This window comes from Dactylosporangium sp. NPDC049140, assembly GCF_040648435.1.
This window is the reverse complement of the sequence record NZ_JBEZDS010000053.1, coordinates 1-41,006: the sequence shown is the minus strand read 5'-3', so window position 1 is coordinate 41,006 and position 41,006 is coordinate 1. Positions and strand designations below refer to the sequence as shown.

At 72.4% G+C, this 41,006-nt stretch carries 34 protein-coding genes and 1 pseudogene; 14 read left to right on the top strand and 21 right to left on the bottom strand.

Features of this window, described 5'->3' with window-relative positions:
• Positions 1 to 79 precede the first annotated feature (79 nt).
• Complete coding sequence (locus tag AB0B76_RS48545; protein ID WP_360389738.1) at positions 80 to 1,000, top strand: IclR family transcriptional regulator; 921 nt, start codon at positions 80 to 82, stop codon at positions 998 to 1,000.
• A 47-nt stretch (positions 1,001 to 1,047) separates the two neighbouring features.
• Here the strand turns inward: AB0B76_RS48545 and AB0B76_RS48540 are convergent, their stop codons facing one another.
• The 3 genes from AB0B76_RS48540 to AB0B76_RS48530 are packed head-to-tail and all read right to left on the bottom strand — an operon-like array spanning position 1,048 to position 4,131.
• On the bottom strand, positions 1,048 to 2,193 hold the full coding sequence (locus AB0B76_RS48540) for an acyl-CoA dehydrogenase family protein (protein ID WP_360389735.1): 1,146 nt from the start codon (positions 2,191 to 2,193) through the stop codon (positions 1,048 to 1,050).
• Position 2,194: 1 nt separating this feature from the next.
• Entirely contained in the window at positions 2,195 to 3,289 is a 1,095-nt protein-coding gene (locus AB0B76_RS48535) for a CaiB/BaiF CoA-transferase family protein (RefSeq protein ID WP_360389732.1), read from the bottom strand.
• Positions 3,286 to 4,131 carry an LLM class F420-dependent oxidoreductase gene (locus tag AB0B76_RS48530; RefSeq protein ID WP_360389729.1) on the bottom strand — a complete coding sequence of 282 codons (846 nt, stop codon included), beginning with the start codon at positions 4,129 to 4,131 and terminating at the stop codon, positions 3,286 to 3,288. The genes AB0B76_RS48535 and AB0B76_RS48530 overlap by 4 nt, the downstream gene beginning before the upstream one ends.
• On the opposite strand from AB0B76_RS48530, the gene AB0B76_RS48525 reads away from it, so the two are divergent.
• Both AB0B76_RS48525 and AB0B76_RS48520 read left to right on the top strand, forming a co-directional pair.
• Positions 4,073 to 4,639, top strand: coding sequence for an SET domain-containing protein (locus AB0B76_RS48525; RefSeq protein ID WP_360389726.1), 567 nt, complete (start codon positions 4,073 to 4,075; stop codon positions 4,637 to 4,639). The genes AB0B76_RS48530 and AB0B76_RS48525 overlap by 59 nt on opposite strands.
• Before the next feature lie 91 nt (positions 4,640 to 4,730).
• On the top strand, positions 4,731 to 5,834 hold the full coding sequence (locus AB0B76_RS48520; RefSeq protein WP_360389723.1) for a hypothetical protein: 1,104 nt from the start codon (positions 4,731 to 4,733) through the stop codon (positions 5,832 to 5,834).
• Positions 5,835 to 6,184: 350 nt separating this feature from the next.
• Here the strand turns inward: AB0B76_RS48520 and AB0B76_RS48515 are convergent, their stop codons facing one another.
• Complete coding sequence (locus AB0B76_RS48515; RefSeq protein ID WP_360389721.1) at positions 6,185 to 6,418, bottom strand: hypothetical protein; 234 nt, start codon at positions 6,416 to 6,418, stop codon at positions 6,185 to 6,187.
• 66 nt (positions 6,419 to 6,484) lie between these two features.
• Positions 6,485 to 6,871, bottom strand: coding sequence for a hypothetical protein (locus tag AB0B76_RS48510; protein WP_360389718.1), 387 nt, complete (start codon positions 6,869 to 6,871; stop codon positions 6,485 to 6,487).
• Positions 6,872 to 7,046: 175 nt separating this feature from the next.
• Here AB0B76_RS48510 and AB0B76_RS48505 point away from each other — a divergent pair, with 175 nt between their 5' ends.
• A complete protein-coding gene (locus tag AB0B76_RS48505) occupies positions 7,047 to 7,838 on the top strand; it encodes a phosphotransferase (protein ID WP_360389716.1) in 792 nt (263 codons plus the stop codon).
• A gap of 43 nt (positions 7,839 to 7,881) precedes the next feature.
• On the opposite strand, the gene AB0B76_RS48500 is transcribed toward AB0B76_RS48505, so the two are convergent.
• From AB0B76_RS48500 to AB0B76_RS48485, 4 genes are all read right to left on the bottom strand, one after another.
• Positions 7,882 to 8,700 (bottom strand): carbohydrate ABC transporter permease, encoded by an 819-nt coding sequence (locus AB0B76_RS48500; RefSeq protein WP_360389714.1) that lies wholly within the window; start codon positions 8,698 to 8,700, stop codon positions 7,882 to 7,884.
• Positions 8,701 to 8,785: 85 nt separating this feature from the next.
• Positions 8,786 to 9,643: a sugar ABC transporter permease gene (locus tag AB0B76_RS48495; protein WP_360389712.1), complete on the bottom strand. Its 858-nt coding sequence runs from the start codon at positions 9,641 to 9,643 to the stop codon at positions 8,786 to 8,788.
• The gene (locus tag AB0B76_RS48490) at positions 9,637 to 10,953 is read right to left on the bottom strand and encodes an ABC transporter substrate-binding protein (RefSeq protein ID WP_360389709.1); all 1,317 of its coding nucleotides are present in this window, start codon (positions 10,951 to 10,953) and stop codon (positions 9,637 to 9,639) included. Before AB0B76_RS48490 ends, AB0B76_RS48495 begins: the two co-directional genes overlap by 7 nt.
• Positions 10,954 to 10,955: 2 nt before the next feature.
• Positions 10,956 to 13,589, bottom strand: a complete 2,634-nt coding sequence (locus AB0B76_RS48485; protein WP_360389706.1) for a glycoside hydrolase family 78 protein — start codon at positions 13,587 to 13,589, stop codon at positions 10,956 to 10,958.
• Positions 13,590 to 13,828: 239 nt separating this feature from the next.
• Here AB0B76_RS48485 and AB0B76_RS48480 point away from each other — a divergent pair, with 239 nt between their 5' ends.
• Positions 13,829 to 14,878, top strand: a complete 1,050-nt coding sequence (locus AB0B76_RS48480) for a LacI family DNA-binding transcriptional regulator (protein WP_360389703.1) — start codon at positions 13,829 to 13,831, stop codon at positions 14,876 to 14,878.
• 15 nt (positions 14,879 to 14,893) lie between these two features.
• On the opposite strand, the gene AB0B76_RS48475 is transcribed toward AB0B76_RS48480, so the two are convergent.
• From AB0B76_RS48475 to AB0B76_RS48455, 5 genes and pseudogenes are all read right to left on the bottom strand, one after another.
• Positions 14,894 to 15,391 (bottom strand): phosphoribosyltransferase, encoded by a 498-nt coding sequence (locus AB0B76_RS48475; RefSeq protein ID WP_360389700.1) that lies wholly within the window; start codon positions 15,389 to 15,391, stop codon positions 14,894 to 14,896.
• A gap of 27 nt (positions 15,392 to 15,418) precedes the next feature.
• Positions 15,419 to 15,820 (bottom strand): hypothetical protein, encoded by a 402-nt coding sequence (locus AB0B76_RS48470; protein ID WP_360389698.1) that lies wholly within the window; start codon positions 15,818 to 15,820, stop codon positions 15,419 to 15,421.
• Positions 15,821 to 15,893: 73 nt separating this feature from the next.
• A pseudogene (locus AB0B76_RS48465) lies at positions 15,894 to 16,733 on the bottom strand (discoidin domain-containing protein); the annotation flags it as partial.
• Positions 16,734 to 16,927: 194 nt separating this feature from the next.
• Positions 16,928 to 19,105, bottom strand: a complete 2,178-nt coding sequence (locus AB0B76_RS48460; RefSeq protein ID WP_360389695.1) for a GH92 family glycosyl hydrolase — start codon at positions 19,103 to 19,105, stop codon at positions 16,928 to 16,930.
• Positions 19,106 to 19,190: 85 nt separating this feature from the next.
• Positions 19,191 to 20,456, bottom strand: coding sequence for a nucleotide disphospho-sugar-binding domain-containing protein (locus AB0B76_RS48455; protein WP_360389692.1), 1,266 nt, complete (start codon positions 20,454 to 20,456; stop codon positions 19,191 to 19,193).
• Between the two features lie 264 nt (positions 20,457 to 20,720).
• Here AB0B76_RS48455 and AB0B76_RS48450 point away from each other — a divergent pair, with 264 nt between their 5' ends.
• Entirely contained in the window at positions 20,721 to 22,583 is a 1,863-nt protein-coding gene (locus tag AB0B76_RS48450; RefSeq protein ID WP_360389689.1) for a M48 family metallopeptidase, read from the top strand.
• On the opposite strand, the gene AB0B76_RS48445 is transcribed toward AB0B76_RS48450, so the two are convergent.
• From AB0B76_RS48445 to AB0B76_RS48430, 4 genes are read right to left on the bottom strand one after another with little or no spacing between them, the layout of a single operon-like run.
• Entirely contained in the window at positions 22,568 to 23,506 is a 939-nt protein-coding gene (locus tag AB0B76_RS48445; protein WP_360389686.1) for a cysteine synthase, read from the bottom strand. The genes AB0B76_RS48450 and AB0B76_RS48445 overlap by 16 nt on opposite strands.
• A complete protein-coding gene (locus AB0B76_RS48440; RefSeq protein ID WP_360389683.1) occupies positions 23,503 to 23,844 on the bottom strand; it encodes a MoaD/ThiS family protein in 342 nt (113 codons plus the stop codon). The genes AB0B76_RS48445 and AB0B76_RS48440 overlap by 4 nt, the downstream gene beginning before the upstream one ends.
• A 12-nt stretch (positions 23,845 to 23,856) precedes the next feature.
• Positions 23,857 to 24,642: an alpha/beta hydrolase gene (locus AB0B76_RS48435; protein WP_360389680.1), complete on the bottom strand. Its 786-nt coding sequence runs from the start codon at positions 24,640 to 24,642 to the stop codon at positions 23,857 to 23,859.
• On the bottom strand, positions 24,639 to 25,904 hold the full coding sequence (locus tag AB0B76_RS48430; protein WP_360389677.1) for an LLM class flavin-dependent oxidoreductase: 1,266 nt from the start codon (positions 25,902 to 25,904) through the stop codon (positions 24,639 to 24,641). Before AB0B76_RS48430 ends, AB0B76_RS48435 begins: the two co-directional genes overlap by 4 nt.
• A gap of 155 nt (positions 25,905 to 26,059) precedes the next feature.
• Between AB0B76_RS48430 and AB0B76_RS48425 the strand changes: the two genes are divergently transcribed.
• From AB0B76_RS48425 to AB0B76_RS48405, 5 genes are all read left to right on the top strand, one after another.
• Entirely contained in the window at positions 26,060 to 26,365 is a 306-nt protein-coding gene (locus tag AB0B76_RS48425; protein WP_360389674.1) for an acyl carrier protein, read from the top strand.
• A gap of 31 nt (positions 26,366 to 26,396) precedes the next feature.
• The gene (locus AB0B76_RS48420) at positions 26,397 to 32,534 is read left to right on the top strand and encodes a type I polyketide synthase (protein ID WP_360389671.1); all 6,138 of its coding nucleotides are present in this window, start codon (positions 26,397 to 26,399) and stop codon (positions 32,532 to 32,534) included.
• A 69-nt stretch (positions 32,535 to 32,603) separates the two neighbouring features.
• A complete protein-coding gene (locus AB0B76_RS48415; RefSeq protein WP_360389668.1) occupies positions 32,604 to 33,368 on the top strand; it encodes an alpha/beta fold hydrolase in 765 nt (254 codons plus the stop codon).
• Positions 33,365 to 33,739, top strand: coding sequence for a hypothetical protein (locus tag AB0B76_RS48410; protein ID WP_360389665.1), 375 nt, complete (start codon positions 33,365 to 33,367; stop codon positions 33,737 to 33,739). Before AB0B76_RS48415 ends, AB0B76_RS48410 begins: the two co-directional genes overlap by 4 nt.
• Positions 33,740 to 33,749: 10 nt before the next feature.
• A complete protein-coding gene (locus AB0B76_RS48405) occupies positions 33,750 to 34,130 on the top strand; it encodes a hypothetical protein (protein WP_360389663.1) in 381 nt (126 codons plus the stop codon).
• Here AB0B76_RS48405 and AB0B76_RS48400 read toward each other — a convergent pair.
• On the bottom strand, positions 34,069 to 34,941 hold the full coding sequence (locus AB0B76_RS48400) for a helix-turn-helix transcriptional regulator (RefSeq protein ID WP_360389661.1): 873 nt from the start codon (positions 34,939 to 34,941) through the stop codon (positions 34,069 to 34,071). The genes AB0B76_RS48405 and AB0B76_RS48400 overlap by 62 nt on opposite strands.
• Before the next feature lie 146 nt (positions 34,942 to 35,087).
• On the opposite strand from AB0B76_RS48400, the gene AB0B76_RS48395 reads away from it, so the two are divergent.
• The 3 genes from AB0B76_RS48395 to AB0B76_RS48385 all read left to right on the top strand — a co-directional run bounded on the left by AB0B76_RS48395 (position 35,088) and on the right by AB0B76_RS48385 (position 38,781).
• Entirely contained in the window at positions 35,088 to 36,566 is a 1,479-nt protein-coding gene (locus AB0B76_RS48395) for an MFS transporter (protein ID WP_360389659.1), read from the top strand.
• A gap of 285 nt (positions 36,567 to 36,851) precedes the next feature.
• A complete protein-coding gene (locus tag AB0B76_RS48390) occupies positions 36,852 to 37,205 on the top strand; it encodes an acyl carrier protein (protein ID WP_360389657.1) in 354 nt (117 codons plus the stop codon).
• 31 nt (positions 37,206 to 37,236) lie between these two features.
• Positions 37,237 to 38,781 (top strand): long-chain-fatty-acid--CoA ligase, encoded by a 1,545-nt coding sequence (locus AB0B76_RS48385; protein WP_360389654.1) that lies wholly within the window; start codon positions 37,237 to 37,239, stop codon positions 38,779 to 38,781.
• Positions 38,782 to 38,796: 15 nt separating this feature from the next.
• Here AB0B76_RS48385 and AB0B76_RS48380 read toward each other — a convergent pair whose 3' ends face one another.
• On the bottom strand, positions 38,797 to 39,531 hold the full coding sequence (locus AB0B76_RS48380) for an AfsR/SARP family transcriptional regulator (RefSeq protein ID WP_360389651.1): 735 nt from the start codon (positions 39,529 to 39,531) through the stop codon (positions 38,797 to 38,799).
• A 440-nt stretch (positions 39,532 to 39,971) separates the two neighbouring features.
• Positions 39,972 to 41,006, bottom strand: a 1,035-nt coding sequence (locus AB0B76_RS48375; RefSeq protein ID WP_360389648.1) for a GTP-binding protein, incomplete at its 5' end; no start/stop codon positions are given.

The following is a 41,006-nucleotide window of genomic DNA, read 5'->3' as shown; positions in this document are numbered from 1 at the left end:
GGAGCGGACGCGCGGATGAGCGGACGCGCGGATGAGCGGACGCGCGGATGAGCGGACGCGCGGATGAGCGGACGCGCGGATGAGCGGACGCGCGGACGCATGGATGGCGTCGGGCGGAATCGGGGTGGTTGTAACGCGCATCGTGAACGTGGGGCAGCGGGGGGCTCACGTGCGGGCGTATGATGACTCAGTGAAATCGGACTCCGCTCAGCGAAATTCGGTGCCCGCTGCCGACGGTTCCATCAACCGGACGCTGCGCGTTCTGTCCGCTGTCTGTGAGCATGGGCCGATCACGCTCTCCGGGCTGTCCTCGATCACCGGGCTGACGCCGCCCACGTTGCTTCGGATGCTGCGGCTCATGCGCGATGAAGGGTTTGCCGCGCAGGACGAGGATCGCAAGTGGCACGCGACGATGCTCATGTGGCGGCTGGGCTGTGCGGTGAACGATTCGATCGGGGTACACAAGGCTACCGATCGTATTCTGCGCGAACTCACCGAGCGTATCGACGAGACCGTCGTGTTCGCCACCTACGAGGACGGGTGGTTGACGTACGCGGGGCAGGCCGAGCCCGACAAGCCGGTACGCACCCACATCCCGCTCGGCGGCCACTACGGCGCCCTCGAGACCGTGACCGGGCACGCCGTGCTCGCGTGGCTCACCCGGGTCGAGATCGAGAAGATCGTGGAGGCGCAGGCGGTCACCGCGTACACGCCGCAGGCCCGCCAGGCGTTGTTCCAGGAGCTCGTCGGCGTCGCGCAGCGCGGCTGGGCCAGCGGGACCGGCGATCGCTGGCCGGGCGTGTGGGGTGCGGCGGCGGCCGTGTTCAACCACCGCGGCCGGCCGGTCGGGGCGATCGGGGTCTCGGTGCCCGGCAGCGGCGTACCCGACAACGCGACCGCCATCGCCGCCGAAGTCGTCACGGCCGCCGCTCGGCTCAGTGCCGAACTCGGCGGCCCCGCACGGCTGCCGATCACCCCGCTGCTCGCCCCGACCCGATAGGACCGACAGGACCGCGGCGGCGTCAAAGGCCCATCGGCCCCGCGGCGTCAGAGGCCCATCGACTTGGCGATGATGGACTTCATCACCTCGCTGGTGCCGCCGTAGATGCGCGTCACCCGCGCGTCGGCGTACAGGCGGCAGATGTCGTACTCGCGCACGTATCCGTAGCCGCCGTGCAGCTGCAGGCACGCGTCCACCAGGCGGCCCTGCATCTCCGTGCAGAAGAGTTTCACCTTCGCCGCGTCCGGCGCGGACAGGGCGCCGGCCTCGTGGTCGGCCAGGGCGCGGTCCACCAGCACCTGGCCCGCGGTCACCTGCGTCTCCAGGTCGGCCAGGACGAACTTGGTGTTCTGGAAGCCCGCCAGGGGCTTGCCGAAGACCGAGCGCTGTTTGACGTACGCCAGCGTCACCTCCAGCGCCGCTACCGCCTGGGCCTGCGCGTTGACCGCGATGGACAGCCGCTCCTGCGCGAGGTTGCTCGCCAGGTACTGGAACGCCTTTCCCTCTTCGCCCAGGAGGTTCGCGTGCGGCACCAGTACGTCGTCGAAGAACAGCTCCGAGGTGTCCTGGGTGAGCAGTCCGAGCTTCTTGAGGTTCTTGCCGCGCGCGAAGCCGGGCATGCCCTCCTCGACGACCAGCAGGGACAGGCCGCCGCGGCGGTCCTCGGGGCGGGACGTGCGCGCCACGACCACGATGAGCTCGGCCTGGCTGCCGCCGCTGATGAAGGTCTTCGCGCCGTTGAGGACCCAGCCCTCGTCGGTACGCCGCGCGGTGGTGGCCATGCCCGCCAGGTCGGAACCCGTGCCGGGCTCGGTCATGGCGATCGCCGACATCAGCTCGCCGGCGGCCATCCCGGGCAGCCAGCGCGCCTTCTGCTCGGCGGTGGCGTAGCTCATCACGTACGGCATGACGACGTCGGTGTGCACGCGCAGTGCGCCCAGGGTTGCGCGGGCGTAGGCGATCTGCTCGGTGACGACACAGTTGAACAGAAACGAGCGTTCGCCGGCGCCACCGTACTCGGCCGGGACCTGGATGCCGGTGACGCCGATCTTCGCGACCTGCCGGTAGAGGTTGCGGGGCACGGCGCCGGCGTCCTCCCACTCGGCCATGTGCGGCACGACCTCGTTGGTGAGGAAGGCGCGCAGGGCCTCGGCGAACGCCTCGTGCTCGGGTCCGTAGACGGTGCGCTGCATGTCAGTTCCTTCCGAGTTCGGCGAGCACGGACGCGGAGTCCTGGCCGGGGGCGGGGGCGGGGTGCGGCAGATCCGGCACGGTCACGCTGAACCGGGGTGCGGGCGCCGGCTGTACCACGCCGGCGATGTCGACGAAGGTGGAGCGCGCCCGAAGATGTGGGTCGGCCGCGGCCTCGGCCGGCTCGTGGACCGGGCTCACGCAGGCGTCGGTGCCTTCGAAGACGGCCATCCAGCCGGCGCGCGACCGCTGGGCGAACATCGAGGCGAGACGGGCGCGGATGGCCGGCCAGTGCGCGGGATCGGTGCGATCCGACAAGAACGCTGGATCCTCCGAGAGCGACGGCCGGCCGAGGCCGTCGAGCAGCGCGTCCCAGAACTTGTCCTCCAGCGCGCCGACGGCCACATACGCGCCGTCCGCGCAGCGGTACGTGGTGTAGTACGGCGCCGTGCCGTCCAGGAAGTTGCCGCCCCGGCCCGGGTTCCAGCGCCCGCCCGCGACCAGGCCGTGGATGAGCGCGGTAAGCGTCGCGGTGCCGTCCACGATGGCCGCGTCGACGACCTGGCCCTCGCCGGTCGCCCGGGCGTGCAGCAGCGCGGCGAGCAACCCGACGGCCAGGAGCATGCCGCCGCCGCCGAAGTCGCCCAGGAGGTTCAGCGGCAGCACCGGAGGGCCGTCCGCGGGGCCGATCGCGCCGAGCGCCCCGGCGATCGCGATGTAGTTGACGTCGTGCCCGGCCGTGGCGGCGTACGGGCCGTCCTGGCCCCAGCCGGTCATCCGGCCGTACACCAGGCGCGGGTTGCGCTTCAGGCAGGCCTCCGGGCCCACGCCGAGCCGCTCGGCGACGCCGGGCCGGAAGCCCTCGATGAGCGCGTCGGCGGTGGCGACCAGGTCGAGCACGGTCGCGGCCGCGCCGGGGCTCTTCAGATCGAGGGCGAGCGAACGGCGACCACGACCAAGGACGTCGACCTTTGAAGAGCCCGGACGCTCGACCCGGATCACCTCGGCGCCGAGGTCCGCGAGCAGCATGCCGCAGAACGGGCCGGGCCCGAGCCCGAGCAGCTCGACGACGCGAACCCCGCGCAACGGACCGGTCATCGGGTCAGCTCCTTCAGGCGCTCCACGGCCCGCGGCCCGTCGGAGCCGGCGTTGACGTTCACGCGGAAGTTGGTCACGCCCGCGGCGCGGTAGGCGGCGAGGCGGTCGCGCACGTACGACGGCGGCCCGCAGACGGTCAGGGCCTCGACCAGCGGGTCCGACAGCGCCGCGGCGGCCTCCGCGGGCCGGCGGTCCAGGTAGAGCCGCTGCACCGCCTCGGCGTCCCGTTCGAACCCGTACCGGCGGACGAGGTCGTTGTAGAAGTTGGCCGACGCCGCGCCCATGCCGCCGATGTACCGGGCCAGCGACGGCCGGGCCCGGTCGCGGGCCGCGCTCACCGCGGCGGCGTCGTCGGCGGTCACCTCGACGTGGGCGCCCGCGGCGATCTGCAGCGGGGCCAGCGCCGGATCGCGTTCCGCCGCGCCGGCCCGCAGGTCGTCGCCCCACACGCGGTCGGCGAGCTCGGGGATGAACAGCGACGGCAGCCAGCCGTCGGCGATCTCGGCGGCGAGGCGTACGTTGCGCGGGCCGATGCTGGCCAGCCAGACCGGGACCGCCGGGCGTACCGGGTGGGTCATGAGCTTGAGCGGCTTGCCGAGCCCGCCCGGGAGCGGCACGTTCAGCGTGCGGCCGTCGTGGGTGAGCACCTCGCGCCGCCAGACCTTGCGGCAGACCTCGACCACGTCGCGGGTGCGGGCCAGCGGCTTGTCGAACGCGAGGCCGTGCCAGCCCTCCACCACCTGCGGGCCGGAGGCGCCGAGGCCGAGGTCGAACCGGCCGCCGGTGAGCTCGTCGAGGGCGGCCGCGGACTGGGCGAGAAGGGCGGCGCTGCGGCTGTACACGTTTCGTGAGCTCGATGCGGCCGGCTACGCGGCGCTGCCGCCCGGCGAGGACCTGTTCGTGCACAGCTACTGGGGCCGCCGCTACCTGTACCCGGCGCCGGCCCGGTTCGTGAACCACGCCGACGATCCCTCGTGCTACCAGGACTTCGAGCGCGGCTGCGACGTGGCACGGCGGTCGATCGCCGCGGGCGAGGCGGTCACCATCGACGCGACCGAGGAGACGGGCCGCGAGCTGGCCACGTTCCTGGAGGCGTACGCCCGGGAGCCGGACCGGCACGGCGAGCTCGTCGACGCCGACGCCGTGCTGTGGCGGGACGGCACCGTGTTCCGGGGCCGGGCCGCGGTCCTCGCCGCCCTCCCCGGGGCCGCGCTGACCGACGTCGAGTGGCTGGTCGGGACCGGGCGCTGGGAGGCGCTGTGCTCGGCCCGGTCCGGCAGCCGGCACCTCACGATGCTGCTGCGGGTCGTGGCGGGCAACTGGCAGGTCGCGTACCAGCACCTCGGCTGACGGCTGTCAAACCGGTCGCCAAAGGCTGCACGGGTCGCGAACTCGGATCCTGTGGACAGCCCGGGACGTTTGATCAATGTAGAGTAACCGAGTGGTCACTGCGGCGATAACGTCCGGCAACGCGCAGGCATCCGACTACTGGCACATGCGCGAAGCGGGCGAGGTTCGCTGCTACTACGTCATCAACCCGCGGTCGCGGCACGGCGACTGGGCGTTACGGGAGATCGTCCGGCCCGCCTTCCGCGCGCTGCGGTCCGAGCACGGGCTCTCCGTCGAGCCGCTCGCGTTCGGGCGGCTCCCGGCGCCCCGACCCGGCCTGATCACCTACGTCGTCTACGGCCCGACCGACCCGCTGCTGATGAGCCGGGACGAGAAGGTGTACCTGTCCGCGCTCGCCGCCGCCGGGGTGCGCACGAACGTCGTCTCGGCCTACGAGCTCGCACCCGACGGGAGCGACCGCCCCGGCTACGATCGGGCCCGCACGGCCGTGCCCGAGCTGTGCGACGAGCTCGACATCAACGTGCTCTACCCGGACGAGCTCGACCGGCGGCACGGCATCCGGACCAACACCTGGCAGGACGTGTACGTCAACGTCATCGGCGAGACGATCCGGGTGAAGTACACCCCGACGCGCAGCCTCCACCCGGCCGACACCGCGGTGTGGCGGCGGCTGGGCGCCGAGCACGCCGGCGAGATCGCGGAGTTGGCCCGGCTGCACCGCGAGCACCGGCTCTGGCAGCGCAAGCCGTGGACCGACGGGTCGATCCTGTTCGCCCACGACGGCTACTGGTTCGTGTCGCAGACCGTCACCGACAAGACGCTCATGACGGCGGCCGACTTCGACCTCGTCACGTCCTACGACGAGGGGCGGCGGGCGGTGACGTACACCGGGCCGCGGTTACCCAGTTCCGACGCGCCCGAGTATCTGCTGCTGAGCACGCTGCTGAGCATGCACGGGCGGCGGCCCCGGCTCATCGTGCACTTCCACCACCGCGAGCTGACACGCGGGCCGCACCACCGCGAGCTGGTCACCGCGGGCACCGTCGAGTGTGGACAGTTCGCGGCCGGCCGGCGGTTCTTCGCCGAGCTGCGCGCCAAGTCCACCGACTGGCTCATCATCCGCGAGCACGGGATGGTGTGGATCGGCGACTCGGTCGCGGAGTTCGAGCAGTTCGTCCGGCGGGTGCTCGGCTAGCGTCGCCGTCCCGCTCGTGCCGGCGCGCCCGCGCCAGGAACGGCAGGGCCAGGATCTGGAGCAGGCCGGCGAGGACGAAGGCCGGCGGGTAGCCCCACGCGTCGGCCGCGCGGCCGAGCGCCGGCTGCAGCACGATCCCGCCGCTGGAGCGGACGAGTGAGTCGAAGGACAGCACGGTGGCGCGGCGGCCGGCGGGGACCAGGTCGTTGAGGTACGCCTGCCGGGACGGGGAGGCTGTAGGCGGCGATCATCGCCAGCGCGAACGGCACGCTCCCGGCCCGGCCGAGCCCGGCCAGGACGGCGGCGTTGAGCACCGCCCCGGTCGCCGTCCAGGTCGAGCAGGTACGGCTTCATCGTGAACGCCACGTAGTAGCCGATGCCCGCCCCGGCCCCGGGCGCCCGCCGCGGGCCGGGGTGAAGCCGATGTCGTGCATGAGCCGCCAGGCGACCACGGTCAGCGTCAGCAGCAGGCCCGCGCGCACGCGGAAGGGCACGCCGACGTTCGTGGCCTGGGCGACGTACGCGCCGCCGAGCGCCCCGCTGAGCGTGCCGATGCCGTTGCACACCTGGGCCCGGGCGAACACGGGCTCGAGCGCGCCGTCGAACTTCAGGTACCGCAGCGCGCCAGATCGCGAACCGGCGTGCAGGCGTCAGGCGAGCCGGTACAGCAGCGTCGTGATGGTGAGCGTGACCCCGCCGAGCAGGTAGGAGGCGCGCCGGCCCCGGGTGTCGGCGATCGTGCCGGTCGGCACCTCGAACCGCCCGGCGGCGAGGTAGCTCTGCGCCGCGCTGTAGATCTCCAGCCGACCGCCGGTGAGCGCCTCGGCGATGCCCGGGTCGTTCGCGGCGAGCCCGGCGGCGAAGGCCCCGGGGTCGTCCCCGACGGTGCAGCAGATGACCTTGTCACCGTCGTGGAGGGCCGAGCGGATGAAGCCCCTCCATGATCCCGGTGCGTAGCTCGGCGCCGCAGTACGGCACGCAGACGTGGTCGCCGGCCTGCAGCCCGGCCAGGGTTGCCGTCCCCGCCATGTCGTCACCTCACTCGCCGTGCTCGATTCATCACACTTTGCCGCCGACCCTGATCAGCACCGATGCCCGCGCCGCGGTTCCATACCCGCGGGCTCGGCCACCCGGCCGATCGTCGTGGCCGATCATCCATCCGCCGGCCGTTAATCGTTCGCCGCGGCGGTCCGATCGCGATAGAACCGGCGCATGACCGAACAACGGCTGCCCGGCGGGCGCAGCTTCGGAGCCGTGCGCGTCGACGACGAGGTCCGGCGCCCCGCGCAGCCGTGGACGGCAACCGTGCACGGCGTGCTGCGTCACCTGGAGGACGCCGGCTTCGACGGCGCTCCGCGCGCCCGCGGCCGCGACGACCAGGGCCGCGAACGCCTGACGTTCCTGGCCGGCCAGACCCTGGGCGAGGACCGGCCGTGGCCGGAGTGGTTGCGCTCCGACCACGCCCTCCGGCAGGTCGGGGCGTGGCTGCGCCGGCTGCACGACGCGACCGCGGCCTTCCGGCCCGGCGGCGACGCCGTCTGGTTCACCGGCCGGCAATGGCAGCCGGGGCTGCTCATCGCCCATCTGGACGCGTCGCCGTGGAACGCGGTATGGGACGGCGACGACCTGGTCGGGTTCGTCGACTGGGACACCGCCAGCCCGGCCCGGCCCGAGGACGACCTGGCGTTCTCGGCGCTGACCTGGGTGCCGCTGCTGACGACCGAGCTCGCGGAGACGATCGGCTTCACCGACCCGGCCGACCGGGGCCGGCGGTTCCACCTGCTCCTGGACGCGTACGGCTACACCGGCGACCGGGCCGCGATCCGCGGCGCGATAATCGGGCGGGTCGAGCGCAACGTCGGGATGATCCGGCGGCTCGCCGAGGGCGGGGAGCCGGTCTTCCGGCGCATGCTGCCCTGGGCCGCCGACCTGGAGAGGTCCGGCACCGAGGTGGCCGCCCTGCCGGAGGCGTTCTGGGACGGACGCGCAGCCGGCCCGGCGTGATCGGTCGCGCCGGGCCGGGCTGCGCGTGCTCACCGCGGGCGGGTCAGCCCTTCACCGCGCCGCTCGTCATGCCCGCCACGATCTGGCGGTTGAAGAACACGTACATGATCAACGGCGGAATCGTGATCAGCAGGATGTTCATGAACAGCAGGTTGTACTGGCTCGTGTACTGACTCGAGAAGTTGTACAGCGTCAGCTGCACGGTCGCGTTCTGGTCGCCCGGCAGGAAGTACAAGGGGTTCGTGAAGTCGTTGAACACCGCGACCGACTGCACCACGACCGTCGTCACCGCCACCGGGCGCAGCAGGGGCAGTACGACCCGGAAGAACAGGCGCAGCGGGCCCGCCCCGTCGATGATCGCGGCCTCGTCCAGCTCGCGCGGGATGGTCGAGATGAACGCGCGGAAGAGCAGGATGCTGAAGGACAGGCCGAAGGCGATCTCCACCAGGATCAGCCCGGCCATCGTCTTGAACAGGCCCAGGCCCTGCAGCACCCAGATCGTCGGGACCACCGCCGGAGGGATGATCAGGCCCGACAGCACCAGCACGTCGATGAGGCGGTTCCAGCGGCTGCGGCGGCGCTGCAGGACGAAGGCGACCATCGCCGCCAGCACGACCATGCACGACACGCTCACGACCGTCAGGATGGTGCTGTTGATGAACGCGATCACCAGCATGTAGTCGCGCGCCTCGACGACGTCGACCAGGTTGCGCCACGGCTGCGCGTGCTTGGGCCAGCTGAACGCCGGCAGCGCGGCGTCCCGGCGGTCCTTGAACGCGTTGAGCACGATGAACAGGAACGGGACCACGAAGACCACGCCGGAGGCGAGGATCGCGGCGCCGCCGAGCAGGTGCTTCCTCACGCCGGCACCTCCGCAAGCTCCGGCACCGGCGCGAGACCCACACTGAGCCCCCGGTGAACGGCCCCTCCGCTGCGCTCCGGACCGTTCACTGTTCCACCTCCCGGCGGTTGAGGAACCAGTACAGCGGCACCACCAGCGCGGTCACGACCAGGAACAGCACGACGTTGCCGGCGGTCGACAGGCCGTAGAAGCCCGCCTGGTACTGCTTGTAGATGACCGACGCGATGACGTCCGACGTGAAGCCGGGGCCGCCGCGGGTCATCGCCCAGATGAGGTCGAACGAGCGCAGGCCGCCGATCAGCGACAGGATGACCACGGTGACCGTGGCCGGCCGGGCCAGCGGCAGCACGAGGTGCCGGAAGTTCTGCCAGGCGCCCGCGCCGTCGACGCGGGCGGCCTCGAAGTAATCCTGCGGGATCGACACGATGCCCGCGATGTAGATGAGCGTGGCCAGGCCGATCCCCTTCCACACGTCGACGAGGGCCACGGACAGCAGCGCGTAATGCGGGTCGGTGAGCCACCCGGGGCCGTCGATGCCGACGGCCCCCAGCGCGTTGTTGATGAGCCCGTGCTGCGGGTCCATGAGCACGGTGAACGTGAGGCCGACGCCGATGGTGCTGACGAGGACCGGGAAGAACACGACCGAGCGCAGGTAGCCGCGGGCGGACAGCTGCGAGGTGAGCAGCACCGCCAGGAGCAGGCCCAGCACCACCTTCAGGCCGGAGGTGACGACCGCGTAGATGATGGTGTTGGTGAAGCCCTTCACCAGCGCGGGCTCGTCGAAGAACTGCCGGAAGTTGTCCAGGCCGATGAACTGCGCGTCGAACAGGCTCCAGCGGGTGAGGCTGAAGTAGAACGAGGCGAAGGTCGGGACCAGGAACAGGGTTCCGTAGACGAGCGCGGCCGGCATGTAGAACCAGTACGAGTAGGCCCGTCTCACCATCCGGGCAGTCCCAGTTGCTGGGCCTGCTTCTTCACGTCCTGGTCGTAGAGCGCGGCACCGTCGGCGCCCTTGCGGATGCCGGAGCCGACCTCGACGGTGATCTGCTCGAGCGACGGGCCCTTGACCGGGGAGAGGAACTCGAGCGCGGGGCTGTTGGCGCCGCTGTCGAAGTACGGCTGCATGTCCTTGATCGGGGCGGCCACGTCGGACGGCAGGGTGCACCCCTTCACCAGGAAGGGCCCGAACGGGGTCGTCGCCTTGGCCATCGCGTCACAACCGTCCTTGCTCGCGACGAAGGCGAGGAACTTCCGGGCCGCGTCGAGCTTCTTGGCGGTCGTCGTCTTCGGGATGTACACCCCGGCCGGCTCCCACACAGTGAGACCATTCCTGGCCGCGTCGTCGCCGGGCAGGGCGAAGAAGCCGATGTCGTTCATCTTCTCGGGGGACTGCGACGCGATGGTGCCGACGGCGAACGTGAGCATCGGGTACTGCGCGCCCGTGCCGTCGGTGAGGTGCTTGATGCCGGCCTCGAGCTTGGTGGAGGCGAAGTCGCTGGTGAGGTACCCCTGGTCGTGCACGTCCTGCAGGCGCTGGAAGCTCTTCAGCGCGGCCGGGGTGGTCGCGTACTTGGCCTTGCCCGCGGTGTACTGCTCGGCGAAGTCCGGCTGGGCCGCGGCCACGTTGTGGAAGTCGGCGAGCACGATGAGCTGCGAGGTCCACGTGTCCTGGTAGGTCTGCACGACCGGCGCGATCCCGGCCGCCTTGATCTTCGCGTTGTTGGCCATGAAGTCGGCCCAGGTCTTCGGCACCTGCAGGCCCAGCTTGGCGAACACGGCCTTGTTGTAGAGGACGCCGCCGCCGGTCGCGCCGCCGAACGGCACGCCGTAGAGCTTGTTCCCGGCCGACACGGTCGACTTGAACGTCGCGTCGAGGTCGCCGGCGTACGACTGGTCGTCGACGGGCACGAGGTTCTGCTCGGGCTTGAGCGCGGCGAACAACGAGCCGGAGTTGTACATGAACACGTCGGTCATGTCGCCGGTGGACAGCCGCGTCTTGACGATGTTGTCGCCCTCGGTGCCCTGCGGGCGCGTCTCCACCTTGACGGTGACGCCGGTCTTCTTGGCGTTGAAGGCGTCGGCCAGGCCCTGCGCGGTCTTGAGGCTCGCGTCGGAGTTGTCGGACAGGAAGGACAGCGTCGTGCCGTCGCCGCTGTCGCTGGAGCCGAGGTCACCGGCGCTGCAGCCGCTGAGCACCAGGGCGCCCACGGTCGCGGTCAGCGCGACGACCAGGCGGTGTCGTCGTTGCATCATGGCTACTCCTTCTCGGGGGTGTTGAAGGGGTGTGCGTCCCGGACCGGCGGCGGGTCGTCGGCCGGGGCGCGGAAATCGCAGGTGTACTCGTGGATGCCCGGCCCGGCCTCGACCGGCGCCCAGCCCGGGGCGGGCAGCTCGACCCGGGCGGTGACCCCGGGCGGAACGGATACGTGCACGTTCAGCTGTCCGTTCGCGCGCCGCCAGCCGACCCGGATCCGGCCGTACGGGCTGTCGTGCACCGCCTCGGCGTGCTCGAGGCCGCCGCCGGGGCGGGGCCGGACGAGGATCCGGCGGTACGCGGGCGCGGCCGGGGCGAGCCCGGCGACGGTGCGGTGCAGCCAGTCGGCGACCGCGCCGAACGCGTAGTGGTTGAACGAGGTCATCTCGCCCGGGTTGACGGTGCCGTCGGGCAGCAGGCTGTCCCAGCGCTCCCACATGGTGGTGGCGCCCATCGTCACCGGGTAGAGCCAGGACGGGCACTCGCGCTGCAGCAGCAGGTGGTAGGCGACGTCGGCGGCCCCGACGCCGGTCAGCGCGTCGCAGATGAGCGGCGTCCCGGCGAACCCGGTGCCGACCCGGTAATCCTCGGCCCGCACCAGCTCGACGAGCCGCCGCCCGGCCCGCTCCCGCTGCTCCTCCTTCGCGAGCAGCCCGGTGGTCAGGGCCATGGCGTACGCGGTCTGGGCATCGCTGGCCAGGCGGCCGCTCGGCGTCACGAACTCGTCGTTGAACGCCTCGGCCACGGCGTTGGCGTGCGCTAGGTACCGCTCCCGGTCGCCGTCCTCGCCCAGCACGGCGGCGATGTGGGCCAGCCGGCGCGCGCTGTCGGCGTGGGCGGCCGTGGCCACCAGGTGCGGGTCGGTGCGCGCGGCGGCCGGCTGCTCGGGCGGGGCGGCCGGGTCGAGCCAGTCGCCGAACTGGAACCCGGAGTCCCACCGGCGGTGCTCGCCGGACAGCGCCGCGACCTGGTCGACCCAGGCGCGCATGCTCGGGTACTGCTGCCGCAGTATCCCGGCGTCGCCGAAGCGCTCGTGCAGCACCGACGGGGTGACGACCGCGGCGTCGCCCCAGACCGCGGCCGGCAGCGACGGGCCGAGCAGCTCCACCCACGGCACGTAGAACGGCACGGTGCCCAGCTCCGCCTGCTCGGCCGCGAGGTCGGCCAGCCAGGAGGTGAGCAGGCCGGCGCAGTCGTAGAGGAACGCGGCGGTCGGCGCGAACACGGCGAGGTCGCCGGTCCAGCCCAGCCGCTCGTCGCGTTGCGGGCAGTCGGTGGGCACGTCGAGGAAGTTGCCGCGCATGCTCCACACCACGTTGTCGTGCAGGCGGTTGAGCAGCGGGTCGGACGAGTCGAACCAGCCGGTGCGGGTCATGTCGGTGTGGCAGACCACGGCCTCGGCGTCCACTTCGGACTCAACCGAGCCGGCGCCGGCCGACCCCGTCTCCACCGACGAGGCATGTGTAATTGAGGCGACTTCGGCGTACCGGAAGCCGTGCACGGTGAAGCGGGGCTCCCACGTCTCCGGTCCGCCCCCGCGCAGGATGTACTCGTCCCGCGCCTCGGCCTCGCGCAGCGGGCGGGTGTACAGCTCGCCGTCCTGCAGCACCTCGGCGTGGCGCAGCACGACGGTCGCGCCGCGCTCGCCCTCGACCCGGATGCGCAGGCGGCCCGTGAGGTTCTGGCCGAAGTCGAGGATCGTCCGGCCGTCGCCGGTCCGCCGGACCGACACCGGGCGCAGGACCTCCGTGCGGCGCACCGGCGGGCCGTCCGGCGCGACCAGCCGGGAAGCGTCCAGCGGCCGCTCGGTCACCGGCCCCCACTCGTGTGCGCCGATCTCCTCCCGGCGGGCGTCGTACCGTTCCCCGTCGTACAGCCCCGTCGCGGTGATCGGGCTCGGCGCGGCCCGCCACTCCCCGTCGGTGGCGATGACGTGGGTGGAGCCGTCGGCGCAGGCCACCTCGAGCTGCAGCGCGACCGCGGGACGGTCGCCGTAGACGCCGCGGCGGCCGCCGCGGAAGCCCAGGCGGCCGGCGTACCAGCCCTCGGCGAGCCAGGCGCCGATCGTGTTGCGCCCGGCGCGCAGCTGCCCGGTGACGTCGTACGTCTGGTACCGCAGGCGGTGGTGGTAGCTGGTCCAGCCCGGGGCGAGGACGTGGTCGCCGGCGGTGGCCCCGTTGAGCTCCGGCTCGTACACGCCGTGCGCGGTCGCGTAGAGCCGCGCCCGGACCGGCTCGGCGGGCAGCTCGAACTCGCGGCGGAGCAGGATCGCCGGGCCGTCCGTGTCGCCGGGCCGGGCCTCGCCGCCGATGAGCGCGGCCCGCCAGTCGCGCGGATCGAGAAGGCCCGCCTCGACCCGGAGCGGATCGCTCGTCGCGGAGTCCTCGGGGCCGGTCCAGACGCGGACGGTCACCGCGCGGGCCTCGCGGGAGGCCAGGGGCGGCGCCGGCCAGGCCACGAGCACCTGGTCCGGGGACTCGACGCGGCCGGTGGAGTGCTCGCCCACCGTGAGCTCGTAGGCGACCTGGGTGGCGCCGGGGACGTCGGTCTCCAGCCGCCAGGACAGGCGGGGGCGGGCCGAGCCCAGTCCGAGGGGTTCCCGGACGTGCTCGGCCCGGAGTTCGACTACGCGCATGGGGCGGCCTCGCTTCTGAAACGATTCAACGCTCCGGCAAAGAGCCGGGAGGGTGTGCAGCGTCAATGGGATTTCGTAGAGCGTTCTCCACATGTTGAGCCCGAGCCAATGGGCTGTCAAGCGCGTGGATGTGCCGGATTTCGTAGACCAATGTCCACTCGCCGGGCACTCCGTGGGCCTGGCTAGACTTCTCGCAGGTGTAGTTCGTTCTACACATCCGGCCCGAAGGAGAACAGCGGATGGCAGCGGACCCCTCGGCGGAACCGGCGGCCCGGCGGGCGACCATCGCCGACGTCGCCGGCCGGGCCAACGTGTCCACGGCGGCGGTGTCGAAGGTGCTGCGCAACGCCTACGGGGTCAGCCCGGCGATGCAGGAGCGGGTCCGGGCGGCGATCGCGGAGCTCGGCTACCGCCCGCACGCCGCCGCGCGGGGCATGCGCGGCCAGACGTACACCATCGGCGTGCTCATCCCCGACCTGCGCAACCCGTTCTTCCCCGAGCTCATCGAGGGCATCGGCGAGCACTTCGCCGGCACCGACTACCAGGCGCTGCTCGGCCCGGGCGGGAGCACGCCCGAGTCGCAGGCCCGCATCACCGACGCCATGATCGACCGGCGGATGGACGGCCTCATCATGATCGCGCCGGTACTCCCGCGGAGCCAGCTGGAGGCCACCGCGCGCACGATCCCGACCGTCGTCATCGGCCGCCACGGCCGCTCGGCGGAGTTCGACGCGGTGGTCGACGACGACATCACCGGGGCCGGCCTCATCGTGGACCACCTGTGCGGCCTGGGCCACCGGCGCATCGCGCACATCGAGCACCGCGACGCGACCCGGGGCATCCCGACCACGATGCCGCAGACCGTGCGGGCGGAGGGGTACCGCCAGGCGATGGACCGCAACGGCCTCGGCGACGAGGTGGACGTCGTGCCGTCGACGTACAGCGAGGAGGGCGGCTACGCCGCGGCCCGCGAGCTGCTGGCCCGCCCGTCGCGCCCCACGGCGATCTTCGCGGGCGCGGACGTCGCGGCGATCGGCGTGCTCAACGCGGTGTACGAGGCCGGGCTGCGCATCCCCGAGGACATCTCGGTCGCGGGCTACGACAACACGACGGTCGCGGCGATGGGCCCGATCTCGCTGACGAGCGTCGACCAGGACGGCCGCCTGATGGGCGCGAACGCGGCGCGGCTGCTGCTGGAGCGGATCGAGGGCAAGCGCCGCCGGTCGGTGCTCATGTCGCTGTCCCCGACGCTGATCCCGCGCCGCAGCACCGCTCCCCCGCCGGCCTGAGACCGCCCCGGGACGTCAGCCGGTCACCGGGGCCGCCGGGTCGGTCACCGGCGGCAGGCTAGACCACGGGAAGTTGATCCAGCGATCGGTCCGCCGCCACACGTAGTCGCAGGTGACGGTCGAGCCGGGCTTCTCGTACAGCACCGCGCAGCGCACCTCGGCCACGCGCCCGGCGCAGAAGTCGCGCACGACCTCCAGCGTGGCGCCCGTGTCGGCGACGTCGTCGGCGATCAGGATCCGGGCCGCGGCCAGGTCGGCGAGGTCGGGCCGGGGGTCCAGGATGACCGGGGCGTCGAGGCGTTCGTCGACGCCGGTGTAGTACAGGACGTTGAGCATGTGGATGCTCTTGACGTCGAGGGCGTAGCTCAGCGCGCCGGCCACGAGCAGGCCGCCGCGGGCCACGCTCAGGACGAGGTCGGGGCGGAAGGCGTCGTCGGCGATGGCCTGGGCCAGTTCGCGGGCCGCCCGGCCGAAGGTCGGCCAGTCGAGCACCTCGCGTTCGTGCTGCTGCATGGGGCAGCATAGCCCGGCCGCGTGAACTCAGGGCTTGGCGCGGCGGGTGGGCGCGTCGGGGCGGGGCGGCGTCGAGGTGCGCTGGGCGATCCCCTCCGCGTGCGGGGCCGGCAGGAGCGCCGTCTCCAGGTGGCCGAACTCCGCGGCCTGGGCCGTCGGCTCGCTCACGTCCGGGCGCAGGGCGACCGACGCGGTCGCCAGGGTGATCAGCAGCGCGCCCCAAGCGAGGGCCGGAGCCCGGCGGCTGGTACGCCGCCGGGACGACCGCTGCGGTGGGTTGGACGGAACGGACCGCGTCACCACGTCGTGGCGCGGGCGGTACATGGGCGGTACGGGGCGCGGCGCAACCGTGGAGCGCCGCGGTGGGGCCGGCGGGATGTGGGCGATGGGGATCACCCGCACGTAAGGGCGAACGAGTTCGGGAGGCATACATCGACGGTAAGCCCGGCCGGAGCGCGCCGAACCCGGCGCGGACGGGTGAGCAGACGAATCACCCGGCCACTCACCCCAGGGCGCGAAACTCATAGATGCGTGTCGCTGCATCAGTCGTCTGGGCCGGGGTGGCGACGGTCAGGCGGACGTACCGGCCGGACACGGCGACCGGGTGGGCCGTGTTCGCCGCCGTGTTGTTCGTGACGGTGACGGCCCTGGTCCACGTGGTGCCGTCGGCCGACACGTCGATGGTGAAGGCCTTCGTGTTCCAGTCCGCCGACTCGCCGCCGGCCTGGGCGTGGGCGACCTCGAAGCGGCCGATCGACCGGACCGCGCCCAGGTCCACCTGCAGCGTCGCGTTCGCCGCCAGGGAGCAGAACTTGTCGGCGTTGCCGCCCGTCACGCTGCCGTTCACCGCCTTGTCCGGGCCCTCCGTCGCCGCGCACGCGGCGGAGCCCGTCGCGGGGTGGTTCAGCGCGAAGTTGGTAAGCGACGGCCCGTACGCCTCCAGCTCGTAGATGCGCGTGGCCGTGTCCGACGTCTGGGTCGGGGTGGTCACGTCGATCCGGACGTAGCGCGCCGTGGTGGCCGCGATCTGGTGCGTCGTCACGGGGTCCGCGTTGTTCGTGACCGTCACCGGGGTCGCCCACGTGCTGCCGTCGGCCGACGTCCGGATGGTGAAGGCCCTGGTGTTGTACGCGGCCTGCTCCCCGCCGGCGCCCGCGTGCTTGACCACGAGCCGGTTCAGCGTCTGCGCGGAGCCGAGGTCGACCTGCACCCAGGCCCCGGCCGCCCCGGAACAGAACTTGTCCGGGTTGCCGCCGGTCACGCTGCCGTTCACGGCCTTGTCCGGGCCCTCCGTCGCCGCACACGGGGCCGAGCCGGTCGCGGCCCTGCCCTGGGCCAGGTTCGGCTGGGCGGCCGGCGGGGTCGTGTGGTTCGCCGACGGTGGCGTGTCCCCCGCGCCGGTGCCCCAGGCGCCCGGGGTACCGGTGACGCCGTAGTTGAGGGATGCACCGTGGGCGATGTCGGCCTGCGAGAGCCAGGTGCGGGTGAAGGCGGTGCCGCCGAGCGTGGCGGTGCCGATGTAGCGGCTCGCGTCGCTCACGCCGGGGCCGCGATGGTGATCGTGCCGCCCTGCTGGGACCCGAACGCGCCCACGGTCACCTTCGCCGACGGGAACTGCGGGGTGCTGACGCCGTAGAAGTTCGCGCCGTTCATCAGCGGGTACAGGCCGAGAGAGGCGAAGACGTACCAGGCGGACATGGTGCCGAGGTCGTCGTTGCCGGTGACGCCGTTGGGGCCGTTGGCGAAGAGGGTGTACGCGGCCCGCAGCACCGTCGCCGTCTTGTAGGGCTGGCCGGTCCACAGGTAGGTGTAGGGCGCCAGCAGGTCCGGCTCGTTGTTGGGGTTGTAGGTGGTGAAGCTGTAGTAGTCGTAGGCGCCGTTGACCCACTTGGTGTGCGCGGTGCCGGACGGGTCGCTCAGCAGGTCGCTGTACGCGAAGAACTGGTCGAGCCGCGTGTTCGCGGCCGCCTTGCCGCCGAGCAGCCCGACGAGGCCGTCGGGGTCCTGCGGCACGAGCCACTGGTACTGGTACGCGCCGGCCTCGTGGAACGTGTGCGCGCCGTCGGTCGGCGAGTACGTGGGCGCGAAGACCCCGTTGGCGTTGCGCGGCCGGAAGAACCCGATCGACGGGTCGAACAGGTTCCGGTAGTTCTGGCCCCGCGCGGCGAGCGCGTCCGCGTCGGCAGTGTGGCCGAGGGCCCGGGCCATGATGGACAGCGCCGAGTCGGCCGCGGCGTACTCCAGGGTGGCCGAGCTCGGGTACTGGCAGTCGTGGTCGAACTGGTTGGTCGGGGTGCACGTGACGCCGGTCGGCACGTAGCCCAGCGCGGTGAAGTACGGGTTGCCGTTGCGGCCGTTGAGCCCGGTCGCGGCGGGCGGGGTGCCGAGCGCGTTCTTGCGCAGCGCGGTGTAGAACTGCTCCTCGTAGCCGGACAGCAGCCCGCGCGACCACAGGTCGACGAGGAACGGGGTCACCGGGTCGCCCGTCATGGTGTTCGTCTCGGTGTTGTCCAGCGCCCACCGCGGCAGCCAGCCGAGCTCGCGGTCCACGGCGAGCAGCGACAGCGCCGAGTCGCGCGCCACCTGGGGCTCCAGCAGGGCCACGAGCTGGTTCTGGGCGCGGTAGGTGTCCCAGAGCGAGAACGTCTGGTAGGGCGTGTAGCCCGACGCGGTGTGCACGGCGTTGTCGAAGCCGCGATAGCTGCCGTCGACGTCGCCGGCCAGGTTCGGGTGCAGCAGGGAGTGGTACAGCGACGTGTAGAAGGCGACCTGCCGGTCCATGGTGCCGCCGTCGACCTCGGCCTTGTGCAGCTCGGCGTTCCAGGTGTCGTGGGCGGCCTGGCGTACCGTGTCGAAGCTGAAGCCCGCCGCCGACGTCTCCGCGCTCAGGTTGGCCCGCGCCCCGGCCAGGCCGGTGTAGGACAGCCCGACCTTCACCGTGACGCCGCGGTCGGCGGTGGTGTCGAAGCGCACCCAGCCGCCCTTGGCCCCGCTGCCCGACGAGGACCGGGAGCCGCCGGTGAACGTCGAGCCGGACCAGGTGCCGAACGACGCGAACGGCCGGGCGAACTGGGCGGTGAAGTAGACCGTGTGCGCCGGCGACGAGCCGCAGAAGCCGCTCACGGTCACCGAGCCCTCGACGGTGTCACTGCCCACAATGGACACGCTCGAGGTGCTCGCGCCCGTCGCCTGGCCGCGCGCCTGGGCCGTGTTGAACAGCACGTTGGACTCGGTGCCGGCCGGGAAGGTGTACCGCTGCCAGCCGCTGCGCAGCGTCGCGGTCAGCTCGGCGGTGACGCCGCTGGGCAGGCCGAGCCGGTAGTAGCCCGGGGTGGCCTGCTCCTGGCCGTGGTTGAGCGCCTGCCCGTAGGTGTTCGGGTCGCTGCTGTTCACGGCGCCGACGGTCGGCATGAGCGGCACCTCACCGGCGACGGGGCAGCCGACGCCGGACAGGTGCGTCTGGGAGAAGCCCCAGACCTTCGTGTGGTCGTAGTTGTACCCGGTCCCCCAGCCGGTGTCGGGGCTGGCCTGCACCATCCCGAACGGCAGCGCCGCACCGGGAAACGTGTTGCCCTCCTTCTGCGTCCCGATCAGCGGGTTCACGAGACCAGTGAGGTCGGCGGGTACGGCGGCCCGGGCGGGCGCGCCGAGGGCGGTCACGGTGACGGCGGCGGCGCATGCCGCGGCCAGGACGTTGCAGAGCAGCCTTCTCACGTCGCTCCGATCGATCAACCAGGTGAGTGGCCGCCGACCGCCGAAATCGACGCTCGTGAAGGTTCTCCCATCCCAGGGAGATCTGTCAATACTTGACAATTGACGGGCGGACGACGCCCTCCACGAGCCGGACAAGCTCGGCCGGCGTGTCGATGCGGGCGTAGGCGTCGCGCAGCCGGCCGGCGCCGCGCCGGTACGACGGCTCGCCGAGCACGCGCAGGATCGCCGCGCGCAGCTCCGGGTCGGACGGCGCCGCCGAGCGCAGGCGCATCCCCGCCCCCGCGTGCGCGACGCGGGCCGCGACCTCGGGCTTGTCCTCGGTGGCGCCGGCGACGACGAGCGGGACGCCGTGCGCGAGGGCCGTCTGCACGCCGCCGTAGCCGCCGTTGGTCACCATCGCCGCGGTGTACGGCAGCAGGTCCCGGTGCGGCACGAACGCGGCCGCGCGGGCGTTGGCCGGCAGCGGGCCCAGCACCGCCGGGTCGGCGCCGCCGGTGGTCGCGACCACGAGCACGTCGTCGCCGGCGAGCACGCGGACGGTGCGGGTGACGAGCGCGCCGAGGTCGTCGTTGGCCACCGTGCCCTGGGTGACGTGGACGACCGGCCGGTCGCCGGAGACCACGTCGGGCCACCACGGCGGCGGGTCGAACGCGGTGCCGGGGTCGCCGGCCAGGGAGCCGACGAAGCGGACCTGCGGGGGCAGGTCGGAGCGCGGGTACTCGAACTCGGCGACGCCGTTCTGCAGGTGCAGCCGCGGCGAGATGCCGGCCAGCGGGGAGGTGCGCGACGGCGGCAGCTCGACCCGGGCCCGGATCCGCTGCCAGTGCCGGCCGACGTCGCGCAGGACGACGCGGTCCATCAGCGTGTACAGCAGGCGGTTGCGGACCCGGCCCAGCGGCGTGGCCGACGGGGGCAGGGCGGTGCCGAACGGGGCGGTGTCGCGGCTCGGGATCGGCAGCGGCGAGATGCCGACCGAGATCCAGGTGACGCCGGTCAGCTCATGCAGCACGGCGGCGCCGACGAAGCCCATGTCGGCCACGACGGCCGCGGGGCGGGTGTGCGCGACGAGCCGGTCGAGCTCGGTGAGCTGGCGCGGTACCGGATCCAGGAACAGGTGCTTGAGGTCCCAGCGGATGCCGTCCAGCCCGGTCCGGCCGGACCGCACGGGCGGGGCGTCGAGCTCGGCGTGCATCGGCCGGTACGTGGCGCCGGTGGCCTCGACGCCGGCCCGGAAGCGGCGCCCGGCGTACCAGTCGACGGTGTGACCGGCCCCGGTGAGGGCGCACGCGATCGGCTTGAGCGGGTCGGTGTGGCCCGCGCTGGGCATCGACGCGAACACGAAGTGGGACATGCCCACGGACACGGCCGGGCCGGCGCCGCGGTTCGGCGCCGGCCCTGTCGCGTATCAGACGAACTTGAACCAGTCGAGGTCGAGCACGTCCGCCGAGTCGCCGACCCTGACCACCGCGGTGATCGACGTGGTGCCGGGAGGCCGATGACCTTCCGGCCACCCGTCGCGGGCCGATGACCTTGTGTGACTCCCGGTCGTGGGACAGACAGCCGCCCCCCGGCTGCGCATAATGTGAACCGCTCACACATACGGGGGACGAACGCCATGAAGACGACGATCCGGGCCGCCATCTCGGTCGCGCTGCTCGCCGGGTTCTACCTGCTCGCCGTCGGGCTCATCGCCGGGCTCGGCTGGCTCACGGTCTGGCTGTGGAGCGAGCACCCGGGCGCGGCCGCCGGCAAGCTCGCCTTCCTCACCATCGCGATCGCGGTGGGCATCGTCGTCGCGTTCTGGAAGATCCTGACGGCCAAGCCCGGCGAGCCCGAGGGGCTGCCGCTCGCCCCGCACGAGGCGCGCGGGCTCTGGGACACCGCGCACGAGCTCGCGCACCAGGTCGGCACCCGGGCCCCCGACGAGATCCGGCTCATCCCGGACGTCAACGCCGCGGTCGCCGAGCAGACGCGCCTGCTCGGCCTGGCCGGGGGCCGGCGGATCATGTACGTCGGCCTGCCGCTGCTGCAGGCGTTCACCGTCGCCCAGGTGCGCTCGGTGCTCGCCCACGAGCTGGGCCACTACTCCGGCAGCCACACCAAGCTCGGCGCCCTGGCCCACCGGGGCCGGATGGCGATCGTGCAGACCATCGTGCAGGTCGGGCCGTCCAGCATCGCCGGGTTCGTGTTCCGCACCTACGCGCGGCTCTACATCCTCGTCGAGCAGGCGGTGAGCCGGCGTATGGAGTACGAGGCCGACGAGTTCTCGGTGCGGGTCGCGGGCCGGGCGGCCGCGGTGAGCTCGATGCGCGACCTCGCGGTCGTGGACACGGCGTGGAACTTCTTCGTCGGGCGGTACGTCACCATCGGCTGGGACGCCAAGCTCGCCCCGCGCGACGTCTTCGGCGGCTTCGCCCTGCTGCTGCGCGGGCGCTCCGGCCAGCTGGCCGAGCTGCGCGACAACGCCCCGGAGGAGAAGAAGTCGCGCTGGGACTCGCACCCGCCGATCGCCGACCGCATCCGGGCCATGCAGGCCATGCCCGACCCGGGCGTCCCGGCCGACGAGCGCCCCGCCGCGGTGCTGCTCGGCGACCCGGCGATGCTCGCCCAGCGGCTCCAGCGGGCCGCAATGAACATCGAGGACAAGACGCTGCTGCCGTGGGACGAGCTCACCGACGCCGGCATCGCGGCCGGGGCGCAGCGCGACGTCGACGCGCTCTTCCGGGCCGCGGCCCGGCTGGCCGGCACCCCGCAGGGCGATCTCGGGCTGGTGCTGCACATCCTCGAGCAGGGCGCGGCGGCGGACCTGGGCCGCGCCGTCGCGCCGCACAGCGACCCGCCGCAGCAGCGGGAGCTGCTGGTCGACCGGGTCGACTCCGCGATCGGGCTGGCCGCCCGCAGCGGCGGGGCCGGGCGCTGGAAGCACTCGTGGACCGGCGGCGCCACGTTCGCCCGGCCCGACGGCACCGCGCTGCCGACGATGGAGATCGCCCGGCTCGCGGTCGCCCCGGAGACGGTGGCCGAGGCGCGGCGGCGGCTCGCGGAGTTCGGCGTCGACGTGACCGCCGTCCGGCAGCAGTCGGCCGTCGCGACCGCCGACGGGGCCGAGGTCATCGGCGGCATCGCGAACATGAACGCGCCCGGCAAGCAGCACTTCGACGTGCTCCTGCTCAACACCGGGCTGCTGCTGGTGCCGGGTCCGAAGTCCACCGACCACGGCAAGCAGCGCCTGGTCGAGATCCTGCGCTCGGCGCCCGTCGCGCAGCTGGCGCGGCGGCACCGGTTCGTGGCCTACGAGGACGTGCGCGCCGCGGCCGTGCTGAAGAACGTGCCGATCAAGGTGAGCCTGACCCTGCACAGCGGCGAGACGATCGAGCTGGCCGAGACGTGGACCGGCGAGTCCCTGGACAAGAACGACCGCGAGCTGCTCGCGGCCGCCCTCAACCCCTACCTCGCCGAGACTCACGCCCAGAGCTGACCGCCGAGGGCGGCCGCGGCCTCGTCCAGGGTGCCCTCATAGGCGCCCGTGGACAGGTACTTCCAGCCGCCGTCGGCGACGAGGAACGCGATGTCGGCCGTCGTGCACCGCTCGGCGACCGACAGCGCGGCGTGCAGTACCGCACCCGTGGAGAGACCGGCGAAGACCCCTTCGGCCTCGAGCAGCTCGCGGGTGCGGCGCAGGGCGTCGGCCGTGCCGACCGAGAAGCGCCGGGTGAGCACCTCCGGGTCGTACAGCTCCGGCACGTAGCCCTCGTCGATGTTGCGCAGGCCGTAGACCAGCTCGCCGTAGCGCGGCTCGGCCGCGACGACCTGGACGCCGGGCGCCTTCTCACGCAGGTACCGCCCGACGCCCATCAGCGTGCCCGTGGTGCCCAGCCCCGCCACGAAGTGCGTGATGGTGGGCAGGTCCCGCAGCAGCTCGGGTCCGGTGGACTCGAAGTGGGCGCGGGCGTTGGCGGCGTTGCTGTACTGGTGCAGCAGCACCCAGTCCGGGTGGTCGCCGGCGATCTCGCGGGCCATCGCCACGGCCCGGTTCGACCCGCCCGCCGCCGGGGAGCGGATCACCTCGGCGCCGTACATCCGCAGCAGCGCCGCCCGCTCGGCCGACACGTTCTCCGGCATGACGCACACCAGCCGGTAGCCGCGCACCTTCGCCACCATCGCCAGCGCGATGCCGGTGTTGCCGCTCGTCGGCTCCAGCAGCGTATCGCCGGGCCGCAGCCGCCCGGCCGCCTCGGCCTCGCGCACCATCCACAGCGCGGCCCGGTCCTTGACGCTGCCGGTCGGGTTGCGGTCCTCGAGCTTCGCCCACAGCCGGACGCCCGGCCGCGGGGAGAGCCGCGGCAGGCCGATCAGTGGCGTCTCCCCGCACGCGTCCAGCAGCGAGTCGTAGCGGGTCATCCGCCGATCCCCGTCGAGGCCAGGTCGATGCCGTGCATCGCCGCGACGGCGGCGAAGGCGCAGGCGCCCCCGGCGACCGCGGGCAGGATGGTGACGTGGTCGCCGTCGTGCACCGGCGCGTCCAGCGCGCCCAGGAAGCGCACGTCCTCGTCGTTGACGTACACGTTGACGAACCGGTGCAGCGCGCCCTCGCCGGTCACGAGCCGGTCGCGCAGGCCCCGGTGCCGGGTCTCCAGGTCGGTGAAGAGCTCGGCGACGGTGGCGCCGCGGCCCTCGACCACCTTCGCGTCGGCCGTGAACGAGCGCAGGATCGTGGGGATGCGAACCTCGACAGCCATGGTCCCTCCAAGTCAGGCCAGAAAGGCGTCGACCGCCGCCGCCGTCTGCCGGTACTGCTCCACCTGCGGCACGTGCCCGCACTCGTCGATGACGGTGGCCGAGCTCGACGCGATGCCGGCCGTGAACTCCTTGGCGTAGGCGGCGTCGACGATGCGGTCGTCGCGGCCCCACACCAGCAGCGTCGGCGCGGCGACGCGGTGCAGGCGGCCACGCAGCCCGTGGTCGGGGAACGGCCACGCGAACCGGCCCGTGCATGCCATCGACCACACCCGCGCGAGCAGCACGGCCCGCATCTGATCCGGGTCGGTGGGCAGGGTCAGGGCGGCCTTGGCGGCGTCGCCGGCCGGGTCGTGGAAGAGCATCCCGGCCGTCTTGTCCGGGGCGACCGTCGTCCAGTTCCTCACCGGGTGGTCGTCGTGCCACAGGCCGACCGGCGCGACGAGCACCAGCCGCGACGGCAGCGCCGGGAAGTGCGCGGCGAGGTCGGCCGCGAGCATGCCGCCGAAGGACTGGCCGACGACGACCGGCCGCTCCAGGCCGAGCCGGCGGGTCACCTCCTCGTAGGCGAGGACCACGTCGGTCCAGCCGTCGAGGGCGTGGATGGCGTACGGGTCGCCGGGCGTGGTCCCCGGGAACTCCGGCGCGAACACGGTGTACCGCTCGGCCAGGTGGGTCAGCAGCGGGTCGCGCGGGGCGAGACCGCCCTCGGGGTGGATGTACAGCAGCGGCTCCCCCTCGCCGAAGCGCTGCACGCGCAGGCTGATCCGCCCGCCCAGGATGTCGAACGTCGTGGTCATGCCACGGCCTCCTTCGCCCGCGCCCTGCCACCCAATCTTTCAGGCCACCAGTGGTGTTCGAACGCAGTCCCAGTCGAGGAATCGGAATCCGACCAGACCTTGCGCAGCCGCGGCAGGACCTCGGCCGAGAACAGCGCGATGTTCTTGAGCACCAGCTCCTTCGGCATCGAGCCGAAGCCGAGCATGGCGTGCAGGTTGCCGATGCGGTACTCGGTGCAGAACTCCACCAGCTGGTCCGCGACGGTCGCCGGGCTGCCGATGACCACGGCCCCGGAGCCGACGATGTCGGCGTAGCTCGCCCCGCGCATCTGCCGGGACATGCCCAGGTCGCCCGGGTCCTTGAGGATCGCCTCGACGCCGCGGATGTCGACCGCGCCGGGGATGCCCAGCAGGTGCGCCGGGATCGCGCCGAGGCCCTTGCGGTACGCGTACTCGACGTGCGGGGCGTACTCGCGCTCGGCCCGCTCGTCGGTCTCGGAGACGGCGATGGTCTGCAGGAAGCCGACGCGGTACGGGTTGCGGGGCAGCCCGGCCTGGTCGACGAGGTCCCAGAAGCGCGGGAAGATGCGCTTGCCGGTGAGCTTCGGGCCGGAGAAGCCGAAGTAGTTGAAGCCGAAGTCGCGCTCCAGCGTCATCTGCATCGTGATCGGGTTGCCGATGCCGGTGACCCACACGGGCGGGCGCGGCTGCTGCAGCGGGCGCGGCCAGATGTTCACCATCGGGTGACGGCTGTGCCGGCCGTTCCACGCGAACGGCTCCGGGTCGCTCCACGCGCGCAGCACCAGCTCGAGGTTCTCGTTGAACCGGCCGCGGCCCTCGATCGGGGGCACGCCGTTGTTCACGGTCACGTCGTAGCTCAGCCCGACCGGGAAGCCGGCGATGAGCCGGCCGCCGCTGATGAGGTCGAGCATCGCGTACTCCTCGGCCACCCGGACCGGCTCGCGCGTCTTGCCCAGCGTGCGCCCCATCGGGTAGATGCCGACGTCGAGCCCTTCGGCCTCGGTGGCGTAGGCCAGCGCGCCGGCGACGATGTCGGGGTTCGGGGTCAGGTCGTAGGAGCTCTGGCCGTGCTCGGTCACCATGAGCGCGTCGAAGCCGGCCCGGGCCCCGGCCATGAGCTCGTCGAGGAAGCTGCGCATCGAGGTGTACGCCAGCTCCGGGTCCACCAGCGAGTACGGGGTGTCGCAGACCGAGTCGTACCGCTCCTCGAAGTCCGCGGGCAGGTACCGGTACGGCGCCTGCTCGAACAGCGTTACCTTCATGCCTCCACGATTGCCCTCGGCGCTGACCGCCCGCTGACCTCCGGATGACCGTCCACAAGGGATAGCGGGGATCAGTTCAGCGTCAGAATCCGGTCAGCGCGCGCTGTTTGACTTGCCGATACGCGGCATCCCCGGGCAACGAGGAGTGAGTGGTGATGGAGAGCGCGACGGAATCGCCGGCCGTGCTGCAGCTGCGCGAGCTTCCGCGCTCCGAGCGCCGCGAGGCGCTGGAGGAGCTGGTCGTCGCGCAGCTGCGCGCGACATTGCTGATGGAGGACGACGAGGAGCTGTCCGACACCGAGAGCTTCTTCGACATGGGCCTGACCTCGCTGCTCATCGCCGACATCAAGGAGCGGCTGGAGCAGACCCTGGCCTGCTCGATCAGCGCGAATGTCCTGTTCAACAGTCCGAACGTGCGCCGGCTGGTCGACCACCTCGCCACCGACGTGCTGGCGCTGTGACCACCCCGACGTAATTCGAAGGAGACGGACGATGCCGGACGTCGAGCCGATCGCCATCGTGGGAGCCGGCATCCGGTTCCCCGGCGGCAACGAATCCCTGGACGACTTCGCGGCGTTCCTGCGCCGTGGCGGCAACGCGATCCGGCCGGTGCCGGAGGACCGCTGGGACAGTGCCGCGTTCACCTCCGACGACCCCGAGGCCCGCGGCAAGATCCGCGCCGCCGGCTTCGGGTTCATCGACCAGATCGACCAGTTCGACGCGCCGTTCTTCGGCGTCTCGCCGCTGGAGGCGCAGTACACCGACCCGCAGCAGCGGATGCTGCTGGAGGTCGCGTGGGAGGCGCTGGAGCACGCCAACATCGACTACGAGACGCTGCGCCACGGCAGCGGCGGCGTCTACATCGGGGCCAGCTGCATCGACTTCGCGCTGGAGCTCGACTCGCTGTCCTACGAGGAGCTCGACGGCCACCTCGCGGCCGGCATCACGATGTTCCCGATGTCGGGCCGGCTGTCGTACTTCCTGGGCTGGCAGGGCCCCAGCCTGACCACCGACACGGCCTGCGCGTCGTCGCTCACGGCCCTGCACCTGGCGGCCGAGGGCCTGCGCAACGGCGAGTGCGACATCGCCCTGGCCGGCGGCGTCGCGGCCATCCACCACCCGCGCATCCCGGTGATGTTCACGCACGGCAGCATGCTGGCCCCGGACGGGCAGTGCAAGACGTTCGACGACTCGGCCAACGGCTACGTGCGGGCCGAGGGCTGCGGCGTGCTGGTGCTCAAGCGCCTCGGCGACGCCCGCCGCGACGGCGACCGGATCATCGGCGTCGTCCGCGGCACCGCCATCGGCCAGGACGGCGCCAGCGCCGGGCTGACCGTGCCCAACGGCACCGCCCAGGAGGGCGTGATGCGCACCGCGCTGCGGGTGGCCGGGGCCGACCCGGGCGACGTGCAGTACGTGGAGGCGCACGGCACCGGCACCGCGCTCGGCGACCCGATCGAGATGGGCGCCATCGTCGACGTCTTCGGCGCCTCGCACACCCGCGAGCGCCCGCTGGTCGTCTCCTCGGTGAAGACCAACGTCGGGCACATGGAGCCCGTCGCGGGCATCGGCGGCCTGGTCAAGGTGCTGCTGCAGATGCGCGAGCGCAGCTACTTCCCGCACCTGAACATGACCAAGCCGTCCGGGCGCATCCCGTGGGACCGCATCCCGGTGTCGATCCCGACCGGCCTGCGGCCGTGGGAGGCCGAGACCCGCCGGGCCGTCATCAACAGCTTCGGCTTCGGCGGCGCGATCGCCGCGGCCGTCGTGGAGGAGCCCGCCGCGTCCGGACAGGCCCCGCCGCCGCCGGCCCCGGGCGCCGCGGTGTTCACGCTCTCGGCGAAGAGCAAGCGCTCGCTGGGGGCACTGCTGCAGCGGTACCGCGACCGCCTCGCCGCCGACCCGGAGCTGACCGCCGAGGACGTCTGCTACACGGCAAACGTCGGGCGCACCCACCTGCCGCTGCGGGTCTCCGGCGTGGTCGGCGGCCGCGCCGAGCTGGACCGGCTGCTGGAGCGCGAGCTCGCGCGCGTCGACAAGGCGGCCGGGGCGACCCGGCGCAAGGTCGCGTTCCTCTTCGCCGGGCAGGGCGCGCAGTACCCGGGCATGGGCGCGGCGCTCTACGAGCAGTTCCCGGTGTTCCGCGAGCAGGTCGACGCCTGCGACGAGCGCTTCGCCGGCCCGCTCGGCTGTTCCGTGCGCGAGCTCATGTTCGGGGACGACGCCGACCGGCTGCGCCAGACCCGGTACACCCAGGCGGCGCTCTTCACGCTGGAGTACGCCCTGGCGAAGCTGTGGCTGTCGTGGGGCGTGCGGCCCCACGCGCTCATCGGCCACTCCATCGGCGAGGTGGCCGCGGCCGCCGTCGCCGGGCTGTTCACCCTCGACGACGCCGTCCGGCTCGTCGCCGCCCGCGGCCGGCTCATGCAGTCGGTGACCGCGTCCGGCGGCATGGCGGCCGTCGACGCCCCGGCCGAGGAGCTCGCCGCGGCCGTCGCCGAGCACCCGCAGCTGGCCGTCGCCGCGCTGAACTCGCCGCAGCAGACCGTCGTCTCCGGCGAGACCGGCGCGCTCGACCGGCTCTGCGCCACGCTGGAGGCGCAGGGGCGCAAGGTGACCCGGCTCGCCGTGTCGCACGCGTTCCACTCCCCGCAGATGCGGGAGGTGTACGACGGCTTCCGCCGCGAGCTGGCGGGCATCGAGTTCCACGAGCCGACCCTGACCCTCGTCTCCAACCTGACCGGCAAGGTCGCACGGTTCGCCGAGCTGGCCGACGTGGAGTACTGGGTCCGCCACATCGGCGAGCCGGTCGACTTCCGCGCCGGGATGGCCACCATCGAGAAGCGGGGCACCCACGCCTTCGTCGAGATCGGCCCGGGCCGCTCGCTGACCGCCCCGGCCCGCCAGTGCGTCACCGGCGAGAAGCACCTGTGGCTGTCCAGCCTCGACCGCAACGACCCTGAGGGCGTCGTCGTCCGCGAGGCCCTGGCCCAGTACTACCGGGCCGGCGGCGCCGTGCACTGGCCCGGCTTCCACGCCGGGCGGGAGCGGCGCAAGGTCGGGCTGCCCACGTACGCGTTCGACCGCAAGCGGTACTGGCTGCCGATCAAGGGCCCGCGCCACGGCGTCGGCGGCGCGCGCACCGCGGGCGGGCGGCTCCACCACCCGCTGCTCGGCGCCGAGATCGCCGCCGGCGAGGGCGTGCGCGAGTTCAAGGCGCGCTGGAGCGCCACCGCGCCGGCCTACGTCGCCGACCACGTCATCATGGGCCGGGTCGTGATGCCCGGCACCGGCTACCTGGAGGCGCTGCTGGCCCTGCAGGACGCGGTCTTCGGCGAGGCCGGCCGGCCCGTCACCGACGTGCGGATCCTCGAGCCGCTGTTCCTGCCCGACGACGGCGACGTCGAGGTGCGGGTGCGGCTGCGCGACGGGGTCCGCGCCGAGATCGTGAGCGTGGCCGACGGCGGCGTGGAGCGCGCCCACCTGCGGGCGGTCATCGGCGAGCCCGGCCCCGCGGCGCTGACCGAGGCCGGGGAGGCGCTGCTGAGCCGGGCCGCCCAGGCGGAGCCGGCCGACGAGGTGGTCGACGCCGAGACGGTGTACCGGCTCTACGCGGCGGCCGGGCTGGAGTACGGCCCGCAGTTCCGGCGGATGGGCGACGTGTCCCGGTACGGCGCCGACTTCGCCACCGGCGAGCTGCGCGGCGCCGACGCCGACGCGGCCGAGCTGGTGCCGCCGTTCATCGTGGACGCCGCGACCCACGCCTTCGCCGCCGTCGGCAACGACGGCAACAGCTACCTGCCCGTGCGGTACACCTCCTTCCGGATGTTCAAGAAGCCCAAGGCGGCGACGCTGCGCGTCCTGCTGCGCCTCGACCCCGACCCGGTGCCGGAGGTCGACATCGCGATCGACCTCGTCGCGCTGGAGGGCGACCGGCCGGTGTTCGAGCTGCGCGGCCTGGGCATGAAGCGGGTCGCCGACAACGGCGCCCGGCGCGAGCTCGCCCACGACCTGCGCTGGCTGCGGCGCTCGCTCGTGGGTCGCGGCGAGGAGCCGCACTCGATCCTGGCCGTGCGGGCGCCGCAGCACGCGCGGGGGGCCCTCAACGGATCCCGGTTCGTCGACGAACCCGGGGCCGCGGACCTGCACGACGTCTCGGACGTGTGCTGGTTCTGGGAGCCGGGCGGCACGCTCGCCGAGGAGTCGGAGCGCAACTACCGGCGCCTGCTCGACCTGCTGCGGACGCTGGGCGAGGCCGGCTTCGGCCGCGACCAGCGGCTGTGGCTCGTCACCGAGCGGGCCCAGCACCTGGCCGGCGACGCGGCCGGCCTCGACCGCCCGCCGGCCGCGGCGAGCCTGTGGGGCTTCGGGCACACGCTGCTCAACGAGCACCCGGCGTACCGCACCACCATGGTCGACCTGCCCGGGGACGAGGGCGGCTACGGCTCCCTGCTGGAGGAGGTCGGGGCCTCGCCCGCCGGGGAGTTCCAGATCGCCTACCGCGACGGCCGCCGCCACGTGCGCCGGCTCGTCCCGCTGGAGCTGGCCGCGCCTGGCCCCGACGACAGCTTCGCGCTCGCGATCCGCGAGTACGGCCAGTTCGCCGGCGTGCGCAAGGTGCACGCCGAGCGGGTCGCGCCGCGGGGCGACGAGGTCGAGATCCTGGTGCGCGCGGCCGGCCTGAACTTCAAGGACGTGCTCAACGCGCTGGGGCTGCTCAAGGAGTTCGGCGAGCAGCCGCTGGGCTTCGAGGCCGCGGGCACCGTCGTGGCCGCCGGCCCCGAGGCGACCCACCGCGTCGGCGACGACGTCGTGGTCAACTACCTCGGCTGCATGCAGCGGCACGTGGTCGCGCCGTCCACGGTCGTCGTGGCCAAGCCGCCGCGGCTGAGCCACGCGGAGGCGGCGGGGCTGCCGGCGGCGTACGTCACCGCCCACTACGCGCTGCACACCCTCGCGGGCATCAAGGCCGGCGACCGGATCCTGATCCACGCGGCGGCCGGCGGCGTCGGACAGGCGGCGGTACAGCTGGCGAAGGCGGCCGGGGCCGAGATCTACGCGACCGCGAGCCCGCACAAGTGGCCGCTGCTGCGCGAGCAGGGCGTGACCCGCCTGTACAACTCGCGCTCGCTCGACTTCGCGGCGCAGCTGCTGGAGCAGACCGGCGGGGCCGGGGTCGACATCGTCCTCAACAGCCTGAACAAGGACTTCATCCCGGCGAGCATGTCCTGCCTGGGCCGCAACGGGCGGTTCGTGGAGATGGGCAAGGTCGGCGCCTGGACGCCGGAGCAGGTGCGCGCCGAGCGGCCGGATGTGGCGTACCACAACTTCGACCTCAGCGAGCTGCCGTGGGACGACGCGGTGCGGGTCACCGCCGAGGCTATGCGGCTCGTCATCGGGCAGGTCGCCGACGGCACGCTCGCGCCGCTGCGGACCAGCGTGTACTCCCTGGACGAGGTCGAGGAGGCCTTCGGGGTGCTCAGCCGGGGCGCCAACCTCGGCAAGCTGGTGCTGGACCTGGACGGCCCGCGCCGCGGCGCGCCCGTCGAGCTGCGCGACGACCGCACCTACGTGGTCACCGGCGGCCTCGGCGCGCTCGGCGTGGTGACGGCCCGCGCGCTCGTCTCGGCGGGCGCCCGGCACATCGTGCTCACCGGCCGCGGCGGCACCCCGGCCGCGGACGTGGCCGGGGAGTTCGAGCGGCTGGGTCAGGACGCCGACGTGCGGGTGATCCGCGGCGACATCGCCAAGGACGCCGACGTCGTCCGCATCCTCGCCGAGGCGGGCCGCCCCTGGCCGGTCGGCGGGATCGTGCACTCGGCCGGCACCTTGCAGGACGCGCCGGTCGCGGCGCAGACCTGGGAGACCATCGAGCCGGTGTTCTCGGCCAAGGTGTACGGCACCTGGTTGTTGCACCGCGCCGCGCGGGACCTGCCGGAGCTGGACTTCCTGGTCGGGTACTCCTCCGCCGCCCCGATCGTGGGCACCCCCGGCCAGGCGAACTACTCCGCGGCCAATGCCTTCCTCGACGAGGTCATGGTGCGCCGCTTCGCCGCCGGTACGCCCGGCACGACGGTGAACTGGGGCCCGTGGGGCGAGGTCGGCATGTCGGCCCGCCTGGCCGACGTGCTCTACAAGCGCTGGGCCGACGAGGGCATCGTGCTCACCACGCCCGCGGTCGGCATGCGGGCCCTGCGCGCCCTGCTGCGCCGCCCGGCCGGGCAGGCCGTGGTCGGCGAGTGCGACTGGGACCGCTTCGCCGGCGGCAAGCCGGTGGCCAACGCGGTGTACCAGCGGCTGCTGTCCGACAGCGGGGCCGGCGGCACCGACCGGCCCGACCTCGACGAGCTGGCCGCCGCGCCGCGCGAGGAGCGGCTGGCCCGCATCGACGCGTTCGTGCGGGCCCGGGTCGCCGCGGTGCTGCACTTCGACGACGCCGACGCGGTCGACTCGGCCACCGAGTTCGTGCGGCTGGGGCTCGACTCGCTGGTCGCCGTCGAGCTCAAGAACTCCCTCGAGGCGGCGTTCGGGGTGCCGCTGCCCTCGGCGGTGGCGCTGGAGTACCCCAGCGCCGAGCTGCTGGCGGAGTTCATCGACCGCCAGATGTTCCCCGAACCGGCCGCGGTGTAGTCGGCGCCGGCCGGCCCGGACCTCGCGACGGGCCGGCCGGCGTCTCGTTCCCTTTGCCTTGGAGGACTCATGGTCGCCCGCTGGTTCCACCCGGACATGCCCTCGCCGGAGGCGACGGCCCGGATCTTCCTGTTCCCCTACGCCGGCGGCAGCGCCCCGATGTACCGCGACTGGCTGCCGCTGTTCCCGCCGGACATTGCCGCGCAGGCGGTGCAGCTGCCGGGGCGGCTCGACCGGCGCGCCGAGCCGCTGCTGGAGAGCCTCGACGACATCGTGGCGGCCACGAGCGAGGCCCTCGCGGCCGAGCTCGACGACCGGCCGTACGCGGTGTTCGGGCACTCGATGGGCGTGCTCGTCGCCTACCGGGTGGCGGCGGCGATGACGCACGAGTTCGGCCACGGCCCGATGCTGCTGGCGTCGGCGGCCTGGGCGCCGGAGGGCTTCGCGATGCCGACCCGCGAGCAGGTCGAGATGCCACAGGACGAGCTGCTCAAGTGGGTGATCGGGCTGGGGTCGCTGCCGCCGGTGATGTACGAGGACCCCGAGATGCTGGCGGTGACCCTGCCGCCGACGCGGGCCGACCTGCGGGCCTGCATCGACTACACCGACGACGCCGCGTTGCTCGACTGCCCGGTCGTCACCTACGCCGCGGCCGAGGACCCGCTCATGACCCCGGCCGCGGCCGACTCGTGGATCTCGCGCACCCCTGAGTACCTCGGCACGTCGGTCTTCGCCGGCGGCCACTTCTTCATCTACGACAACGTCCTGCCCATCGTCACCGACCTCACCCGGCACATCCGCAAGCTCGCTCAGCAAGAAGGAGGAAGACCGTGACCGGATTCAACGCGATCGCCGAGCGCTACGTGGCGATCTGGAACGAGCCCGACCCGCAGCTGCGCCGCAAGCTCATCGACGAGCTGTGGGCGGAGGACGGGGTGTACTACAACCGGCTCTTCGCCAGCGGCGGCCGCGACGGCGTCGAGATGGCGGTGCGGACCGCCCACGAGGAGTACTTCGCCAAGGGGCTGTCGTTCCGCAGCCGCGGCGACGCCTACGGACACCACAACGGGATGCGCTTCGGCTGGGTGCTGGTGGTCACCCGCACCGGCGAGGTCGACACCTTCGGCGAGGAGTTCCTGCTCCTCAACGACGACGGGCAGATCCGCGTCGACTACCAGTTCGGGCTCCGGCCCCCGGCGATCTAGGAGCGCGGACATGACGAGCATCGACTACAACGAGCTGGCCGAGCGGTACATCGCGTCGTGGAACGAGCCCGACGACGAGGCCCGGAGCAAGCTGGTCCGCGACCTGTGGGCCGAGGACGGCACCTACAACAACCGCTTCTTCACCGTCACCGGCGTACAGGCCATGGAGTTCGTCACCGCCAACGCGGTGCAGGAGTACGGCTCGAAGGGCTTCGTGTTCCGCTCGCAGCAGGACGCCTACGGCCACCACGGCGGCGTGCACTTCCACTGGGTGATGGCCTCGGCCGCCACCGGCGAGGTCGACACCTGGGGCGAGGACTTCCTCGTGCTCAACGCGGCCGGGAAGATCGCGTCGGCGCACCAGTTCGCGATGAAACGTCCCTCCGCGTGAGGTGAGGGGCACGCGCGCGGCGCGGGCCGGTCGTGGCCCCCCGCAAGGCCCGCGTCGTCGCGTCGTCCATGGGATAGAAGGTCTTGATCGCCACGCCGGCCACGGTGACGTCGAGGGCGGTGCCGAAGACCGTGACGGTGCAGTAGAAGTTGAGCCGGCGCGAGCCGTCCCGCAGCTTCAGGGGCAGGAGGATGTTCTCGATGCCCTCGACGTCCTCGCCGCAGCGGCCGGTGTGGCCGCACAGCTCGCGGTACAGCTCGGCCAGGGCCGGGTCGCAGACGCGGTCGACGCGGCGGCGCAGGCGGGAGAGCAGGTTGTGCTGCCACTCCTCCAGGTTGACGATCCGCCCGGCGAGGCCGTCGGGGTGCAGGGTCAGGCGCAGCACGTTCACCGGCGGCTCCAGCAGGTGCGCGGCCACCCCCTCGGTGAACAGCCGGAAGCCGGAGTTGGCGCCGAGCAGGTTCCACAGCCGGTCGACGGCCATCGCGGGCAGGGGCTCGTGGGCCCGCAGCACCTGCCGGGCGGGCTCGATCACCTCCTCGACCGCCGCGTCCTCGACGTGGTACACCGGCGCGAACCCGGCCGCGAGCAGCAGCTCGTTGCGCGCGTGGGCGGGCGCCCCGAGGTGGTCGGCGAGGCGCAGCAGCACCTCGCGGCTCGGCGAGGAGCGGCCGGTCTCGAGGTAGCTCAGGTGGCGCGGGGAGACGTCGGCCTCGCTGGCCAGCCGCAGCTGGCTGAACCCGCGTGACTCGCGCATGAGACGCAGCCGGTCGCCGACCGGCTGCCAGGTCCGCATCGGCAGCTCCGTCACGCCTCCGAGGGTACGCGCCGTGCGGTCATCGTGCTGACTGAGCACCATGACCTCCGACGTTATTGACCCGTTCGGGACGAACCACGCACGGTGGGATGAGCGGCGTGTGCCCACCGCCGCGGCAACCGGGATTGGAGTAGCAGCTGATGACGGCAGAAGCGAAGTCGACGGCGGGCGCGGGCGGGGGTCCCGGCCCGACCCCGGTCGATGGCGGATCGCCGCCGGCGCCGGCCCTGGGCGGCACGCTGTTCGTGCTCATGATCGGCGTGTTCGTGACGGTCCTGGACTTCTTCATCGTCAACGTGGCGATCCCGTCGATCCAGACGGACCTGCACGCCGGGGCCTCGGCGATCCAGTTCGTGGTGGCCGGGTACGCCATCGCCTACGCCGGCGGGCTGGTGATCGGCGGCCGGCTCGGCGACATCTTCGGCCGGCGCCGGCTCTACGCGGTCGGCATCGTGCTGTTCACCCTCGCATCGCTCGCCTGCGGCCTGGCCCCGACGGCCGGCGCGCTGGTCGCGGCCCGGGTCGTGCAGGGCCTCGCGGCCGCCGTGCTCGCGCCCCAGGTGCTCAGCACCGTCGGCGCCACGATGACCGGCGAGGCGAAGGCGCGCGGCTTCACGCTCTACGGCGTGACCATGGGCCTGGCGTCGGTCTTCGGCCAGCTCATCGGCGGGCTGCTCATCCAGGGCGACGTGTTCGGCCTGGGCTGGCGCGCCTGCTTCCTCATCAACATCCCGATCGGGGCGCTCGCCCTGGCGCTCATCCCCCGCTTCATGCCCGACTCGCGCTCGCCCGGCAAGCCCACCCTCGACATCGGCGGCATGCTGCTGTTCTCGGCCGCGCTGATCGCCGTGGTCCTGCCGCTGATCGAGGGGCGCGAGCAGGGCTGGCCGCTGTGGGCCTGGGCCTCACTGGCGGGCGCGGTGGTGCTGTTCGCGGCCTTCGCCGCCTACGAGCGCTCGATCGCCGCCCGGCAGGGCTCGCCGCTGCTGGACCCGGGGATGTTCCGCGAGCGGGCGTTCACCGCGGGCCTGCTCGCCCAGCTGGTCTTCTACTTCGGGCAGGCCTCGTTCTTCCTGGTGTTCGCGCTGTACGTGCAGGAGGGGCGGCACTACGACGCGCTGCACGCCGGGCTGATCTTCATCGCGCTCGGCGGCGGCTACATGGTGACCTCGCTGACCGCGCGGTTCGTGGCCGCCCGCATCGGCCGCCAGGTGATCGCGCTCGGCGCGGTGCTGCGGATCGTGGGGATGGCCGGGCTCATCGCGGCCGTGGCGCACGTGGGCACCACCGGCAGCATCTGGTGGCTCGTCCCGGCGCTGGTGATCGACGGCGCCGGCCAGGGCCTCGCCGTCGCGCCGCTGGCCTCCACGGTGCTCTCGCGCATCACGCCGCACTACGCGGGGGCGGCCTCCGGCGTGCTGAGCACCGGCGCCTGGGCCGGCAACGCGTTCGGGGTGGCCGTCATCGGCGTCATCTTCTACGGGCGGCTGGCCCAGACCGGGCCCGCCGATCCGTTCGGGCACGCGTTCAGCGGCAGCCTCGTGTACATCATCGCGGTGGCCGCCGCACTCGCGGTGCTCGTGCAGTTGTTGCCCGCCAAACCTGCGGCCGCGAAATAGCGGTAGTACGATGTGCGGGGCCGGTTTCGCCGACCCCGCATATTGTCTTCAGCCTAATTCCCCTAATTCCTATCGATCCACTTTTAAACGGCCTCTGACCAGCGGTCAGAGACATGTCAGCGACATGTCACGGGCGTCTGATTGAATCGGTTCCGAGAGATAGTTCATTGACATACACGCATGTCGACAAATTCTCTCACGCCCGATATCAACCTCCGTTGCGCAGAGGTGGACGACACAATGACGGTAACCACGACAGCGGTCGAAATCCTGCAACGCCTTCCGATGCCCGACCGGCGGTCCGAGCTCACGGCCATGGTGTCGGAGCAGTTCCGCGGGGTGCTGCTCATGGACGAGGACGAGCGGCTGGAGCCCACCGAGAGCGTGTTCGCCCTCGGGATGTCCTCGGTACTGCTCGTGCAGGCCCAGGAACGGCTCTCCAACCTCTTCGGCGTCGACCTCTCCAGCGCCGTGCTGTTCAACAGCTGCACCGTGCAGCAGGTGACCCAGTACCTCGCGGGCGAGGTGCTGGCCGACCTCTTCACCGACGAGCGGCCGGTGCGCCGCGCGGCCCCCAAGGCGCGCACCCGCCTGCTCTGGGACGACGTGCTCGGCCGCGTCTACCTCGACGCGGCCTGACCCCACCCCCTTCACGAAACGGATGGACGGCATGGCGCACGCCTCGGAACCCACCATCGTCGCCCGGATCGCCGAGCACGCCCGCACCCGGCCCGGCCACGCGGCCATCGTGTTCGAGGACACGGTGGTCAGCTGGGACCGGCTGCACCGTGACAGCAACCGCGCGGCGCACGCGCTGCGGGCGCACGGGGTGACCCGGGGGGCGCGCGTGGCGTACATCGGCCGCGAGTCCCACCACTACTACACGCTCGCCGTGGCGTGCGCGAAGGCCGGCGCGGTGCTGGTGCCGTGCAACTGGCGGCTGACGCCGGGCGAGGTGCAGCACATCCTGCGCGACTCGGCCGCCGCGGTGCTCTTCGCCGAGGCCGAGTTCATGCCCGTCGTCGCGCGCGCCGTCGAGGAGTTCGACGTCGTCGAGGTGGACGCCCCCGGGCAGCGCTACGCCGGCTTCACGGCCTGGCTCGCGGGGCGGCCGGAGACGGACCTCGAGTTCGCCCCCTCCACCGACGAGCCGGTCGCGCAGATGTACACCAGCGGCACCACCGGCCTGCCCAAGGGCGTCGTGCTCGCGCACCGGACCTTCTTCACGTTCATCGACAACATGCGCCGCGCGGGGGTCGACTGGATCGACTGGCGGCCCGAGGACCGCAGCCTCAGCGCGTTCCCGGGCCTGCACGCCGGCGGGTACGCCTGGTTCATGCATTGCCTCAACGCCGGCGCGACGAGCGTGGTGCTGCAGACGTTCGTGGCCGAGGACGCGGTGCGGGCCATCGAGCGGCACGCCGTGACGACCCTGTGGGCGGCGCCGGCGATGCTGCAGATGATGCTCGTCGAACCCGGCGTCACCCGGGACACGTTCCGCTCGCTGCGCAAGACGGTCTACGGCGGCTCCCCCATCCACCGGGAGCTGCTGCTGCAGTGCATGGAGGGCTTCAGCGGCGAGCTGGTGCAGGCCTACGCCGCGGCGGAGACGGGCAGCTTCATCACCTGCCTGCGCGCCGAGGAGCACCGGCCGGAGAATCCCAAGCTCGCCTCGGCGGGCCGGCTGTGCCCGGGCAACGAGCTGCGCATCGTGGACGAGGACGGCAACACCCTGGGGCCGAACGAGCCGGGGCGCATCTGCGTGCGGACGCCGGCCGAGTTTGTGGAGTACTGGCACCGCCCCGACGAGACCGCCCGCATGAAGCGCGACGGCTGGCTCTACATGGGCGACTCCGGGTACCTCGACGAGGACGGCTACCTGTTCCTGCGGGACCGGATCAACGACACCATCATCGTGGCCGGGCAGAACATCTACCCGGTCGAGGTCGAGGACGTGATCCGCACCCACCCGGCCGTGGACGACGTGGCGGTCTTCGGCGTGCCGCACCCGCGCTGGGGCGAGGTGGTGCGCGCGGCGGTGGTGACCCGGGCCGGGGAGACGCTGAGCGGGCGGGACCTCATGAAGTTCCTGCGCGGCAAGCTGGCGGGCTTCAAGATTCCGATCGGGTACGACTTCGTGGAGTCGCTGCCGCGCAACCCGACGGGCAAGGTCCTGCGCCGCGTCCTGCGCGCGGAGGCCGCCCCCGCGCGCTGAACCCCCGGCCGGCGCTCAGGACGCGTAGCGCTGCTCGTCGGCCGTGTCGGCCAGGTCCTCGTACAGCAGCAGCGGATCGTGGTCCAGGATCGCCTTCTCGAACCGGCGCAGGATCGGCGACGGCTCGATGCCGAGCTCCTCGGCGATCCGCTTGCGTAATTCGCGGTACACCTCGAGCGCCTCGATCTGGCGGCCGGAACGGTACAGCGCGACCATGAGCAGGCTGCACAGCTGCTCGCGCATCGGGTTCTGGGCGAACAGCTCGGTCAGCTCCGGCACGATCCGGGCGTGGTTGCCGACCCGCAGCTCCAGGTCGAACAGCAGCTCGTGCGCGGTGGTGCGGGCCTCGTCGTAGCGGGCGACGGTGGTGCGGCACAGCGGACCGCCGGTCAGGCCGCCGAAGACCGGGCCCCGCCACAGGCTCAGGGCGCTGCGCAGGTCGGCGATGTCGCGGTAGGGGTCGACGCGCGGCCGGCTGCGGATGACGTCGACAGTGTGCAGGAAGGACATCGCGTCGACCTCGGTCCAGGCGACGGAGAAGCGGTACCCGGACACGCTGGTCACCAGCCGCGGCTCCCGCCGGTCCGGCTCCATGGCGGTGAGCACGCGCCGGATCCGGCTGATCTGCGCCTGTAGAGCGTTCTCCATCTTGAGCGGCGGGGTCGTCCCCCACAGCTCCTCAGCGAGCGCGTCCACGGTGATCAGATCATTGTTGGCCGCGATGAACGCCGCGACCAATGTCTGTTTCATCGTGCCCGAGACGCGGACGACGTGGTTTCGGTTTCGCATTTCCATCGCGCCGAGTACGAAGAAGCTCGTCATTTCACTTCCCACGTCGTGGCCGGCCGGAGAATTAGCGCGCACGGACACCAGCATCCACTCATGCGAATGCGACGATGTTTCCCCCGTTTGATCCCAACCCGACCGATGATTGCACACGGTGTGGGGCTCTTCAACCGATCGGAGGAGGCCAACTCCCTACCGCTCCGCCCGACAATCGGGGAAATAGACCGAGCCCCGCCGCGGGCGGCACCGCCATCACCTGCGGAAATCGCGGGGAGATCGAGCGGGAGCCGCCGGGCGGGTCCGGTATCGTAGGCAGGCTAACCGAATTGAGTCAATGTGTTGTACACCCCTTCATGCAACGGTCACATTCACCGGCATATTCATGTGCAGCGTCATCCCCATCCTCACGGGAGTTCGATCAACATGCCCGCGCCGACGGTCCGGTTCGTCGTTTCGTCGATGATGATGAACCCGCCGGTGGTGCGGTTGCGGCGGTACTCGTCCGCCAGCAGCGGCACCGTCGTGCGCAGCCGGACCCGGCCGATCTCGTTGAGCTCGAGGCGGCTGGCGGCCGTGTCGCGGTGCAGCGTGTTCACGTCGAGGCGGTACTGCAGGCCCCGGACCACGGTGCGGGCCGAACGGGTCGTGTGCTTGATCGCGTACTTCCCGCCGACCGTCAGCGGCCGGGTCTCGTCCATCCAGCAGACCATCGCCTCGATGTCCTGGGCGACCCGGGGCGCGTTGTTCGGCCGGCAGATGAGGTCGCCACGGGCGATGTCGATCTCGTCGGCGAGGCGGATCGTGACCGACATCGGGGGGTACGCCTCGGCGAGCTCGCCGTCGGCGGTCTCGATGTGCGTGATCTTCGTCGTGAACCCGGACGGCAGCACCATGACCTCGTCGCCGGGGCGCAGCACGCCGCCGGCCACCTGCCCCGCGTAGGCGCGGTAGTCGGGCGCGGCCGCCGACTGCGGCCGGATGACGTACTGCACCGGAAATCGCACATCCACGAGATTGCGGTCCGAGGCGATGTGCACGTGCTCCAAATGGTGCAGCAGGGACGGCCCCTCGTACCACGGCGTCTTGTCGCTGCGGGCCACGATGTTGTCGCCGTGCAATGCCGAGATCGGAATCACGGAAAGATCCGGCACCGACAGTTTGGCCGCGAACGAGGTGAACTCCTCGGCGATGCGCTCGTAGACCTCCTGCGAGTAGTCCACCAGGTCCATCTTGTTCACGCACAGCACCAGGTGCGGCACCCGCAGCAGCGAGCACAGGAACGCGTGGCGGCGGGACTGCTCCACCAGGCCCTTGCGGGCGTCGACCAGGATCAGGGCAAGATCCGCGGTCGACGCGCCGGTGACCATGTTCCGGGTGTACTGGATGTGCCCGGGCGTGTCCGCGATGATGAACTTGCGCCGGGGGGTCGCGAAGTACCG

Coding starts and splice junctions, on each gene's coding strand:
- AB0B76_RS48545 (WP_360389738.1), top strand. CDS start 80: ATGAGCGGACGCGCGGACGCATGGATGGCGTCGGGCGGAATCGGGGTG.
- AB0B76_RS48540 (WP_360389735.1), bottom strand. CDS start 2,193: ATGCAGCGCACCGTCTACGGACCCGAGCACGAGGCGTTCGCCGAGGCC.
- AB0B76_RS48535 (WP_360389732.1), bottom strand. CDS start 3,289: ATGACCGGTCCGTTGCGCGGGGTTCGCGTCGTCGAGCTGCTCGGGCTC.
- AB0B76_RS48505 (WP_360389716.1), top strand. CDS start 7,047: ATGACCGAACAACGGCTGCCCGGCGGGCGCAGCTTCGGAGCCGTGCGC.
- AB0B76_RS48495 (WP_360389712.1), bottom strand. CDS start 9,643: ATGGTGAGACGGGCCTACTCGTACTGGTTCTACATGCCGGCCGCGCTC.
- AB0B76_RS48490 (WP_360389709.1), bottom strand. CDS start 10,953: ATGATGCAACGACGACACCGCCTGGTCGTCGCGCTGACCGCGACCGTG.
- AB0B76_RS48485 (WP_360389706.1), bottom strand. CDS start 13,589: ATGCGCGTAGTCGAACTCCGGGCCGAGCACGTCCGGGAACCCCTCGGA.
- AB0B76_RS48480 (WP_360389703.1), top strand. CDS start 13,829: ATGGCAGCGGACCCCTCGGCGGAACCGGCGGCCCGGCGGGCGACCATC.
- AB0B76_RS48475 (WP_360389700.1), bottom strand. CDS start 15,391: ATGCAGCAGCACGAACGCGAGGTGCTCGACTGGCCGACCTTCGGCCGG.
- AB0B76_RS48470 (WP_360389698.1), bottom strand. CDS start 15,820: ATGCCTCCCGAACTCGTTCGCCCTTACGTGCGGGTGATCCCCATCGCC.
- AB0B76_RS48455 (WP_360389692.1), bottom strand. CDS start 20,456: ATGTCCCACTTCGTGTTCGCGTCGATGCCCAGCGCGGGCCACACCGAC.
- AB0B76_RS48450 (WP_360389689.1), top strand. CDS start 20,721: ATGAAGACGACGATCCGGGCCGCCATCTCGGTCGCGCTGCTCGCCGGG.
- AB0B76_RS48445 (WP_360389686.1), bottom strand. CDS start 23,506: ATGACCCGCTACGACTCGCTGCTGGACGCGTGCGGGGAGACGCCACTG.
- AB0B76_RS48440 (WP_360389683.1), bottom strand. CDS start 23,844: ATGGCTGTCGAGGTTCGCATCCCCACGATCCTGCGCTCGTTCACGGCC.
- AB0B76_RS48435 (WP_360389680.1), bottom strand. CDS start 24,642: ATGACCACGACGTTCGACATCCTGGGCGGGCGGATCAGCCTGCGCGTG.
- AB0B76_RS48430 (WP_360389677.1), bottom strand. CDS start 25,904: ATGAAGGTAACGCTGTTCGAGCAGGCGCCGTACCGGTACCTGCCCGCG.
- AB0B76_RS48425 (WP_360389674.1), top strand. CDS start 26,060: ATGGAGAGCGCGACGGAATCGCCGGCCGTGCTGCAGCTGCGCGAGCTT.
- AB0B76_RS48420 (WP_360389671.1), top strand. CDS start 26,397: ATGCCGGACGTCGAGCCGATCGCCATCGTGGGAGCCGGCATCCGGTTC.
- AB0B76_RS48415 (WP_360389668.1), top strand. CDS start 32,604: ATGGTCGCCCGCTGGTTCCACCCGGACATGCCCTCGCCGGAGGCGACG.
- AB0B76_RS48405 (WP_360389663.1), top strand. CDS start 33,750: ATGACGAGCATCGACTACAACGAGCTGGCCGAGCGGTACATCGCGTCG.
- AB0B76_RS48395 (WP_360389659.1), top strand. CDS start 35,088: ATGACGGCAGAAGCGAAGTCGACGGCGGGCGCGGGCGGGGGTCCCGGC.
- AB0B76_RS48390 (WP_360389657.1), top strand. CDS start 36,852: ATGCCCGACCGGCGGTCCGAGCTCACGGCCATGGTGTCGGAGCAGTTC.
- AB0B76_RS48385 (WP_360389654.1), top strand. CDS start 37,237: ATGGCGCACGCCTCGGAACCCACCATCGTCGCCCGGATCGCCGAGCAC.
- AB0B76_RS48380 (WP_360389651.1), bottom strand. CDS start 39,531: ATGAAACAGACATTGGTCGCGGCGTTCATCGCGGCCAACAATGATCTG.